Genomic DNA, 57,671 nt, shown 5'->3' on the forward strand with positions numbered 1-57,671 from the left:
ACCTGCTCGCCCAGCCTGCCGTCTCCGTGCCCGGTATCGCGCTGGCCCAGCTCGCCGGCCTCCAGGCGCTCGCACTGCAGGGCCTGGAGGCCGCCGCGACGCCGCCGACCGCCGTCGTGAGCCACTCCCAGGGCGTGCTCGCCGCCGAGGTGCTCGCCGGCCGCGACCCCGCCGACGTCCTCGCGCTGGCCCGCCTCGTCGGCGCCGGCATCCAGCTCGCCGCCCAGCGCGCCGGCCTGCTCGGCGACACGATGCTCGCCGTACGCCGCGTCGACCCGGCCGAGGTCGAGCGCCTCCTCGCCACGATCGACGGCGTCGACGTCGACCTCGCCCTGCGCAACGGCCGCCGTACGGTCGTCCTGAGCGGCCCCGCCGCCGACCTCGTCACCGTCCAGCGCCGCCTCGAGGCCGAGGCCAAGGCCCAGGCCGCCCTGCGCGAGCGCAAGGTGACCGGCGGTACGCCGTTCTCGCCCGTCTTCGAGACCCTCGACCCGCGTGCGGCCTTCCACCACCACGGGCTGCGCCCCGCCGGCGAGCTGGTCGCCACCTGGGCAAAGGCGTGCGGGCTCGACCCGGAGTGGGCGCGCGACGTCGCCGTCCGCGCCGTCATCGCCCCCGGAGACTGGGTCGACGCCCTGGAGTCCGCGCTCGACTCCGGCCCGGAGTGGATCCTCGATCTCGGACCGGGCAACCTCGCCTCGCTGCTCGCCGACTACGAGGCGACCGCCCGCGGCGTCGGGCTCGTCGCGCCCGCCACCCGTGAGGGCCACCGCGCGCTCACGACGCCGGGCGCCGCGCCCCGCCGACGCGAGGCCTGGGCGTCCTTCGCCCCGAAGCCCGTCACGCTGCCCGACGGCCGTACGGTGCTCGAGACCCGCTTCACCCGCCTGACCGGTCGCTCGCCGATCCTCCTCGCGGGCATGACGCCCACGACCGTCGACCCGGCCATCGTGGCCGCTGCGGCGAACGCCGGCTTCTGGGCCGAGCTCGCCGGCGGCGGGCAGGTCACCGAGGGCATCTTCGCCGAGAACGTCGGCACGCTCGACGACCTGCTCGACGACGGACGTACGTACGCGTTCAACGCGCTCTACCTCGACCCGTACCTGTGGAAGATGCAGCTCGGCCAGCAGCGCCTGGTCCAGCGCGCCCGCGCCACAGGGTCCGCCGTCGACGCCGTCGTCGTCAGCGCCGGCATCCCCGACCTCGCCGACGCCGTCGCGCTCGTCGAGGAGCTGCGCGAGTCCGGCATCTCGTACGTGGTGTTCAAGCCCGGCACCGTCAAGCAGATCCGCGAGGTGCTCGCGATCGCCCGCGAGGTCGCGCCCACTCCGATCGTCGTGCACGTCGAGGGCGGCAAGGCCGGCGGCCACCACTCCTGGGAGGACCTCGACGACCTCCTCCTCACCACGTACGCGCAGCTGCGTGCGCTGGACAACGTCGTCGTCTGCGTCGGTGGCGGCATCGGCACGCCCGACGCCGCATCGGCCTACCTGACCGGCGCGTGGGCACGCCGCCACGGCTATCCGGCGATGCCGCTCGACGGCATCCTCATCGGCACCGCGGCGATGGCGACGCTCGAGGCGACCACGTCGCCGCAGGTCAAGCAGATGCTCGTCGACACCCCCGGCACGCCCGAGTGGGTCGGAGCCGGCCGCGCCGACGCCGGCATGGCATCCGGGCGCAGCCAGCTCGGCGCCGACATCCACGAGATCGACAACGCCGCCTCGCGCGCCGGACGCCTCCTCGACGAGGTCGCCGGTGACACCGAGGCCGCGCAGCAGCGGCGCGACGAGATCATCGCCGCGATCGCCCCGACGGCCAAGCCGTACTTCGGCGACGTCACCGAGATGACGTACACGGCCTGGCTGGCGCGCTTCGCCGACCTCGCCTACACCGACCGCTGGCTCGACGTGACCCTGCGCGACCGGTTCCACGCGATGATCCAGCGTGCCGAGGCCCGCCTCCACTCCGCCGACCACGGCGAGATCGCGACGCTGTTCGCCGAGGGCGCGGACGTCGAGGACCCGCACGCCGCGCTCGCGACGCTGCTCGCCTCGTACCCGAAGGCGACGGAGGTGACCCTCCACCCGGCCGACGTGCCGTTCTTCGTCGAGGTGTGCCGCCGCCCGGGCAAGCCGGTGCCGTTCGTGCCGGTGCTCGACGGCGACGTCCGCCGCTGGTACCGCTCGGACTCGCTCTGGCAGGCCCACGACGCGCGGTACGACGCGGACGCCGTCTGCATCATCCCCGGGACCGTCGCGGTCGCCGGGATCACGCAGGTCGACGAGCCCGTCGCCGACCTCCTGCGCCGCTTCGAGGACGAGACGGTCGACGACGTCCTGACCGCCGGTGCGCTCACCTCGCGCGTCGCGGGTCGCCGTCGCGTCGACGCCGCCGACGACGTGCTGGGTCTCGTCCTCGCCGCGCCGGACGTCTCGTGGGCGGGCCGTACGGTCCGCAACCCCGTCCACCGCCTCGGCACCGACTGGGTCATCGTCGAGCCGGCACGCGCCGAGCACGCCGAGACCGGTGCCGTCCTGCGTACCGAGGGTGAGACCGCCGTGCTCGAGGTCGGCCTCGGCGGCGGCCGTACCCTGACCGTCCGCCTCCAGGTCGCCGACGCCGCCGACGGTGGCGCCCCGGTCATCACCGCAGACGACGCGGTGACGGCGATGCGCGACCTCGCGGGCCTCGCGGCCGGCGACGCGCTCCCGACGGTCGAGGGCGACGTCGCCCGCGCGGCCGTGACGTGGTCCGGCGACCTCGGCTCCGACCACGCCGCGGTCAGCTCCGGACCGCTCGTCCCCGGCGCCCGTCCTGCTCCCGACGCGCTCGTCGGGCTTGCGTGGCCTGCCGTCTTCGCCGTGCTGTCGCACGCGCAGGGCGACAGCGCCGTGCCGCTCGTCGAGGGCATGCTCGACCTCGTCCACCTGGACCACGCGATCGCTCTCGCGGGCGAGCTGCCTCACGAGACGACGACGCTGGTCGTCGAGGCGCGCCTCGCCGACGTCACCGACACCGGTGTCGGGCGCGTCGTGACGATCGACGTGACCGTCCGTACGGAGGCCGGTGCCGCGGTCGCCACGATGCGCGAGCGCTTCGCGATCCGCGGCCGTACCGGCGCCGCCGACCTCACCGACCCCGTCATCGCCGGCGGCGCGGCACGCGGCCCGGTGGCCGACACCCCGCGCCGTACCCGCGCCGAGAAGACCGTCGTCGCCCCGAGCGACCTGCGGGCCTTCGCGGCCGTCACCGGCGACCACAACCCGATCCACACCAGCACTGCCGCGGCCCGCCTGGCCGGGCTGGGCGAGCCGATCGTCCACGGCATGTGGCTGTCGGCGGCCGCGCAGCACCTGCTGGCACCGCGCCGCATCGACGGTTGGACCACGCGCTTTCTCGCCCCGGTACGCCCGGGCGCCGAGGTCGAGCTGCGCGCTGTCCGTACGGGGCTGGACTCCGGCGCAGAGATCGTCGAGGTCACCGGACGCAGCGAGGGCGAGCTCGTCCTTGCCGCGACCGCGCGGACCTTCGCCCCGCGGACCGCGTACGCGTTCCCCGGGCAGGGCATCCAGCACGCCGGCATGGGGATGGCCGGCTACCAGCGCAGCAAGGCGGCGCGTGAGACCTGGGACCGGGCCGACGCGCACACCCGCGAGGTGCTCGGGTTCTCGATCCTCACCGTGGTGCGCGACAACCCGACGGTCGTCGTCGCCCACGGCGTGACGCACAAGCACCCCGACGGCGTCCTGTTCCTCACGCAGTTCACCCAGGTCGCGATGGCCGTCCTCGGCTCTGCGCAGATCGCCGAGCTGCGTGAGGCCGGCGCGTTCGTCGACGACGCGATGCTGGCGGGCCACTCGGTCGGCGAGTACAACGCGCTGTCGGCGGTCTCCGGCGTCATCAGCCTGGAGGCCGTGATCGAGGTCGTGTTCCAGCGCGGCTCGGTCATGCACACGCTCGTCCCGCGCGACGCCGAGGGCCGCAGCGACTACCGTCTCGCGGCGATCCGGCCGAGCCAGATCGGGCTCGACGACGACGCGGTCGCCCCGTACGTGGCGCGCATCGCCGAGGAGACCGGCGAGTTCCTGGAGATCGCGAACTACAACCTGCGCGGCTCGCAGTACGCGATCGCCGGAACGGTGAAGGGGCTCGCGGCGCTCGAGGCGGACATCACGAAGCGTCGCGCCGAGTTCGGCGGCAAGGCCGCGTTCATCCTCGTCCCGGGTATCGACGTACCGTTCCACAGCCGCGTCCTGCGTGGTGGCGTGCCGGACTTCCGTACGCGCCTCGAGGAGCTGCTGCCGGAAACGATCGATCCCGCGATCCTGCTCGGGCGCTACGTCCCGAACCTGGTGCCGCGGCCGTTCACGCTCGACCGCGCGTTCATCGCCGAGATCGCCGAGACGGTTCCGTCGGAGCCGCTCAACGAGGTGCTCGCCGACTATGACGCGTGGGCCGCGACGCCGGGCCAGCTGGCGCGGCGCCTCCTCGTGGAGCTGCTCGCCTGGCAGTTCGCGAGCCCGGTGCGCTGGATCGAGACGCAGGACCTGATGTTCGGCGACCTCGGCGTCGAGCGGTTCGTCGAGGTCGGCGTGGGCAACGCGCCGACCGTCGCCAACCTCGCGTCGTCGACCCTCAAGCTCCCGACCTCGCCCGACCGCCCGATCGAGGTGCTCAACATCGAGCGGGACGCGGCGGCGGTCTTCGCGACCGACACCGACCCGGAGCGGGAGCCCTCGGCGGTCGAGCCCGGTCCGTCGTCGGTCGAGCCTGTCGAGACCCCCCAGTCGGCCGGGGCTGCAACGGTTCCCTCCCCCGCTGCAGCACCGGTCTCCTCCTCGGCCGAGCGACCGGCCGACCTCGCGTTCGACGCCGCCGACGCCACCAAGGTCCTGCTGGCCTGGTGGACCAAGATGCGGCTCGACCAGATCGGTGCCGCCGACTCCATCGAGTCGCTGTGCGACGGCGCGTCCTCGCGACGCAACCAGCTGCTCGTCGACCTTGGCGGCGAGCTGTCGCTCGGCGCGATCGACGGTGCGGCCGACGCCGACCTCCCGACGCTGTCGGGTCAGGTCAAGGGACTCGCTCGCGCGTACAAGCCGTTCGGTCCGGTCCTCGCGACCGCCCTCGGCGACCACCTGACCAAGGTCCTCGGCCCGACCGGCAAGCGCCAGGCCGCGATCGCGGAGCGCGTCACCGGCGCGTGGCAGCTCGGCCCCGGTTGGGCGAGCCACGTGACCGCCGAGCTCGCACTCGCGACCCGCGAGGGCACGAGCGTACGAGGCGGCGCGTTCGGTGACCTGGACGTCGCCGCAGGTTTCGACGCGGCCGTCGACGCCGCCGTCCAGGCCATCGGTGCCCGCCACGGTGTCGCGGTCGCGCTGCCGAGCGCCGGTGGTGGCGGCGACGTCACCGTCGACGCCGCCGCGCTCGGTGAGATCACCGCCGGCATCACCGGTCCGGACGGCGTGCTGGCCTCCACGGCACGGCACCTGCTCGCGAAGCTGGGCGTGGCGCCGACCGCGGAGACGACGGCGAGCGCGACCAGCGACGCCGACGCCGCCGTGCTCGCGCAGGTCGAGGCTGAGCTCGGCACCGAGTGGGCGCGGCTGACCGCTCCAGCGTTCGATGCCCGACGGGCGCTGCTGCTCGACGACCGCTGGGCGAGCGCCCGCGAGGACGTCGCGCGCATCGCCGCGGGCCGTGAGGTCGCCATTGCGACCAGCTCCTTCGCCGGCACCGGAGAGGACGTCGCCACCCAGGCTCGCTGGTGGGCGCCCCGTACCGACGACCCGGTCCTCGCGGACCGCCTCACCGCCATCGCCGAGGCCGCGCTCGACACGGCGCCCGGCGAGTGGGCCGACGACGTCGCCGTCGTCACCGGCGCGAGCTCCGGCTCGATCGCGTCAGCTGTCGTCGGCCGGCTGCTGGCCGGCGGCGCGACGGTGGTCGCCACGACGTCGAGCCTCGACCAGCGCAAGCTGCGGTCGTTCAAGGCGCTCTACCGCCGGTACGCCCGCGGCGGTGCCCGCCTGTGGGTGGTACCGGCCAACCTCGCCTCGTTCGCCGACGTGGACGCGCTCGCGTCGTGGGTGGTCGAGGAGCAGACGTCCAGCGCCGGCGGCGTGACCACAGTGACCAAGCCTGCTCTCGAGCCGACGCTGGTGTTCCCGTTCGCCGCGGGCCCGGTCTCCGGCGACCTCACCGAGGTGGGGCCGCGCAGCGAGGTCGACATGCGGATCCTGCTCTGGTCGGTCGAGCGCCTCGTCGGCGCCTTCGCCACCAGTGGCCGCGACCACGACCTGGCGTCCACGCTCCACGTCGTGCTGCCGGGCTCGCCGAACCGCGGCATGTTCGGCGGCGACGGCGCGTACGGCGAGGCCAAGGCCGCGCTCGACGCGATGGTCACGCGGTGGTCGAGCGAGTCGACGTGGAACCAGCGCGTCACTCTCGTCCACGCGATCATCGGCTGGGTCCGCGGGACCGGGCTGATGGGGGGCAACGACCCGCTCGTGGACGCCGTCGAGAAGGTTGGCGTCCGTACGTGGTCGACCGACGAGATGGCCGACGCGCTGCTCGACCACGCGACCGTCGACGCACGGGCGAGTGCCCGTATGGCGCCGGTGACGGCCGACCTGACCGGCGGGCTGGGCGAGGTCGAGCTGGACCTCGCAGCCCTGGCGCGCGAGGCGGGGTCTCGACAGGCTCGACCGACGGAGGGGGCTCGACCGACGGAGGCGACGATCGACGCACTCGCCCCGTCCCCGGCGCAGCTGCCGGCACGGCCCGACGTGTCGTGGCCGAGCCTCTCGGCCCGTCCCGAAGACCTCGTCGTCATCGTCGGTGCCGGCGAGCTCGGCCCGTACGGGTCGGCGCGCACGCGCTTCGAGTACGAGGTCTCCGAGGAGCTCTCGGCTGCCGGCGTGCTCGAGCTCGCCTGGTCGACCGGGCTGGTCGCCTGGGACGACAACGGCGGCTGGTACGACGTCGAGTCGGGCGAGCCCGTCACCGAGGCCGAGATCCACGAGCGCTATCACGACACCGTGGTCGAGCGGTGCGGCATCCGCCGCTACGCCGACGACGGCGCGCTGGTCGACACCTCCACGCCGCTGCTCGCCCGGGCGTACCTCGATGACGACCTCACGTTCAGCGTCGGCAACGAGGCGGCCGCGCGGGCGATGTACGACGCCGACCCCGACCGTACGGTCATCGCACCCGGTGCCGACGGCGACTGGGCCGTCACCCGCAAGGCCGGCACCGAGATCCGCGTCCCGCGGCGTCTCGCGCTGACCCGGACGATCGGCGGCCAGATCCCGACCGGATTCGACCCAGGTGCGTGGGGCGTGCCGGCGGAGATGCTCGAGTCGCTGGACCGGGTCGCGGTCTGGAACCTCGTCTGCACCGTCGACGCGTTCCTGTCGTCCGGCTTCAGCCCGGCCGAGCTCATGCGCTGGGTCCACCCGGCGGCGGTCGCGAGCACGCAGGGCACCGGTATGGGCGGCATGACGTCGATGCGTTCGCTCTACATCGACACGCTGCTCGGCGAGGCGAAGCAGAACGACATCCTGCAGGAGGCGCTGCCGAACGTCATCGCGGCGCACGTCATGCAGTCGTACGTCGGCGGCTACGGCGCGATGATCCACCCGGTCGCGGCCTGCGCGACGAGCGCGGTGTCGGTCGAGGAGGGTGCCGACAAGATCCGCCTCGGCAAGGCCGACTTCGTCGTGGCCGGCGGCTTCGACGACCTCTCGACGGAGGGCATCATCGGGTTCGCCGACATGTCCGCCACGGCCGACTCGGGGGTGATGCTCGCCAAGGGCATCGACCCGCGCTTCGTGAGCCGGGCCAACGACCGGCGGCGCGGCGGGTTCGTCGAGTCGCAGGGCGGCGGCACGATCCTCCTCGCGCGCGGCGACGTCGCGGTGCGGATGGGCCTGCCGGTGCTCGGCGTGGTCGCGTACGCAGGGTCGTTCGCCGACGGCGTCCACACGTCGATCCCGGCGCCGGGTCTCGGCGCGCTGGCCGCGGCCCGCGGTGGCGCGCAGTCGCCGCTGGCCCGGGGGCTCGCCGCCCTCGGTCTCGGCGCGGACGACGTCGCTGTCGTGTCGAAGCACGACACGTCCACGGCGGCCAACGACCCGAACGAGTCCGAGCTGCACGAGCGGATCGCCGCGTCGCTGGGCCGATCGGACGGCAACCCGCTGTTCGTGATCTCGCAGAAGACGCTGACGGGTCACTCCAAGGGCGGCGCGGCCGCGTTCCAGATGATCGGGCTCTGCCAGGTCCTCGGGAGCCAGGTGCTGCCGCCGAACCGTTCGCTCGACTGCGTCGACGACGTCCTCGACGAGAACCCGCACCTGGTGTGGCTGCGCGACGCGCTCACGGCGCCGGCGCCGCTGCGGGCGGGGCTGGTGACGAGCCTCGGGTTCGGCCACGTGGCCGCGCTCGTCGCGCTCGCGCACCCGGCGGCATTCCTCGCGACGCTGGGTGCCGAGGAGCGGGCCGAGTACGAACGCGCCGCACGGGCCCGCGAGGTCTCGGGCCGGCTGCGGCTCGTGCACGCGATGTACGGCGGCCCCGCCCCGTACCAGCGACCTGTCGGACGTCGTCTCGGCGACTCCGGCGTGCGGGAGCGGGAGGCAGCCATCCTCCTCGATCCGCAGGCACGCCTCGGCACGGACGGGACGTACGCGGTGGGAGTGGGGAGTGCCGCGTACGACCAGGGATCGTCCGCGCCAGGTATCGGGGACGGCGAGCCGGGCACGCCGTGAGCGTGCTCGGGGTGGGCGTGGACCTGGTCCACGTCCCGTCGTTCGCCGAACAGCTCGCGCAGCCGGGAAGCCGGTTCGCCGAGCTGTTCACCCCCGGCGAGCGAGGTGACGCGTCGGATGGTTCCTCCGACCGTGCGCGTCACCTCGCCGCCCGGTGGGCCGCCAAGGAGGCGGTCGTGAAGGCGTGGTCGGCCTCGCTGTATGGGCAGCCGCCGGTCGTCGACGAGGCCAAGGCGCTGGCCGCGATCGAAGTCGTCAAGGACGCCTGGGGGAGGCCGGCGATCGTGCTGCACTCCCCCGTACGCGAGCACCTCGACGCCTCACGGCTGCACGTATCGCTCTCGCACGACGGCGACTACGCGATCGCGTACGTGACCCTCACGTCCTGACGCCCCGGGTCCCTCTTTTCGCCTCCCGGGTCGGTTTCTGGTGCCCGCGGGTCAGTGTGAGTGACCCGGCGCCGCCAGAAGGTGACCCGCGGCGGGCAGGGAGTGACCCGGCGCCGCCAGAAGGTGACCCGCGGCGGGCAGGGAGTGACCCGCGGGCAGGGAGTGACCCGCGGCCGGGGGGTTAGCCGGACTGCTCGGCGGCGAGCAGGTACGAGCCGAGCAGGCGCTTGAGCTCGATGACGGCCTCGGCGTGCTCTTGGCCGTCACGGATCGAGAAGTTGAGCATCGAGTACGCCACGTGGACGAGGACCTCGGCGATGATCTTGCGGCGGGCGCGCGGCGTCTTCGGCGTGAGCGGCGCGAGCACGTGCGCGACGTCGGCGGCGAGCTCGCGCTCGGTGACGGCGGCGGTCGCGCGTGTCGCCGGCGTGGACTGCACGGCGTGCCAGACCGCGCGCCGCGACGGGTCGGTGACCCAGAGGGCGGCGATGTGGTCCACGAGCTGGTCGAGAAGCCGCAGCCAGTCGAGCGTCGGCAGCTCGGCGGCGAGGCGCGCGAGCTCGGCCCGCACCGCGATCACGTCCTGTCGGTCGAGCTCGCAGACGACGACGTACTTGTTCTGGAAGAACTGATAGATCGTGCCGATCGGGATGCCCGCGCGATTCGCGACCTCCTCGAGCGTGAACGACTCGAACCCGGCCTCGAGCAGCAGGTCGCGCGAGGTCTGCAGAATCAGGTCGAACTTCTTCTGACTCCGCTCCTGCGTCGGCCTCCGCCGCGGCTCGAGGATCTCGACGGTCGCGTTCACGCCTCCAACCCTACCGATGCGTAAGTTCCGGCGCGGGGAGGCGTGGCCCGCGATGCAAACGCGAGTTGCGCAGACGCGGCGACGCGGCGCGCCCCGTACGAGGCTGCGCCGCGCCGGACTCGTCTCTGCGTCAGCGGCCTGCGGCGTCGAGCGCGTCGACGAGGCCGTCACCGAAGAAGCCGTTGTACGCGTCGGTGCCGGTGCAGCGCACGTCCGTCGGGCACGGCTTGTCGTCAGCCTGGGCCCGCACCAGCGCGGCGAGCTCACCCGGCGAGGCGTCGGGGTGCGACGACTTCAGCAGCGCCAGCACACCGGCCACGTGGGGCGAGGCCATCGACGTGCCCGACTTGAGCCCGTACCCGCCACCGAGCACGGTCGACAGGATCCGGCTGCCCGGAGCCGCCACGTCGATGACGCCGTCGCCGTAGTTGGAGAACGTCGACTTCGCTCCGGCCTGATCGGTCGAGGCGACCGTCACGACACCCGGCAGCTCGGCCGGAAGGTCCTCGCAGCCCTCGTCGATCGGACGTGTGCCCGGCGTCGTGTCGTTCGGGCTGGTCGCGTCGGTCGTCTTGTTGGCGAGGTCGTAGTTGGAGTTGCCGGAGGCGGCAGCGCTCACGACTCCCTTGCGCTCGGAGTACGAGACGGCGCGGCGCACGGCCTCCTTGGCAGCCGCCTGGTCGGGATCGTTGCTGCACCAGAACATCCACGGATCGATGTAGTAGCTGTTGTTGGTCACGTCGACCCCGTGCTCGGCCGCCCAGACGAACCCGCAGATCGCGTACTCGGGATAGATGTAGCCGTCGTCGTCGACCACCTTGATCGAGGTCATCAGGGAGTTCGGCGCGACGCCGACGATCCCGACGCCGTTCTTGGCGGCGCCGATCGTGCCGGCGACGTGCGTGCCGTGGTCGCTGGTCGTCGGGATCCACGCGGATCGGCTGGTGTCCGGCACGCCGTACGCGGTGCAACCGACCGAGTTCTTCGCGTCGAGGTTGGGCGCGAGATCGGGGTGCGTGTCGTCGATGCCGCTGTCGAGGACGCCGACGGTGACGTCGCGGCTGCCGTCGCCTGCCACGTCGGCCTTGATCTGGGTCATGTCCCACTGCTGCGCCTCGAGCGGGTCGGTGGCGACCAGCTCGGTCGCAGAGACGCCCTGGCGGACCTCGAAGGCCGAGCGGGTCTCGGTGCTCCGCGTGAGCGTGCGTGCCTGCGGCGCATCGGCGGGTGTCTTGACGGCGGCGGTACGCGTGGCGCCGACCGACTGGACCGCGTGGCCCTTGGCGGCGTCCACGACGTCCTCGCGGAACGAACCGCTCGTCGAGTGGGCGACCACGACGCCGATCTGAGGCCAGGACTGGACGACCGTACCGCCGGCGTCGCGCACGGCGCGCTCGGCGAGACGGGTCTGGCCCGGGTTCGGCTTGCTGTTGACGACGTAGCTCGTCAGCTCGCCGTCAGCGGCCTGCGTGGCGTCTGCAGACGCCGGAGCGGCGTTCAGGGCGGCAGCGACAAGGCCGAAGCCGCAGAGTGCGGCTGCGGCAGCGAAGGGGCGTCGAGAGCGGTGGTACGGGCGGGTCGGGGGTGGGGTTGCCGAACTGACCATGGGGGCATCGTCCTCCGGTTGCAGTCTCGTTGTGTGCGGCAACCGTAGACCGACTCGGAGCCACCCGCCGATCAGCTGCTGAGACGGGGACACGCCGCGCTGCGGGTTGACAAGAACATGAGGTACCCCTCATCTTTGTAAGCAGTCCTGAGGCTTCCCTCATGTTTTAGGAGACCGAAGTTGACCACGATCAACACAGAGCCCGCAACCTCCGACCACCGCGCCCGGTTGGCCCGTCGTCGCCAGGAGCGGTTCCGTCACGTCGAGCCGCGCGGACGCCGCGAGTACACCGCTCGCGAGCGTGCCGAGATGCTCGTCGACGCCGGGTCGTTCGTCGAGATGAGCCCGATGCGCATCGACGGTGACGGCAAGGGCGCCGGCGTCGTCATCGGCTGGGGCCGGGTGGACGGGCGCGGTGTCGTCGTCGCGAGCCACGACGCCGCGGTGGCCTCCGGAGCGATCGGCGCCGTGATGGCCGAGACGATCCAGAAGGCCCAGCGCTTCGCGATCGACAAGGGCTACCCGATCGTCTACATCAACGACTCCGGCGGCGCCCGGATCCATGACGGGATCCTCGCTCTGCACGGCTGCGGCGAGATGTTCGCGCTCAACGTCAAGGCCCAGAAGCGCATCCCCCAGATCTCGCTGATCCTGGGTCCGTGCGCGGGAGCCGCGGCGTACTCCCCCGCCCTGACCGACTGGACGATCATGGTCCGCGAGCAGGGCCAGATGTTCCTCACCGGTCCCGACATCGTCAAGGCGACCACCGGCGAGGACGCGAGCGCCGAGGACATCGGCGGGTCGCAGATGCACACCGAGACCAGCGGTGTCGCGCACCTCGAGGTGACGAACGAGGGCGAGGCGTTCCATGCGACACGCCTCCTGCTCTCGTACCTGCCGTCCCACGTCGGCGCCCCGATGCCGCTCGTCGCCTCGCGCCGGCCTGACGCGGTGGCGGCCGAGCGCCTCCCGTACGTGGTCCCGGACCGGGCCAGCGTCGTCTTCGACATGCGCGAGGTGATCGATGGCGTGCTCGACGCCGGCCCGCGCCTGGAGCTGATGCCCGCCCACGCGCCCAGCATCCTGACCCTGTTCGGCCACCTCGACGGCCGGCCCGTCGGCGTGCTCGCCAACCAGCCCGCCTCGCGCGGCGGCGTCCTCGACGCCAAGTCGTCGGTGAAGGCCGCTCGCTTCATCGAGTTCTGCGGCCGGTTCGGGCTGCCGGTGGTGACGTTCGTGGACGTCCCCGGCTTCCTTCCCGGCACCGTCGAGGAGGGACGCGGCGTCATCACGCACGGCGCCAAGCTTCTCAAGGCGTACGTCGAGACCGAGTCCCCGCTGCTGACCGTCGTCGTCCGCAAGGCGTACGGCGGCGCCTACATCGCCATGGGGTCGCGCTCGCTCGGCGCGGACTACTCCTGGGCATGGTCCGGTGCGGAGATCGCCGTGATGGGCCCCGGCGGCGCCGTGGCGCTGCTGCACCGCCGTACGCTGCGCGACGCCGAGAACCCCCAGGCCGTACGGGACGAGCTCGCCGCGGAGTACCGAGAGAACGTCGCTCGGCCCTACGTCGCCGCCGAGGCGGGGATCATCGACGACGTGATCCTGCCCGAGGAGACGCGCGATCGTCTCGTCGACGCGATGGCGACCCTCGGCCACGAGGGCGGTGCCGATGTACGCCGCTAAGGCCGAGATCGTCGGGAACGTGTGGCGGGTCGTGGCCCGTGAGGGCGACCGGGTCGCGGCCGGGGACCTCGTCGCGGTCCTCGAGACGATGAAGATGGAGATCCCCGTGCACGCCGGCGCCGCGGGCACCGTACGACTCAAGGTCGCGGAGGGCCAGATCGTCCAGGAGGGCGACGTCATCGCCGAGATCGGCTGACACCGCCACGCTCCCCTCCCGGGGCCGCGACGTGCGTGATAGGACGTGAGCAGGGTCACTTCGCGTGACCGCGCCCGCCGCCGACCGTACGAGGTGCTCGATGTTCTTCCCGCTGACCGTCCGCGACTTCCTCGACCGCGCCGTCACCGTCTATCCCGACCGGATCGCGGTCGTCGACGAGCCCGACCAGCCCGCGCCGTCGTGGGGCGAGATCACGTACGCCGAGCTCGGGCGGCGCGCCCGCTCGCAGGCGGCATACCTCGACGACCTCGGCGTCCCGCGGGGCGGGCGCGTCGCGATCGTCTCGCAGAACTCGGCGCGACTGCTGACGTCGTTCTTCGGCGTCTCCGGCTGGGGCCGGGTGCTGGTCCCGGTCAACTTCCGCCTCGCGCCCGCCGAGGTGAAGTACATCGTCGAGCACAGCGGCGCCGAGGTGTTGATCGTCGATCCGGAGGTCCGTTCGCTCCTCGACACGGTCACCGCGAAGCACGTGATCGTGATCGGCGAGGGCGACGAGCCCATGTGGGCGACGCACGGCGACCCGCAGCCGTGGGAGAACCCTGACCCTTCGACAGGCTCGGGACAAGGCGAGAACGCCACGGCGACGATCAACTACACGTCGGGGACGACGGCGCGACCCAAGGGCGTCCAACTGACCCATCGCAACCTGTGGACCAACGCGAGCATCTTCGGCTGGCAGGCCTCGGTGAACGACCGTGACGTCTATCTGCACACGCTGCCGATGTTCCACGCGAACGGATGGGGCATGCCGTACGCGGCCACCGGCATGGGCGCGAAGCACGTGGTGATCCGCAAGATCGACGGCGCCGAGATCCTGCGCCGCGTGGAGCGCCACGGTGTGACCTTCATGTGCGCGGCGCCGGCCGTCGTCGCCGCCGTGCTCGACGCGGCGAAGACGTGGGACGGCGAGATCCCCGGCCGCGACAGGGTGCGCATCATCGTCGCCGGCGCCCCGCCGCCGACCCGCACGATCGAGCGCGTACGCAGCGACCTCGGCTGGGAGTTCATCCAGATCTACGGGCTCACCGAGACCTCGCCGCTGCTCACGATGAGCCGGATGCGCGCAGAGTGGGACGACCTCGAGCCGCTGGAGCAAGCACGGCTGCTCGGACGCGCGGGGGCCCCTGCGGTGGGCGTACGGATCATGATCGACGACACGGGCGAGGTGCTCGCGCAGTCCAACCACAACCTCGACGCTTACTGGGAGAACCCCGACGCCACCGCCGTCTCCCTCGAGGGCGGGTGGTTCCACACCGGCGACGGCGGCACGTTCGAGGACGGCCACCTCACGATCGCCGACCGCAAGAAGGACGTCATCATCTCCGGCGGCGAGAACGTCACGTCCATCGAGGTCGAGGACGCGCTGATGCTGCACCCGGCCGTCCGCGAGGTGGCGGTCATCGGGATCCCCGACGAGAAGTGGGGCGAGCTCGTGACGGCGCTGGTGGTGGTCGACCCCGACGCCGAGGCCGTGACCGCCGAGGTGCTCATCGCGCACACGCGCCAGCACCTGGCCGGCTACAAGTGCCCCAAACGCATCGAGTTCCGTGACGAGCTCGCCCGTACGGCGACCGGCAAGCTGCAGAAGTTCAAGCTGCGCGCCCCGTACTGGGAGGGCCAGCAGCGCCAGGTCAACTAGCGCCGCCACCGCCCAGGGACGGCGACCGCAAGCAGCTCGGGCACTGTCGCGAGCTTGCGTCGCGGCCGACCCTGCGAGGCGCCGGCGAGCCGCTCGGCACGATCGATCGCGCGCATCCGACGCAGCCCGACGACGTCCTTGCGGCGCCAGCGCAGGAGTGCGGCGAAGTCGCCCGCCGTGCCGGACGGCGCCGGGAGCAGGCCCGCCGACGCATCCTCGACCAGCGCCTCGACCGTCTCCTGGGCGCAGGCACGGTTGGCGCCGATGCCGCCACGCGAGCCGCGCTTGATCCAGCCGACGACGTACGTGCCGGGGATCGGCCGACCCTCGGCGTCGAGGACACGCCCGCGTTCGTTGGGCACCGTTGACGTGGTCTCGTCGAACGGGAGCCCGGGCACGGGTGTGCCGCGATAGCCGATCGACCGTACGACGAGGCCGGTGGCGAGGACGCGCTCGGCCGTCCGGACGCCGGTCACCGCGCCCTCACCCTCGAGGGCCACCGGCGCGCTCCAGAACGCCAGCACCACGCGCTTGCCGGCGGCGGGCGCCTCGGAGTCGTCGAGCCTCACGCGTGGCAGGTCGCGCAGCATCGCCGCCTTGGAGCCGACGGGCGCAGCCTCGACCGCCTCGACCGTACGAGGGTGGTCCTCGACGACGAGGTCGACGCCGGGGATCGTGCGCATGCCGACGAGCTCGGAACGCGAGTACGAGGCGTCCTCGGGGCCACGGCGGCCGAGCACGACGACCTCGCGCACCGCGCTGCGACGCAGGACGTCCAGCGCATGGTCGGCGATGTCCGTACGGGCGAGCACGTCGGGCTCGGTGAGCAGCACCCGCGCGACGTCGAGCGCGACGTTGCCGTTGCCGATGACGACGACCCGCTCGGAGGAGAGGTCGACGTCGCCGTGCGCGCGGTCGGGCTGCGCGTTGTACCAAGCGACGAGAGCCGTCGCCGACACGCTCCCGGCCAGGCCCTCGCCGGGGATGCCGAGCACCTTGTCCTCCGCGGCCCCGACGGCGTACACGACCGCGTCGTGGTGCTCGAGCAGCTCCGCGTGCGTGACGTCGGTGCCGACCTCGACGTTGAGCTGGACGGAGACCCGCAGGTGGTCGTACGTCCAGGCGAACGCGTCCTCGATGCGCTTGGTGTCCGGGTGGTCCGGGGCAACGCCGGAGCGCAGCAGCCCTCCGGCGACAGGGAGACGGTCGATCATCGTGACGTGCGCGGGCGAGGTCGTGAGGAGCGCCCGCGCGGCGTACGCGGCCGAGGGGCCGGTGCCGACGACGGCGACCCGCAGCGCGCCGAAGCCCTGCGGGACGGTCGTCGGGAAGGTCCGTGCGTCCCACGTGGCCGACTCGGGGTGAGCCTCGTAGTACTCGCGGTTGAGGTCGGCGAAGACGGTGTCGGGTCCACGGAGGAGGTCGACCGGCACGATCGCGCCGGTCGGGCAGGCGTCGGCGCACGCCCCGCAGTCGATGCACGTGTCGGGATCGATGAACACCATCTCGACCGCACCAGCCTCGCGCTCCTGCGGTGTCGGATGGATGCAGTTGACGGGGCAGACGGAGACACAGGTGGCGTCGTTGCAGCAGCTCTGCGTGACGGCGTAGGCCATGGGGTCCGGCCTCAGATCATGTCGACGGACTGATAGATCGGCATCACGCGCTTGGTGAGCAGACCGCAGTCGGCGAGGAAGTCCATGAGGTGCACGCACGAGAGGCGCATCATGGCCTTGCGGTGCTGGTTGGTCGTGACCTCCTCGACGGCACGCTGCTTGTCGAGGCCGACGTTGGCGTACACCTCGGGGCTGACCATCGCGCGCGCGATGAAGTACGCCGCTCCTGCGAACAGGTGCGCGGACATCTCGCGGCGGAACCTGCCGGCGTGCTTGAGGCTGTGCTTGATCTCGGCCCGCGCGAACTTCATGTGGCGCGACTCCTCGACCACGTGGATCTTGCTCGTGCTCCGGACGATGTGGACGACGTTCTCACCGCGCATCCAGTCGCGCTGCATGACGTCGAGGATCTCCTCAGCGATGAGGATCGGCCCGTACGCCTGCTCGGCGCGGCCGGTCGTCTTGAGGAGGCGTGCGAGCTCGACGGTCGCGCGCGGCGGAAGGTACTGCGGGATGTCGAGGACCTCGCAGGTCCGGGCGAACATCAGCGAGTGACGGCACTCGTCGGCGATCTCGGTGAGGGCGAACCGGAACTCGTTGTTGGCCGGGTTCTTGGCGTACTGGTCGCGCAAGATGAGCTGCTGCAGCATCATCTCGAACCAGATGCCGGTCTGCATGATCGAGCCGACCTCGTGGCGGGTGAGCAGGACGCGCTGCTCCTCGCTCATCTCGTCCCACAGGCGCGTGCCGTACAGCGTGCTCCACTCCGGGTTGAGCCCGTAGTGGTCGTCGGGGATCGGCTCGTCCCACCTCACCTCGACGTTCGGGTCGTACGACAGCGCGGCCGACGACTCCAGCAGACGTGCGGTGACGTCGTCGATCGTGGCGGTCTCGCGGAACGCGACAGCGGCGACGGTCATAACCCCTCCAAGCCTCCAGTGACGTGACTCGGGTTATGTTACATCGTCGATGTATCAATGCAACCGTGCAGCGGCCACGATCTTGAGATCGGCCTCTCGCCGGTCCGCACGGCCGATCCGCGCCTCGACGACCCAGATCCCCTCGGCGGTGTCAGCGAGAACCGCGTCGAGCGCGTCCACGGACTCGACGACGACGTGGGCCACGCCCATCGCCGCACAGAGCTGCCCGAGATCGACCCGCGTCGGCGTCGCGAAGACGCGCTCGAAGGCCTCCGCGTACGGGGTGTCCCCCTGCTCCAGCGTCGAGAAGATGCTCCCGCCGTCGTCGGAGGCGACCACGAACGTGAGGTCGGGGCGCGGCTCGTCGGGCCCGATGACGAGCCCGTTGCTGTCGTGGAGGAACGTGAGGTCGCCCAGGTACGCCAGCGCCGCCGACCGCGGACGCGCCAGCGCCGCGCCGATCGCGGTGGAGACCACGCCGTCGATGCCGGCCAGACCACGGTTGGACATCACCATGCGCCGCTCGCCGACCGGGTACGGGACCGCCATCAGGTCGAGGTCGCGCACCGGGTTGGACGAGCCGACCACGAGCAGCCCATACGGTCCGACCGCACGCGACACCGACCGAGCCACCTGCCACGGGTTGAGCGGCGCCCGTTCCAGCACCAGCTCCTCGAGGGCCGCCAGCGTCGCCGCGTCGGCGCGTCGCCACTCCTCGAGCCAGCCGAGGCCGTCGCTGCCCTCGACCCGCACCGCCGGGTACGCGGCCGCGAGGCGGTTGCCCGGATCGGTGTACGGGGCCGAGCCGACCGCGACGACCTCCACGTCGTCACGCGACAGCAGTCGCGAGATCGGCCGCGACAACGTCGGGTGGCCGAAGACGACGACGCGCTCGATCCGGTCCGCGAGCTCGGGCAACCCGAGCAGCAACCGGTACGTGGCGATCGGGTGCGTCCCGTTGCGCGCTCCCGACGACGGCTCGGCGAGCAGCGGCCAGTCGGCCTCCTGTGCCAGGATCCGCGCCGCGGGTCCGGAGTCGTCGCCGGCGACGACGACCGTGCGCGGGCCGAGCGGCAGGACCGTCGGGAGCAGCGGGGTCTCAGGGGCGGGCGCACGCCACGGAGCGCCGACAGGGCGTCCCGCCAGCGCGTCGGGAAGCGGCGCAGCGACGTCCTCCGGCGACGGCACCAGCGGTTCGCGGAACGCCACGTTCAGCTGCACGGGACCCCCCGTACGCGCAGCATCGACCACGCGCGCGACCGCCGCACGCCACGCGGCACTCGAGGCTGGGACCACCTCCGGCGCGGCGATCTCGACGTACGCGCGCACCGCCGCGCCGTACAGCTTCACCTGGTCGGTCGTCTGGTTCGCCTCGGTCCCCCGCAGCTCGGACGGCCGGTCGGCGGTGAGCGCGATCAGCGGCACGCGCGCGTGTGAGGCCTCGAGGACGGCGGGGTACAGATTCGCCGCGGCCGTCCCCGAGGTCGTCACCACCACGACCGGTTGGTGCGAGCCCTTCGCGAGCCCGAGCGCGAGGAATCCGGCGCTGCGCTCGTCGATGCGCACGTGCAGCCGCAGGTCGCCGCGGGCGTCGCCGGCATGCAGCGCGAGCGCGAGCGCCGCGGAGCGTGAGCCGGGACAGAGCACGACGTCGCGCACGCCGCTGCGGACGAGCTCGTCGACGAGCACGCGCCCAAGCGCGGTCGAGGGGTTCACAGGGCCACCGCCCGGACCTCGGAGAGCCGCGACGACCACCGTACGGAGAGGTCCGGCGGCGGCTCCTGCGCGAGGAACGCGGCGGACGGTTCGGGACGGATCACGGGCAGCACCCCGTCCCGTGGGACGAGCGGCGAGGCGACGACGTCCTGCTCGAGCAGCGTCACCGTGCCCAGCCCGCACGCGTACGGAAGCTCCGGCAGCGCCGCGGCGAGCGCGACACCCGCCGCGATGCCGATCGACGACTCCAGCGCGCTCGACACGACGACGGGCAGCCCGATGCGCTCGGCGATCTCGAGGCACGCGGCGACGCCGCCGAGCGGCTGGACCTTGAGGACGGCGATGTCGGCGGCCTCGAGGGCGGCCACGCGGTACGGGTCATCGGCACGCCGGATCGACTCGTCCGCGGCGACGGGGACCTGGGTCGCGCGACGGACCTCCGCGAGCTCCTCGACGGTGCGGCACGGCTGCTCGACGTACTCCAGGCCACCCGCGGCACGGTCGAGCACGCGCAGCGCGTCGATCGCGTCGGAGACCGACCACGCGCCGTTAGCGTCGATGCGCACGGTTCCCCCCGGACCGAGGGCGTCGCGGACCGCGGCGACCCGCTCCTCGTCGTCGGCCAGGGTCTGGCCGGGCTCGGCGACCTTCACCTTCGCGGTACGGCAGCCGTGCCCGGCGGTCGCGATCCGGACGGCCGTCTCCGGCCCGACGGCGGGCACCGTGCAGTTCACCGCCACCACGTCGCGTACGGGCTCAGGCCATGCGAGGGTCGCGCTCACGAACGCCGCGTCGTACCAGGGACGGGACTCACGCGCGTCGTAGTCCCAGAACGGGCTGAACTCCGCCCACCCTTGCGGGCCGCGCAGCAGCAGCCCCTCTCGCACGGTGATCCCCCGGAATCGGGTCCGCATCTGCGTCGTGTACGGGATCCAGGTCAGGTCGGGGTCGCTCACGACGGCCACGGTAATCGCGCCTCAGACCCCCCGCTCGACCGGGATGCGCCCCGCGTCGGCGGCCGCCTCCAGCGCGGCATGGTCACGCTCGACCTGGTCGGCGTACGCGACGGCCCAACGGGCAATCGCCTCGTCGAACGACTCCGAGCTGCCGAGGTAGCCGGCCACGAACGCCGCCGTCGGACTCTGCGCGTGTGCGCGGGCGAGCTGCGAGGCGCACAGCCGGCCGTAGTTCACCAGTTCGCTCGCGGTCAGCGCCGCCAGGTCGATCGAGCCCTTCATGTCACGCAGCTGCCGAACGTAGAACGAGCGCCGCGGCCCGGCGAACCAGCCGAGGAATGGGTCGGAGACGGCCTGCAGGATGCGTTGCGCACCGACCACGCGCGCTCCCTCCCCGGCGTCGGCGGGCAGCTGGGTCCCGGCCGGTGGCACAGCCGGGATACCTCCGTACGAGGCGAGCACAGACTCCGACGCCTCCTTGACCTGCAGGAACAGGGGTGGTCCGCCGGGCCCTTCGAGCAGCGCGATGTACGCCTGCGTGCCGACGCTTCCGACCCCCACGACCCGCATCGCCACGTCGACGAGGGCGAACTGCCCGACGAGCATCGCGATGTCGGACCGCAGCACCTTCGCGTACTCGGCCAGGACGTCCTCGGCGAGCGCGGCGGCCTCGACCGGGGGGTGCCGGACGAGCGGCGGGTCGTCGACGATCCGGGTGCGGCCGCTCTCGTCGGTGGTGGTGAGCGAGTGGAGCACGTGCTCGGACGTCCGGCGACGCGCCTTCTTGAGCGTCTTGCGGAGCAGCCCGCGACCGTGGTCGGCCATGTGCTCGTCCAGCCACGTCGTGTCGATCGAGGCGTAGTAGCGCTCGAGTGCGGACCGCGCGAAGAGCTCGGCGAGGCGGCTTCGGTACTCCGCGGCAACCCCCGTCGCCGCCTGCGTGGTCGTCGCATCGTCGAAACCGAGGTCGCGTCCCGCGACGACCACGCTCGCGGCGAGGCGCTTGACGTCCCACTCCCACGGAGCGTTGCTGGCCTCGTCGAAATCGTTGAGGTCGAACACGATCCGGCGTTCCGGGGACGCGTAGAGCCCGAAGTTGGCCAGGTGCGCGTCACCGCACGCGACCACCTGCATGCCAGTCGACGGACCGGCCGCGAGGTCGGCGGCCATCAGCGCCGCGCTCCCCCGAAAGAACGCGAACGGCGACTGCAGCATCCGCCCCCACCGCACCGGCACAAGGTCGGCGATGCGGTGAGCGTTCTGGCTGTCGAGCAGCGCGACCGGATCCCGGTCGTACGACGAGATCTCGCCGTGGGTTCGCCTCGGCATCACCTTGCGCGCCGCGCGCCCGGCATCGCGCTCGTCGGCGATGAGTCGTCGGACCATCTGCCCAGGCTAGGGGCGCTCAGGCATTCTCGGCGAGCGCTTGTACGGCCCGGCGGTCGACCTTGCCGTGCTCCAGCAGCGGGACGGCGTCGACGAAGACGGCGCGGCGCGGCGCCCACGTACGAGGAAGGTCCGCGGCCTCGACCCCGTCGCGCAGCGCATCGAGAGAGGCGTCTCCGGCGACGACGGCGACCACCCGTTGGCCCCACTCGGGGTCGGGCACACCGACGGCGACGGCATCGGTGACACCGTCGACCCGGCGCAGCGCCTCCGCGACGCGCGGGAGGGCGATGTTGACGCCCCCGGAGATCACGACGTCGTCGGTACGCCCGAGGATCCGCAGGCGCCCGTCGGCGTCGAGCTCGCCCAGGTCGGACGTACGGAGCCAGCCGTCGTGCAGCGCCTCGGCGGTGGCTTCGGGGTCGCCGTCGTACCCGTCGAAGAGCACCGGTCCGGCGAGCCACACCCGGCGCTCGACGTCGATCCGCAGGGCGACGCCGTCGAGCGGCACCCCGTCGTAGACGCAACCGCCCGCGGTCTCGCTCATCCCGTACGTGCGCACGACCCGCACCCCGGCCTCGGCTGCGCGGGCGCGGAGCGCGGGGTCGAGCGCTGCCCCGCCGACGAGCAGGGCGTCGAGCGAGGCGAGCGCGCCGAGCTGTCCGGACTCCGCGAGGCGGTGGAGCTGTGTGGGGACGAGCGAGGCGTAACGGCGGGGACCGTCCATCGCTGCGATCGCGTCGCCGAGGCTCGCGTGCTCCGCCGCGACGACGGGCCGCTCGCCGGCAAGGACCGAGCGGGCGATCACCTGCACGCCCGCGACGTACTGGGCGGGTAGGTCGAGCAGCCACTGGCCCGGTCCGCCGAGGCGCGCGTGGGTTGCGTGCGCCGACGCCGTGACCGCGCGGCGCGAGAGCAGTACGTCCTTTGGTTTGCCGGTGGAGCCCGAGGTGCGGATGATCAGCGACTCTGGCTCGGCCTGCGCGAAGAGCCACTCGCGCAGTGCCGCCTCGACCTCGCGAGGGGTCCCGCTCACCGGGCGCAGCGTGCCACCGGACTCGTCGTCTGCCACGGCCTCCACGCTAGCGGGCAGCGTGGAGGGTGACGCCGAGCAGTCGCTTGCCGACGGTCACTGACACCCTCAAAGCGACGTGCAGGCAAGGTCCGCCGTCGGCGGGTGATCGGTCGGGTGCAAGGATTGACGGTCGTGGCAACAGCATCGCAGTGGATCGCAGGCGCCCGGCCCCGTACGCTCCCGGCCGCGGTCGCTCCCGTGGTCGCCGGCACCGGCGCCGCGCTCTACGCCGACGGCGCCGTCTGGTGGAAGGCGGTCGTCTGCCTCCTCCTCTCGCTCGCCCTCCAGGTCGGGGTGAACTACGCCAACGACTACTCCGACGGCGTCAAGGGCACCGACGACGACCGTGTGGGCCCGATGCGGCTGGTGGGGTCGGGCGCGGCGAGCGCGAGCACGGTCAAGCAGGCGGCCTTCGCGTGCTTCGGGGTTGGCGGAGCACTCGGGCTGGTGCTCGCCGCGACGTCCGGTTGGTGGCTCCTGCTCGTCGGCGTCGCTGCGATCGCCGCCGCTTGGTTCTACACCGGGGGCTCGCGTCCGTACGGCTACCACGCGCTCGGCGAGGTCAGCGTCTTCCTGTTCTTCGGGCTGGTCGCCGTGCTCGGCACGACCTACGTCCAGCTCGGCGAGTTCACCGGCCCGAGCCTCGCGGCGTCGATCGGCATCGGCGCGCTCGCGTGCGCGATCCTCGTCGCCAACAACATCCGCGACATCCCGACCGACACCGTCAGCGGCAAGCAGACGCTCGCCGTGGTGCTCGGCGACCGCGGCTCCCGGGTCTTCTTCGTGATCCTGCTCGTCGTCGCGCTCGTCACCGTCTGGTGGCTTGCCTCGTACACGCCCGCCGCGCTGTTCGGTCTGCTCGCGTTCCCGTGGGCACTGCGAGCGGCGACGCCGATCGCACGCGGCGAGCGCGGCCTCGGTCTCCTGCCGACGCTGCGCGACACCGGCATCGCCGAGCTCGTGTACGCGATCGGGATCGCCGTCGGGCTCACGCTCGGCGCCTGACCGCGCAGCCGCGTCGGCCGGGTATCACTCCTCGTCGTCGAGGAGCCCCTTCTGCTTGTCGCGCGCGACGATCGCGCGGACGTTCTCGAGCCGCCCGCAGTCGGAGTCGACCTGCGCGTTCCGCTCGCGGGCGAACGCCTCACCGAGCGACTGCCGAGTGCGCTCCGCGACGCCTTCGCGTGCCGGGTTGAGGATCGTCAGCTCCTCCTCGGTCAGGTGGTGGTTCACCACCCGCGCCAGCTCCTCGACGGCGTCGTCGAAGGCCTGGGTGTCCGTCCCCTTCAGCTCCAGCACGGCCAGCAGGGCCTGGTTGCCCTCGGCATGCTCCTCCTCACCGTGCTCCTCCTCGTGCGCGTCGATGGCGTCACGACGTCGAAGCGTCGGATAGACCTCCTTCTCCTCGGCCTCCGCGTGGGCGACGTGCAGCGCGGCGAAGGCGCGTCGTACGGCGTCGCGGTCGGCGCTGGCGTCGCGCAGCTGGCGCAGGAGGTCCTCGAAGCGCCGGTGGTCGTCGAGGATCAGGTCGATGACGTCGCCTGAAACGGGGCGTCCGAGGTCGATGGCGGAGGAAGACATAGCGCCAACGTACGCCATCGCCCGGCGTACGTTCAGCGCGAGGACGACGCCCGATCCTCACCCGCACGTCACCCCACGTTCGCCCGGACGCGGAACCGTCTGAGCCATGACTCGCACTCAGCCCGAACCTGCCCTCGGCCGCCGTGCGCTGCTGCGCGGTGCGGCCGCCGTCGGGGCCGGCGCCGTCGTCCTCGGCTCCGGCGCCGCTTCTGCCACCGCCCGTACGACCTCCCGCTCCGCGCCCGCGCTCGTCCGGGCCGGCCGCCCTTCGCTCACCCACGGCGTCCAGGCCGGCGACGTGCTCACCCGGCAGGCCACGCTCTGGTCACGCGCGGACCGTCCCGCGCGGCTCGTCGCTGAGATTGCCCGCGACAGCTCGTTCCGCAAGGCCGTCACGCTCCGCGGTCCTGTCGTCACGCCCGAGTCCGACCTCACCGGTCGCTTCACCGTCCGGGGCCTTCCGGCGGGCGCCGACCTCCACTACCGCATCCGCGCCGTCGACCTTCGGGACCCGCGTCGCTCGAGCGCCCCCGAGGTCGGCCACCTCCGTACGGCTTCGGCCCGGGGCGAGGACGTGCGCTTCCTCTGGTCCGGCGACATCGCGGGGCAGGGCTGGGGGGTGAACCCTTCGTACGGAGGTTTCCGCATCGTCGACGCGATGGCGCGTCGTCAGGCCGACTTCTTCCTGTGCAGCGGCGACAACGTCTACGCGGACGGGCCTCTCACCGAGACCGTGACCCTGCCCGACGGCTCGCTCTGGCGCAACGTGGTCATCGACGAGAAGACGAAGGTCGCGGAGACTCTCGACGAGTTCCGCGGGCAGTTCAAATACAACCTCATGGCCGACAACTGGCGGCAATTCCTCGCCGACACCCCGCAGGTCACGCAGTGGGACGACCACGAGGTCACCAACAATTGGTATCCCGGTGAGATCCTCACCGACGCCCGCTACACCGAGAAACGCGTCGACGTGCTCGCCGAGCGCGGGCGGCGCGCCTTTCACGAGTACATGCCCGTCGCACCGCTCTCACCGGACCCCGACGGACGCCTCTACCGTGTCCTGCACCTCGGTCCCATGCTCGACCTGTTCGTCCTCGACATGCGTACCCACAAGGATCCGAACACGCCCGGCGCCGAGGCCGAGCGCGACGGCGGCGTTCTCGGGCCCACGCAGACCCGCTGGCTGATCCGTGAGCTCGAGCGCTCGCGGGCGACGTGGAAGGTGATCGCCGCGGACCTGCCCATCGGCCTCGTCGTCCCAGACGGCACCGCTCAGGAGGGCATCGGCCAGGGGGATCCTGGCGCTCCGCGCGGGCGCGAGCTCGACCTCGCCCCCGTGCTCACCGCGCTGCAGCGGCTCGGCATCCGCAACCACGTATGGCTCACCGCGGACGTCCACTACACCGCGGCCCACCACTACTCCCCCGACCGTGCCGCGTACCAGGACTTCGACCCGTTCTGGGAGTTCGTCTCCGGCCCGCTCAACGCCGGGGCGTTCGGCCCCAACGCGCTCGACGCGACCTTCGGCCCCCGCACGGAGTTTGTGGCGGCGCCCCCGCGAGCGAACACCTCGCCGGCGGAGGGCTGGCAGTTCTTCGGCGAGGTCGAGATCGACGGGCGTACGGAGGAGCTGACCGTCACCCTGCGCGACATCGAGGGTGCGGCGCTGTTCCAGAGGACCCTGTCACCCCACCGCCGCTAGCCGTACCGTGTCGGCATGCCTGACATCGACCTGAGCCGCACCGCAGTCCCTGACGCGTCCCGTCACCTGCGCGGCTACCTCGCCGAACCCACTAGTCCCGGCCCCTGGCCGGGGGTGGTTCTCATCCACGAGGCGTTCGGGCTCGACGACAACATGCGCCGTCACGCCGACCGGTTGGCGGAGATGGGGTACGCGACGCTGGCGGTCGACCTCTACAGCGACGGCGGCGCGCGGCGGTGCCTCGTCGCGACCTGCCGCGCGTTCCTCAGCGGCAAGGGGCGCGCCTTCTCCGACATCGACGCGGCCCGCCAGTGGCTGGTGGACCGCAAGATCACGACCGGCAAGGTCGGCGTGATCGGGTTCTGCCTCGGCGGCGGCTTCGCGCTGCTCGTCGCGGGCCGGGGCGGCTACGACGCGGCCAGCGTGAACTACGGCCTCATCCCCAAGGACCTCGACGACGTCGTGGCAGCCTCGTGCCCGGTCGTGGCGTCGTACGGCACGAAGGACCGCACGGTCCGCAACGGCGCGGCGCAACTCGAGACCGCGCTCACCGCGGCAGGCGTCCCGCACGAGATCAGCGAGTACGACGGCGCGGGGCACGCCTTCCTCAACGACGCGCAGGGTGGGCCGCGCGTGCTCCAGCCCGTGCTGCGCGTCGCCGGGATCGGCCCCGACCCCGAGGCCGCACCGCAGGCGTGGAGGCGGATCGGCGCGTTCTTCGCCGAGCACCTGCGCTGAGCGTCATGCGGTGCCGCGCCGGCGCCACGCCGCGCTCAGATGCTCGAGCGGGCCCGTGAGGAACAGCAGGAACAGCGCATAGATCCCGATCGAGGGCACGGCGATCGTGACGCCGAGCGCGACCACGAGCAGCGCGACGGTCGCGACGCCCGACGGCTCCGCCACCCATCTCGCGGTGTCCTCGTCGTCACGCAGCAGCGTCGGGCGCCACCGACCCCACCATCCCAGCGCCACGAGCGCCGCGATCGCGACCAGCAGCGTCCCGACGTAGGTCGGTGCCGCGCCAGCGATCCCGTCCGAGGCGTCGAGCAGCTGGGTGGTGAACGGCAGCAGCACGATCGTCAGCAGCCACACGAAGTGCAGCGCGACGACCCCGCCGTCGTACGACCTGAAGTGCTCCATCATCGCGTGGTGGTTGCCCCACAGCACCCAGATGACGAGGAAGCTGATCGCGAAGCTCACGAACGCGTCGCCCTCGTCCGACACCAGGTCGAGCACGCTGTCGGCACCGTTCGCCCGGGAGACGACGTCGACCAGCGGGAGGACGAGCAACGTCAGCGCGATCGCGACGACGGCGTCGCTGAAGGCGAGGAGCCGGTCGAGGCCGCGTTCGGACCGCATGTGCCGCAGCCCTACCCCGGCACGACCAGCCGCAGCGCGCCCGCACGGAGCCGTACGGTCACCGGCAGCGTGCCGATCTCGTCGCCGTCCATGCACAAAGGCACCGCGGCGTCGGCGCTGATGGTGAGCACCGTCGTCCGGTGCACGTCGACGGCGTCGCGCTCGACGTGGCGCCCCGTCCGCGCCTCAGACATGTAGGAGGCCATGTTGCGCCGGCCGAGCCCGTCGGTGCGCGCCACCATCACGTCGATCAGCCCGTCGTCCACCTCGGCCGACGGCACGATCTTCAGCCCGTGGCCGTACCAGCCGGAGTTCGCCGCGATCACGCTGTGCGCCCGCACCTCGCGCGTGCCGTCGTCGGTCGTGAGCGTGAACGTCGGAGCCCGCCAGGTGATCATCGCCAGCGGCCCGCCCGCCCGGTACGCCACGATCGCCGGCACCCGACGAAGGCGGTTGATGATCCGGGTCGCCCGCGAGTCCACACCGACGTACAGGTTGCCCGGGACGACGACGCCGTCCGCCTCCATCACGTCGACCTCGCGCACGCGGCCGCCGAGCAGCATCTCGGCCAGCCCCGCCGCATCGTCCGGAACCCCGAGCTTGTGCGCGAAATCGTTGCCCCGCCCGCCCGGCACGATCGCCATCGTCCCGGAGGCGGCGACGACACCGCCTGCCACGTCGCGCACCATGCCGTCACCACCGACGGCGACGGCGACCCGCCCCTCGCGCGCGGCGACGGCAGAGGCCTCAGCGGCATGCACCGCGCTCTCGGTCACCACCGTCACGACGTCCTCGCCCGCCTCACGCAGCAGCGCCGCCACCGGCTCCCACGCGTCCTGCGCCGCGCGCTTGCCGGAGATCGGGTTCACCAGCGCGGTGAACCCACGGGCCTCCGTACGACCGGTGCTCATCGCGACACCAGGACGCCGGGGTTGAGGATCCCGGCCGGGTCGAGCGTGGCCTTCACGGCGCGCAGCACGTCGACGCCGAGCGGGCCGATCTCCTCGGCGTACGTGTCGCGGTGGTCGCGCCCGACCCCGTGGTGGTGCGTGATCGCGGCACCGACGCCGCGGATCGCCGCGTTCGCGGCGGCCTTCGCGCTCCCCCACTGCGCGAGCGCGTCCTCCGACTGAGGGCACGCGACGGTGAAGTAGAGCGACGCCCCCGTCTCGTACACGTGCGAGAGGTGGCACATCACCAGCGACGGCAGCTCGTACACCAGCAGCGCGCCCTGGACGGCCTCGGTCACTGCCTGCTTGAGACGCGGGACGTTCGACCAGAACGTCACTGTCTCGAGCGTCTCGACGAGGGCGCCGGCATCGAGCAGGGGGTCGCGCAGGTACGGCCCGTGGAACCGGCCCGTACGCCACTTCTCCCCCGCCTCCTCGCCCAGCAGCTCGCCACCGAGCTCGAGAAGCACAGAGGTCGCGGCGGCGCGGCGCGCGGCGACCTCGTCTGGCGCACCCTCGTACCCGGTGATGGCGAGGCACCCCGAAGAGCCGCTGCCGGCCGACGCCGGATCGGCGAGGTTGAGCGCCGTCTCGACCTCGTCGGACAGCCGCAGCACGGTCGGCAGTGGTCCGTCCTGCGCGAGCCGGCGCACCGCCTCGGCCCCCGCCTCGAACGACGCGAAGCGCCACCCCTCGAACACGCGCACCGTCGGCACCGGGCGCACCCGCACCGTCACCGACGTGATCACGCCGAGCGTCCCCTCCGAGCCCAGGACGAGCTGGCGCAGGTCCGGTCCGGCGGCCGACTTCGGCGCCGTGCCGAGCTCCAGCGTGCCGCGGGGTGTCGCGAGGACCAGCCCGACGACCATGTCGTCGAAGCGCCCGTACCCCGCCGAGGACTGACCCGCCGAGCGCGCGGCCGCGTACCCGCCGATCGACGCTCCCTCGTACGACTGCGGGAAGTGCCCGAGCGTGAAGCCGTCGGCCTGCAGCAGCTCCTCGGCGCGAGGGCCTCGCGTCCCCGCCCGCAGGGTCGCCGTCCGCGACACGGCATCGAGCGAGGTCAGCCCCTCCAGGCGCCCCAGGTCGAGCGCGACCACACCGTGGAAGCCCTCGTGGCCGGGTGTGAGGCCACCGACGACGGACGTGCCGCCGGAGTACGGCACGACGGCGACCGCAGCGTCGCTGCAGATCCGCAGGACCTCGACGACCTCGTCGTGGCCGCCCGGGCGCAGCACGAGGTCGGGGGCATCGGACGCGTCGCCGGCACGCATCTTGAGGATGTCGGGAGTCGACCAGCCCCGGGTGTGCCGGAGGCGGTCGACGGCTTCGTCGCTCACGTACGGCGCGCCGAGCGCCTCGACCAGCGCCGTACGGGTCGCGGCCGGCACCGCCGACGCCCCGAGCGCGACGTCCTCGGGGGCGACCGGCGCGGCGAGCGGGTGGATGCCGAGCGCGTCGAGCGTGGCTTGGAGGCTCTCGGGGAGCGTGATCGCGTGCTCCGGGTTGCCCCAGCGATCGGGGGCGAAGTCCACCACAGGAAGGTCCAGCTCCGACATACGACGTGCTCCGATCTCGACGCGTCCGCACCCTCAGGCGGTGCTAAATTTGAACACATCATGCCAGAACGTTTAAATGTACGGCCGAATCTTGGCCGGTCGAATCTTGAGCGGGCCCGCTCCCAGCCGGCCGCGTCAGGCAAGGCGATCCCCGAGGACCGCATCCTCGACGCGGCCGCCGACGCCGTCCTCCAGGTCGGCCTGGACAGGCTCACGATGGCCGACCTGGCCGTACGGGCGGGCGTCGCGCGCGGCACGCTCTATCGGCGCTGGGAGAACGTCCGCGCCGTCGTCGCCGCGCTGCTGACCCGCGAGTGGGCACGCGTCGTGGCCGAGTCCGTCCCCCAAGACCTGCCCACCGCGCGCGAACGGCTTGTCACCGGGGCCGTCCGCACGATCGCGACGATCCGCGCCCACCCGATCCACCGGGCGATCGTCGAGTCCGACCCCGAGCTCCTCGTCCCGTACGTCTTCCAGCGCCTCGGTCGCACGCCCGCGCACATGCTCAGCACGCTCGAGGACGGGCTGCGCACCGGCCATGAGGACGGCTCCGTACGGGTTCTCGACCCTGTCCTGCAGGCCCGTACCGTCCTCCTGCTGGCGTGGTCCTTCGTGGTCACCGCGCCCGTCGTCGTCGGATCGACCACCGGAGCCGGTCCGGAGCTGGACGCCCTCGACGCCCAGCTCGCCACCGCCCTCGACCAGTACCTCTCCCCCGACCCCGAGGACGGCCGCACATGAGCCCCTCCCCCACGAGCTCCCTCGACCGCACGCGGCGCGCCCGCGACCTCGCCGACCTCGCCGCGCAGCGCGAGCCGGTCGACCTCCTGGTCGTCGGCGGCGGCGTCACGGGAGCAGGCGTCGCCCTCGACGCGGCCTCCCGCGGCCTGTCGGTGATCCTCGTCGAGAAGCACGACCTCGCCTTCGGCACGAGCCGCTGGAGCTCCAAGCTCGTGCACGGCGGCCTGCGCTACCTCGGGACCGGCGACGTCGGCGTCGCGTACGAGAGCGCCGTCGAGCGTGGCATCCTCATCGAGCGCACCGCGCCGCACCTCGTCCGCGCGCTGCCCAACGTCTTCCCTCTCCTCGACTCGGTCGACACGCTGACCGCCTCGATGGTTCGCGCCGGATACCTCGCGGGCGACGCGCTGCGCCGTGCCGCCGGCACCTCGGGCCGTACGCTGCCGCGCTCGCGCCGCCTGTCCGCGCTCGAGGTCCAGCGTGTCGCGCCGACCGTCCGCGCCGCGGGTCTGCGCGGCGGCTTCGCCTTCTGGGACGGGCAGCTCGCCGACGACGCACGCCTGGTCGTCGGCCTCGCTCGTACGGCCGCCGCGCTCGGCGCCCGCGTCCTTACCCGTACCGCGGCCGTGGAGGTGACGGGCAGCGGGGCCGTGCTGCGTGACACGCTCACAGGCGAGTCGCTCACCGTCCACGCGCGCACCGTCGTCAACGCAACCGGAGTGTGGGCCGACACTCTCGCCCCCGGCATCACGATGCGTCCCAGCCGCGGCACGCACCTCGTTGTACGGGCCGAGACCTTCGGCGGGCTCACGTCGGCGCTCATGGCGCCGGTCCCGGGGCACCGTACGCGGTTCGTCTTCGCGCTGCCGACCGACGACGACCGGGTCTACGTCGGGCTCACCGACGAGGAGGTCCGCGGCGCGGTCCCGGACGTCCCGACGGCGAGCGAGGCCGAGATCGACTTCCTGCTCGCCACGATCTCGCGCGCTCTGCAGCGGCCACTGACCCGCGCTGACGTCATCGGGACCTTCTCTGGCCTGCGACCGCTGCTCGACACCGGTGACGACCAGACGTCCGACCTGTCACGCAAGCACGTGGTGCTCACCGGCGACGACGGCCTGGTCAGCGTCGTCGGCGGCAAGCTCACGACGTACCGGCGGATGGCCGAGGACGCCGTCGACGCCGCCCTCGCGACACCGGGGTGGGCCGCTGCGCGCCGGACGGCAGGCCCTTCTCGCACGACACGCCTCCCGCTCGTCGGAGCCGCCGACCGTACGACGCTGGCGGCGATCGACGCCCCACCGCGCCTGGTCGCCCGGTACGGCACGGAGGCGCTCACGGTAGTCGCCGAAGCCGGTGGCGACCAGGACGTCCTCGCACCGATCGCCCCGCACATCCCGACCACGCCGGCGGAGCTCGCCTTCGCCGTACGGCACGAGGGTGCCCTCGACGTCGACGACCTGCTGGGGCGACGGACTCGTGTCGGTCTCGTCGAGGCCGACCGGGCGCTCGCGCTCCCCTTCGCCGAGGCGGCGCTGTCGCTCGGGCGGTGACCCGCGCTCAGCCCTCGAAGACGCCGGTCTCCTCGTACGAGGCCAGCGTCGCCTCGTACGGAGCGATGTCCAAGCCGTGGAGCGTCAGCCACTCGTCGTCGTAGTACGTCGCGGCGTAGCGGTCGCCCGAGTCGCACAGCAGCGTCACGACGCTCCCGCTCTCACCGCCCTGGCGCATCCGCTCGATCACGGTCAGCGCACCCCAGAGGTTCGTCCCGGTCGACGCACCGACGCTGCGCCCCAGGCGGCGCGTGCACCACCGCATGGCTGCGACCGACGCCGCATCAGGGACTCTCAGCATGTCGTCGATGACACCGCCGACGAACGACGGCTCGATGCGCGGACGCCCGATGCCCTCGATCCGCGAGGGGCTGCCGGTCGTGTAGTCCGACGTGTCCAGGTCCCACCCGTCGAGGAAGGCCGAGTTCTCTGGATCTGCGACCATCACCTGCGTCGCGTGGCGCTGGTAGCGCACGTAGCGACCGATCGTCGCCGACGTCCCTCCCGTACCGGCACTGACCACGATCCAGCGCGGGACGGGGTGGCGCTCGTGCGCCATCTGGACGAACACCGACTCCGCGATGTTGTTGTTGCCCCGCCAGTCGGTCGCCCGCTCGGCGAACGTGAACTGGTCCATGTAGTGCCCACCGCACTCGGCCGCGAGCCTCGCGGCCTCGGCGTACATGTCGGGCGGCCTGTCCACGAAGTGGCAACGGCCTCCGTACCACTCGATCAGCCTGATCTTTGCCGAGCTCGTGCTGCGCGGCATCACCGCCACGAAGGGGACGCCGATGAGACGGGCGAAGTAGGCCTCGCTGACCGCGGTCGACCCGCTGGACGCCTCCACGATCGTCGTGTCGGGGCCGACCCAGCCGTTACACAGGGCGTAGAGGAACAACGAACGGGCGAGCCGGTGCTTCAGCGAGCCCGTGGGGTGGACAGACTCGTCCTTGAGATAGAGCTCGATCCCCGGTGGGCCGGGCAGCGGGAAGACGTGCAGATGCGTGTCGGCACTGCGGTTGGCGTCGGCGTCGACCCGGCGTACGGCCTCGTCGACCCAGGCCCGACGGGCGGGCGACGAGCGCGGCAACGGGATCAGTCCACGTCTTCGGCGCTGCGTGCTGCCTCGAACCGGTCGTGCATCTTGTCGGCCCGCACCTTGAGGGCGAGAGCGACCTGGTCGCGCATGCCGCGCAGGAGGACCAGGGAGGCGACGGCGGAGATGACCAGCGCGATCAGCGCCACCCACAGGCCCGTCACGGAGTTCCACTCGAGCCAGATCGAGGCGACGAGGCCGACGACGACGAAGGCCACGACGAAGAAGCCGAGGCGGGCGAGGGTGTAACGGGCGAAAGCACTCACGCTGCGAGCGTACCTGCGACCCCCTCGCGCCACCTCAACCGGTGCGAGGAGGGGTGTTCTCGGGTCCCGGCGTCGGCAGCGCCTCACCGTCGTCGTTCGGCGTCGGCTCCTCCGGGGAGGGCGCGGTCGTGGTGGGCGGCGCGGTCGTGGAGGGCGGCGGCGTCGTCGTCGGAGGGGGCGTCGTCGTCGGAGGCGCGGTCGTCGTCGGGGTGGTCTGCGTCGGCGTCGTCGGTGGCGGGGTGGTCGTCCGCGTCGCCGTCGGGGTCGGCGTCGTGGGTGCCGTGGTCGAGGTCGACGGTGGTGTCGTCGGCGTCTGGGAGGTCGTCGTCGGAGTCGTCGGATCGGTCGTCGGGTCGGTCGGCGACTCCGGGTCGCGATCACCCGAGGCGAGCGCCCACCAGACGGCCGCGACCGCCGCGACCACGACGAGCGCGACGACGATCCACGGGACGCGTCGCGCCCACGCTCCATCCGCCCCGTCCGCGTCGGTGGGGCCGGTCTGCACCGGAGTCGGGGTCGGGGTCGGGGTCGGCGCTGGGGTCGACTCTTCGACCGCCGGCTGGGAAGCCGTGTCGGCCGCGGTGTCGGCCTCTGCGCCCTCGTCGGGCACCGTATCGGCGGCAGCCTCTGCTGCCGCCGCGGCTGCGGCTCCCGCAAGAACCGCCGTCGCTCCCACGGCGGTCGCCGCGCGCTCTGTGGGGTCATCGTCCACCGGCTCGCCCCCTACGACCGTCTCCTCGCCCGTCGGGTCACCGATCACGACCCCGGCCGCCGTGAGCGCGGCTGCGACGTCGCCCCCGGACGCGAGGGCGCGCAGCGCCGACGCCGCACCACGCGCGTCGGGCCGGTCCTCGGGCTCACGGCGTGTCATCGCGCCGAGGACGAGCGCCCAGTCCGCGCCCAGCTCGGCCGGGATCCGCGGCGGACGGTGCAGTCGCGCCGACAGCGTCTCGACGCGCGACCCTGGGAAGGCTTCCTCGCCAGTGAGCGCCTCGAGCAGCACGAGCCCGAGCGCGTACACGTCGGCGCGCGGGCCTACGTCGTCGAGCACCGCCTGCTCAGGGCTGAGGTAGCGCGCCGTCCCGACCAGGAGGTCAGGCGAGGTCAGCCGCGTCCCCTCGAGGTAGCGGGAGACACCGAAGTCGGTGAGCTTCACCTGGTACGACCCACCGGTCCGCTCCACGAGCATCACGTTGGAGGGCTTGACGTCGCGGTGGATCACGCCGGCATCGTGGATAGCGCCGAGCGCCTCGCCGAGCTGGGCGCCGATGTCGGCGACGGCCTCCGACGGGAGCGGACCGCCGAGCAACGCCCGGCTCAGGGTCTGGCCCGGGACGAACTCCATGACGAGGTACGGGTGGTCGCCCTCGGGCTGCACGTCGAAGACGATGACGACCCCTGGGTGCGAGACGCCGGCGCCGATCCGCGCCTCCATCTCGTGCCGCCGCAGCGCGTCCTCGGCCTCGATCCCGGCCTCCGCGCGCATCACCTTGACGGCGACCACCCGCCCGAGCAGCTCGTCGCGCGCTCGATAGACGTCGGCCATCCCGCCACGCCCCACGAGCGCCAACAGACGGTAGCGCCCGTCGATGAGCTCACCGACCCGGTCGTTCGCCGGCTCCGACATCGACGACGGCCCCACCTTTCTCGTCCTGGCTCGCCGTACCCCGCGGCGGCGATCGCCCGCCTCCATTGTGAGGGGTCGGCGAGCCAGGCCGAAACCGACGAGCCGGTCAGAGCGCCGCGATGCCTTCCGCGGGTGCGATGCGAGCGGCTCGGCGGGAAGGCAGGACGGACGCCGCCAGGCCGAGCAGGAGCACCGCCGCGAGGACGAGCGCGACCTGCCCCCACGGAACCGAGAGCCCGACGTCGTCCATCAGTCCGGCCGTGGTGGCCCGCACGCCCAGCCATCCGTACGCCGTCCCGAGAACGGTGCCGAGGACCGCGCCCACCCCTGCCATCAGCAGCGCCTCCGCGCCGAGCGTGAACCGCAGGCCCCTCCGGCTCAGCCCGAGCGCGCGCAGGAGGGCGTTCTCTCGCGTGCGTTCGAGCACCGACAGGCTCAGTGCACCCGCCATCCCGACTGCGGCGATGAGCACGGCGACGGCGAGCAGGCCCACGGTCACGGCGAGCACCACGTCGAGCTGCAGCACCACCCACCCGCGCTGCTCCAGGCCACCGACCAGCTGCCCGCCCGCGGGCGCGAGTGTCGCCACGTCGGCCATCACCTGCTCCGCGGGTGCGCCGTCGGCTCCGCGGGCCCACAGCGCGCGGGGCTTCTCGGAGACACCGAGTCCTGCGAGGGTGCCTGGCGCCACCAGCACGACCTCACCCACCGCGCCGCCGCCGCGCGGGCGCATCGTCACGAGGTCCGCACCCCCTCGTACGGCCGCTGTCTCCCCGTACGACAGGTCGAGCGCGGACGCGAGCTCTTCTCCGATGACGATCTCGCCCGGACCGGGGACGGCGTGATCACCTCTCATCACCGCCTGCGCCGCGTCATCGACCTCGAGCGCGAGGACGCGGTGCCCGTCCATCTCGATGCGGGCACCGTCCACGACCGCGACGGACTCGACACCGTCGAGCGCGGCGACCCGACGCTCGACGTCCACCGGCAGCGCTCCCTCGGTCGCGACCAGACCGACGTCGAGCGCGTACGACTCGTCCAGGTCGCGGTCCACGGTCGTGCGCAGCGACGCCGATCCGACCACGACCGTCGTGATCAGCGTGACGCCGACGAGTAGTGCCGTGGACGACGACGCCGTACGACGGGGATTGCGCACGACGTTGCCCGCCGCGAGGCGACCTGCCACGCCAGTACGACCAACCAGCGGACCGACCAGACGCAGCGCGGCCGGGACCATCAGCGGCGCCAGCACGACGACGCCGAGGAACGACAGCATGCCTCCGACGAGCCCGACAGGAAGGCGGTCGCCTGTCCCGACGGCCAGCCCGGCGGCCCCGGCACCGAACAGCAGCACCCCCGCGCCGATCCGCAGCCGTCCTGCGCGCCCGTCGAGACCGGTGGTCTCGTGCGGGCGAAGCGCCTCCAGCGGTGCGAGCCGTGCCACACGGCGCGCCGGCAGCACCGTCGCGCCGACGACCGTGAGGACACCGAGCACGAAGGGCACGACCACGCCCATGACAGTCAGCGAGGCCGACCCGAGGGTGAGGCCGGGGGTCCACGCCCGCATCGCCGCCACGGCCGTCAGCCCCAGCCCCCAGCCGACGACGACGCCGAGCGCCGACGCGGCGAGACCGAGCACCAGTGACTCCGTACGAAGCGAGCGGACGATCTGCTTGCGGGTCGCGCCGACGCAGCGCAGCAGCGCCAGCTCCCTGCGGCGCTGAGCCAGGACGATCGTGATCGTGTTGGCGATGACGAGCGCCCCGACGAAAGCGGCGACCGCCGCGAACACCAGGACGAGGCGCTGGATGATGTCGATGTCGCGGCTCGCGCTGACGATCTGGTCGTCGACCCAGGCGTCGCCCGTCATCACGACGTGCCCGTCGACGGCCGCCGAGCCGTCCAGCACGGCATGCACCGCATCGGCCTCCCCCTCGGCCGCGCGCACCGACACGTCGACCGAGGACACGACGTCGCCCAGCGTCGTCATCGTGTGCTCGTCGACGTAGAGAGAGGACCCGAGTGCGCCTGCCGCACCCTCCACGAGTCCGGTGACGACGACCTCCGGCGACGTACCGTCACCCTCGACCGCGAGGACGTCACCCACCGCCACCTCGTATCTCTCGGCGGTCGACCTCGAGACCAGGGCCTCGCCGCGGCCCTCGGGTGCCCGGCCCTCGACGACGTCCTGCCACCGCAGGCCGTCGTCCGCGCTGACGGTTCCGATGCTCATCAGGTGGCGCGACGGGCCCGCGACGACGTTGACGAAGGACCTGCGGTTGGCGACGACCGCCTCGACACCGTCGACGTCGGAGACCGCCGCGGCGACCCGCGCCGCGGTTGCCGCATCGGCGTCCGTGACATCGACGACCGCGTCCGCGCCGGCGTACTGCGCCACGATCTCGGCACGAGCCCCGTCGCGGGCCGCACCGCTGAGCGCGTTGACCGCGACCATGAACGCGACCGCCATGACGATCGCGGCCCCCGCCGCGACGTACCGGCGTGCGTGGCCGCGCAGCGACCCCCACAGCACCGTGCGCACGTCAGCCCGCCAGCCCGGCGATGGCGGCCACGACGTCGTCGGCGCTCGGACGCACCAGCGTCCCCGCGAGCTGCCCGTCGCGCAGCAGCACCACACGGTCGGCGTACGAGGCAGCGGTCGGCTCGTGCGTCACCATCACGACCGTCTGGCCGAGCTCGTCGACCGAACGGCGCAGGAATCCGAGCACCTCGGCGCTCGAGCGGCTGTCCAGGTTGCCGGTGGGCTCGTCCGCGAAGACCACGTCCGGCGACGACAGCAGCGCACGGGCGATCGCGACGCGCTGCTGCTGCCCGCCCGACAGCTCCGGCGGCCGGTGGGTGAGCCGGTCGGCCAAGCCGAGCACCTCGACGAGCTGGTCGAGGCGCCGCCAGTCCGGCTCACGGTTGGCGAGCTCGAGCGGCAAGAGGATGTTCTGGCGAGCGGTGAGGGTCGGGATCAGGTTGAACGCCTGGAACACGAAGCCGACGTGCTCACGGCGGAACCGTGTGAGGGCGTTGTCGTCCAGGCTGCCGAGCGCGATGCCGGCGACGCTCACCTCGCCTGCGGTCGGCGTGTCCAGACCCGCGAGGCAGTGCATCAGCGTCGACTTGCCGGAGCCCGAGGGGCCCATGATCGCGGTCAGCCGGGCCCGCTCGATCTCCAGGTCGACGCCGTCGAGCGCGTGCACCTGCGCGTCGCCGCGCCCGTACGTCTTGACGAGCGAGTGGGTACGGGCGGCGATCGCGTCGGGCGGCGCTCCCCCCGGCTCGAGGGTGGTTCCGGGAGTACGAGGACGAGAAGAAGAGGTCATGCCGTCACGCTAGGTTCGGGCACCCCCGCGAAGCGTCGGCCTGAGGGTCGGTCCCGGCGCGACCCCGTCATACCGTGGTCGTACGGATCAGGGTGTGGGCCGCACCAGGCCGGCGTCGTACGCGAGGACCACGAGCTGGACCCGGTCGCGGCTCCCGGTCTTGGACAGCAGCCGGCCGATGTGTGTCTTCACGGTCGGCTCCGCGACGAAGAGGCTGCTGGCGATCTCGGTGTTGCTCAGGCCCTGGGCGATGAGCAGCAGGACCTCGCGCTCGCGGTCGGTCAACGCCTCCAGACGCGGGTCGGGTGGCTGCTCGTCGTCAGGAAGCTGGTCGGCGAACCGGTCGAGCATCCGGCGCGTGGCACTCGGCGCGACCACGGCGTCGCCACGGTGCACGTCACGGATCGCGCTGAGCAGCACCTCGGGAGGAGCGTCCTTCAGCAGGAACGCCGAGGCTCCCGCACGCAGCCCGGCGTACACGTACTCGTCGAGGTCGAAGGTCGTCAGCACCACGACCCGTGCCGTGACACCTCGCTCGGTCAGGGCACGGGTCGCGGCGACGCCGTCCATGCGGGGCATTCGCACGTCCATGAGGACCACGTCCGCGCCGGTGACCGACAGGCGCTCGACAGCGTCCAGGCCGTCGGCCGCCTCGCCCACGACCTCCATGTCGGGCTGCGACTCGACGAGCATCCGGAAGCCCGCCCGGACGAGCTGCTGGTCGTCGACGAGGAAGACCCGCAGAGGCCGGTCCGCCGGACCACCTGACGACGTGCTCACGTGCCCTCCTTGTCGTACGGGATCCTCGCCTCGACCCGGAACCCGCCCCCGAGCAGCGGGCCCGCCTCGACGGTTCCGTCGTGGAGGGCGATCCGTTCTCTGATCCCGAGGATCCCGTGCCCACCTCCGGCCGACGGCACCGGACCCACGTCCGCGGCATCCGGCAGCCGGCCCGCCGGAGCGGCAGCCCCACCATCGTCCTCCACGCGGACGAGAACGTGGTCCCCCGCGATCGCGACCTGCACCCGCGCCCGCACGTCCGGAGCCGCATGCTTCAACGTGTTGGTCAGTGCCTCCTGCACCACCCGGTAGACCGTGAGGCCGGCGGCCGGATCGATCTCCCGGGGGTCGCCGACGAGCTCGGTACGGACATCGAGCCCGCTGCGCCGCACCTGCTCGACCAGGCCACCGATGTCGGCCGCCGTCGGCATCGGCGTCCGCTCGGCCTGGGTCGCGTCCTCGTCCCCCCGCAGCAGCCCGAGCAGCCTTCGCATCTCGGCCAGCGACGCGCGCGACGTGCGCGAGATGGTCTGCAGCGTCTCCACCGCCACCTCCGGGCGGGTCCGCGACGCGTACAGGGCGCCGTCGGCCTGGACGACGATCACGGACAGGCTGTGCGCCACGACGTCGTGCATCTCCCGCGCGATCCGAGCCCGTTCCGCGGCGGCGGCGATCGTCGCCTGCTGCGCGGCGTCGCGCTCGAGCTGCCGTGCTCGGTCCTCGAGCCCGGCGATGTACTCGCGCCGCGTCCGCATGTAGGCCCCCATCGCCCATGGTGCGAGCACGACGAGGCTCATCATCACGACGGTCGCGACCGTGCTCGTGCCCGGGGAGTCGCGGTACCAGTCGGCCGTGGACAGGACCGCGCCCAGGAACCCGACGCCGAGACCCGCCCGCCGAGCCCACAAAGGCCCGTACGCGGCGATCGCGTACAGCGACAGCAACAGCGAGAGGTCGGCGTAGTACGGCACGTCCGTCACGAGCAGCTGTCCGGCCAGGAGGGCAGATACGGCGGCGAACGAAGCCACCGGCGCCGAACGCCGCCAGGCCAGCGGCAGGAAGATCAGGATCTGGTACGCCGCGTCGATACTGGCGGACATGCCGAGGGCGAACGGGATCAGCGGGACGATCAACATCCCCGTCAGTGCAGCGTCGACCCAGCCCGGGTGCGCCCGAATCCGCCCGACCATCGCTCTCACTACGTCAGGGTAGGCGCCCTCGGCGGGCCACCCATCAGACCACGGTCTGATCTCGCGGGATCACCCCAGCAGCCGCGCGAGCGTCTCCGGCGGCACGTTGCCCCCAGAGGCGACCGCCACCGTCGTCCCGGCCACCGGGCCGACCCTCCCCGCCAGGACTGCTGCGGCGGCGACCGCGCCGCTCGGCTCGACCACCAGCCGGGAACCTCGTACGACCGTGCCGACGGCGGCGAGGATCTCGTCCTCGCTCACCGTGACGACGTCGTCGACGAACGCCTGCACGTGCGCCCAGTTGAGGACTCCGACCGAGTCCGTCCGCAGCCCGTCGGCGACGGTGCGGGACGTGTCGGCGACCGACCACACGCGGCGCTCCCCGGCGGCCCACCCCTCTGCGAGGTCACCCGCAAGCTCCGGCTCGACCGCGATCACGCGCACGTCGGGGCGCAGCGCCTTGACGGCAGCCGCGATGCCGCTGACCAGCCCTCCCCCGCTGACCGGGACGAGCACCGTGCCGAGATCGGCGACCTGCTCGACGATCTCGAGCCCGACCGTTCCCTGGCCCGCGATCACGTCCGGGTCGTCGTACGGGGGGATCAGGACGGCGCCGGTCTCGGCGGCGATCTGCTCGGCGCGGGCGAGCCGCTCCGAGGGCGGCACGATCACGATCTCCGCACCCCAGCGGCGGGTCGCCTCAACCTTCAGCGACGGCGCGTTGTCGGGGATGACGATGGTGGCACGTACGCCGGCGGCCCTCGCCGCGTACGCGACCGCCTGCGCGTGGTTGCCCGACGAGTGCGTCACGACGCCCCTCTGGCGTTGTGCCGTGTCGAGCACCGCCACCGCGTTGGTCGCGCCGCGGAGCTTGAACGCCCCGGTCGGCTGAAGGGACTCCGCCTTCAGCCACAACGGCACGTCACCGTCGGGTTGCACCAGCGGGACGACCGGCGTCCGCAGGCACGTCGAGGCGATCCGCTCGGAGGCGTGCTCGATGTCGGAGAGGGTCACCAGCCGGGGGGATGCGCTCATACCTCCAGCCTAGGCAGAGTCCTCGCCCGCACGAGTAGGCTGGGCGCATGGCAAAGGCGATCCCGATCATCATCGTCGTCGCACTCGCGGTCTACACGCTGTTCGACGTGATCGCCACGCCGCGCGAGCGCATCCGGGCACTGCCCAAGCCCGTGTGGGTGCTGCTCGCGCTCGTCCCCGCGCTCGGGGTGCTGCTGTGGCTCACGGTCGGCAAGTCGCGGACGAAGCCGTCCGGCCCGCCGCGTCCGCAGCGACCGATCACCCGCGGGCCCGACGACGACCCCGACTTCCTCCGTGGCCTCTGACCGGCGGCGCGGCGCGGCGCGGCTACTTCGCGTACGAGTGCAGGCCGGGGAAGAACAGGTTGACCCCGACGAAGCTGAACATGAACGTCGTGAACGCGACCAGCGCGAGGATCGCGGCGGCCTTGCCCTTCCAGCCCGCGGTCGCGCGTGCGTGGAGATAGCCGGCGTACGCGACCCACGTGATGAACGCCCAGACCTCCTTGGGGTCCCATCCCCAGGGCCGTCCCCACGCGTGCTCGGCCCAGATCGGGCCCGAGATCAGCGCGGCGAACGTCCAGACCGGGAACGAGAACGCCGTCACGCGATAGGCGAGCTGGTCCATCGAGGCCGCGCTCGGCAGCCGCGAGAGATAACCCTTCGCGCCGCCCTTCGCCTCGGCTCGTGACTTCACCAGGTAGAGGATCGACGCGCCCGCACCGATGAGGAACCCGGCACCCGCGACGATCGCGGAGGCGACGTGGATGACGAGCCAGTACGAGTCGAGCGCCGGCACCAGCGGGCCGGCCGGGACGTACACCGTCATCGACAGGCCGAGCATCACCACGGAGAAGCCGAGCACCAGTGGCGCGAGCCAGTCGATCTTCATCCAGACGACCATCGCGAGGTAGCCGACGAGCACAACGGAGATGCCCGTCATCGCGAACTCGTACATGTTGCCCCACGGCACCCGCTCGGCGGCGAGTCCGCGCGTGACGACCCCGGCCAGCAGGACCGCCAGGCCCAGGACGGTCAGCGAGAGCGAGATGCGTCCGGCGAGGTCGCTGCGCTCCTCGGCGACGACTGCGTCACCGCCGTCGGCGGTCGCGCCGTCGACGGTGCTCGCGGCACCGGCACCAACGAGCGCGGGCTCCGCGACCGGCACGGAGCGCTGCGCGCGGACGGCCTTCGAGCCGAACGCCCACTGCGCGACGGACGCGAGCCAGGCGAGCGCGAGCACCGCCGTCGCCGACGCGATCGCGTAGTTCGAGAAGTTCGCGTAGTCCTCGAGAGTCATGCTTCGTCCCTTGTCGTGGCGGCCTTCGTCGGTGCAGCACTCGTCGGCGCAGCCTCTGACTCCGACACCGTGTCGTAGCTCGATCCAGTATGCCCCGTGCGTTCCTTGAGACGCCCCGTGAGGTCGTCGACGCTCTGCTCGACGTCGCTGCGCGGGACGCGGTCGAGCGCGGCGACCTCGACGAGCGTCGTGCCGTCCTCGCGGCGCCGGGCACGCACCCACGTACGACGCGGACGGATCATCAGCGACAGCACGAGACCGATCGCGCCGATCGACACTCCCCACAGCGGCACCATGACGCCGGGCTGCGCGCTGAACTGGAACCGCGCGAACTGGCGCAGCTCGACGAACTCGACCGTGCCCTTGCCGTCGGGAAGCGACACCGACTCACCGGGCGTGAGGATGATGCGCAGCGGCTTGTCGTCGTCACCCATGAACTGCGTCAGCTCGTCCTTGTCGAGCACGTAGACCGACTGCGCCTCGCCGTCGTCCAGCCCGAGGTCTCCGTAGTAGGCGAACAGCCCGAGCACCGGGTTCGCGGCCGCCGGGTGCGCCGACATCGGGATCTCCTCATCCCCGGTCGACACGCCGGTCGGCAGGAAGAACCCCTGGAAGCCGAGCTGCGTGGGACGTGCGTCCGGCACCTTCACGACACCGTTGGAGGTGTACGTCGGGTCCGACGGCAGGAACGGCACCGCGTCCTCGAACACCACACGCCCCTTGCCGTCCTTCACCCGGACCACCGGCGCGTAGCCCTGCCCGACGAGATAGACCGACGCGCCGTCGACGCGCAGCGGGTGGTTGACCTTGAGCTCGTACGGGCGCGGCTCCTCGCCAGGTTTGTCAGTCACCGTGCCGTACGCGACGAAACTGCGCGGCGCCCCGCGCTGCGGCCCCTCGAGCTCGAAGCGCGAGTCGAACTCGTCGAGCGTCATCGAGAACGGCGGCAGGTCGTCGGTGTCGAACAGCCCACCCGCGGTGAACTCGTCGAACTGCGTGAGCGTGTTGGAGTAGCCGCCGCCCTCGGCGACGATCGCGTTGCCGCGGTAGCCGAGCAGGCTCATCGATGCGACGCCGACGAGCACGACGACGAGGCTGACGTGGAAGACCAGGTTGCCGAACTCGCGCAGGTAGCCCTTCTCGGCACGCACCTCGCCCGCGACGACCGTCCCGGACTCGTCCGTCTCGGTGACGGTGTCCTTGCGGGCGAGGCCGAGGCTCTTGGCGGCGTCGTCGAGGACCTTCTCCACGTCCGCCGTCGTCTCGTACGTGGCCGACGCGGGCAGGCGCGAGAAGTTGCGGGGCGCCTTCGGTGGGCGGGCCCGCAGCGCACGGGCGTACACACCGACGCGCGGCACGATGCAGCCGATCAGCGACACCATGAGCAGGAGGTAGATCGCGCTGAACCACACCGACGTGTAGACGTGGAACGCCCCGAGCTTGTCGAGCACCGGGGCGAGGTCCGGGTGCCGCTCGACGTATGCCGCGACGGCACGCGGGTCGACACCGCGCTGCGGCACGATCGACCCCGGCACCGCGGCGAGCGCGAGCAGCAGCAGCAGGAACAGCGCCGTCTTCATCGACGTGAGCTGGCGCCACGCCCATCGCAGGGTCTCGAGGAGCGAGAGCGCGGGCGCGGTGGCCCTGCCCTTCGGTCCGCGACTCTTCTCGGACATCACACCACCGGTTCGAAGCTGCCGACCCAGGAGGTCAGCTCGGTCATCAGCTGCCCCCACAGCCCGGTCACAAGGAGCACGCCGACGACGACCAGCAGGCCGCCTCCGACGAGCGAGATCGCCCGCTGGTGACGACGCACCCACGCCGTCGCCCGCGCGAAGCGGCTGAACGCGAACGCCGCCAGCAGGAACGGCACGCCGAGGCCCAGGCAGTAGACGGCGGTGAGGAACGCGCCGCGCCCTGCCGTGCCCTCGTTGTACGCGAGGCCGAGCACCGCGCCAAGCGCAGGACCGATGCAGGGCGTCCACCCGATCGCGAACAGCACGCCGAGCAACGGCGCCACCGCGAGGCCGACCGACGGCACCGCGTGGACGCGGACGTCACGCTGCAGCCACGGGACGAACCCCATGAAGGCCAGTCCGAGCAAGATCACGATGATGCCCATGACGATCGAGATCGGACGCTCGTACTCGCGCAGCTGCATCCCGACCGACCCGAACAGCACCCCGTACGAGACGAAGACGGCGCTGAAACCGAGCACGAACAGCCCCGCGCCGAGCACCAGGCGTCCGCGCTGACGGGCGGACTTGCCGTCCGCCGCGACCTCGGCCGCGGTCATGCCGGAGACGTACGAGAGGTAGCCGGGCAGCAGCGGGACCACGCACGGAGAGAAGAACGACACGAGACCCGCGAGCAGCGCGACGCCTGTCGCGAGCAGCAGCGAGCCCGAGAGCACGGTGTCGTACGCCCAGTCACCCATCGCTGGCCTTCGCGTCGTCGATCAGCCCGCGCAGCGTCGACTCGGACACGGACCCGAGCATGCGCGCGGCGACGGTGCCGTCCGAGGCGATCACCCACGTCGTCGGCACCGCCATCGAGGGCAGGCTGTCGCGGAAGCCGAGCACGGTCTTGCCCGACGGGTCGTAGAGCGACGGATAGGTGATGCCGAAGTTCTCGTCGTACGCCTTCGCCGCCGCGCGCGAGTCGCGGATGTTGATGCCGAGGAACTGGACGTCGTCGCCCGTCTCGGCGTCGACCGCCGCGAACGCCGGCGCCTCGACACGGCACTCCGCGCACCACGAGCCCCACACGTTCACCACGACCGTCTTGCCGGCGAAGTCCTCTAGGGCGATCGGATCGCCGTCGAGCGACTCCCCCTCGAGCGCGGGAGCGGGCTTGCGCTCGCCCACCTCCGGGGCCGTGATCGAGCCGTCGCCGGCGACGAAACCACCCGTGGTCTCGTCGGCCTGCGTGGACGACGAGCAGCCGGCGAGCAGCGCCACGGCAGCGGCGGTGACGACGAGGCGGGCGAGGCGCACGGTCACGCGCCTCCGACGAACTTCTTGCGGAGCTTGGCCGGGATCAGGTCGCCGGCCGGCTCGTTGTAGGCGACCGCGACGGGCACGTCGCCCTCGTACGTGACCGACGTGACGCTGGCCAGCGAGCACTGGCGCTTGCGCGGGTCGTGCAGGTAGCGGCGGCGCTCGACGGTCAGCCGTGCCACCCAGATCGGGAGCTGGTGCGAGACGATGACGGCCTCGTGCCCGCGCGCGGCGTCGCGCGCGTCGCCCATCGCCTCGAGCATGCGCGCGGCGATCTGCTTGTACGGCTCGCCCCACGACGGCGTGCTCGGGTTGCGCAGCATCCACCAGACGCTCGGGTGCTTCAGCGAGCCGTCGCCCACGCCGAAGGTCCTGCCCTCGAACTGGTTGCCTGCCTCGATGACCCGCGGATCGGTCGTCACGTCGAGACCGAGCGTCTTGGCGATCGGCTCCATCGTCTCCTGCGCCCGCTCGAGCGGGGAGGCGACGAGGTGGGTGATGTCCTCACCGTCGAAGTACTCGGCCCCACGCTCGGCCATCTGACGGCCCAGGTCGGACAGGTGGTAGTCGGGAAGGCGGCCGTAAAGGACGCCTGCGGGGTTGTGCACCTCGCCGTGCCGCATCAGGTGCACGATCGTACGGTCGCTGCTGCTCATGGGGCCATTGTCGCCGCAGCGGCACGTGCAGCGGGCTCCAGGGCTCGCTCGATGTCCTCGAGCGCGTCGGCATCCAGAGCGTCGGAGACGAACCACGCCTCGAACGCACTGGGAGGCAGGTAGACCCCGTGGTCGAGCATCGCGTGGAAGAACGCCTTGTACGCCGGCTGACTCTGGGCCTGGGCGTCGGCAAAGTCGACGACCGGCTCCGTACGACCGAGGAAGACGCTGAACAGGTTGCCCGCGGCCTGCACGACGTGCGGGACGCCGGCAGCGTCGAGCGCCTTGGCTGCCAGGCCCTGGATCGTGCCCGAGACCTCGTCGAGGTGGGCGTAGACCGCGTCGGTGGCCAGACGCAGCGTCGTCAGCCCGGCCGTCGTCGCGACAGGGTTCCCGGAGAGGGTGCCCGCCTGGTAGACCGGCCCCTCGGGCGCGAGCTGGCGCATGATCTCCTCGCGACCGCCGAACGCCGCCGCGGGGAAGCCGCCGCCCATCACCTTGCCGAAGGTCATGAGGTCGGGCGCCCAACCCTCGTGAGCGCCGTCGAGACCCCAGTGGCCGCTGCGGCTGACCCGGAACCCGGTCATGACCTCGTCGGAGACGAAGAGCGCACCGTGCGTGCGGCAGGTCTCGGCGAGGAATGCGTTGAACCCCGGCAGCGGCGGGACCGCGCCCATGTTGCCCGGCGCCGCCTCGGTGATGACGCAGGCGATCTGGGCGCCGTGCTCGGCGAACGCGGCAGCGACAGCCTCGTGATCGTTGTACGGCAGCACCAGCGTCTGCGCGGTCGAGGCGGAGGGGATGCCCGGCGTCCCCGGAAGCCCGAACGTCACGACGCCCGAGCCGGCCTCGACGAGCAGCGCGTCCACGTGCCCGTGGTAGCAGCCGGCGAACTTCACGATCAGGTCGCGGCCGGTCCAGCCGCGCGCCAGCCGGATCGCCGACATGGTCGCCTCGGTCCCCGAGGAGACCATGCGCACGAGGTCGACCGGTGTCCGAGCGACGATCTCCTCCGCGAGTGCGACCTCGGGCTCGCTGGGCGTGCCGAAGGAGGTGCCTCGTACCGCCGCCTCGCGCACAGCCTCGATGACCTCGGGGTGCGCATGGCCCAGCAGCATCGGGCCCCACGACGCGACGAGGTCGACGTACGAGTTGCCGTCGACGTCGGTGAGTCGGGCGCCCTTGCCCTCGCGCATGAAGCGGGGCGTCCCACCCACGGCGCGGAAGGCGCGGACGGGCGAGTTCACTCCGCCCGGCGAGACGGCGCGGGCGCGGTCGAACAAGGTCTGCGAGATCTCGGAGCCAGGCACCCGGCCATTGTCCCCGACCGGGACAAGCATCCAGATCGGGTGGTCATTTCGGCCCTTCCCTCGCCAGCAGCCCCGAGATGTGATGCGATGGTGACCGGACGTGGGAACGACGGCCGGTAGCGACCCGAGGTCCCGTCTAGTGTGGAGGCTGAGGAAGTGCTGAATTTTGAGGTGACTGTTAGCCAGATCACCTGCACTTCCCTAAGGTGGGCTCCGAACACGTGGTGGCAACACGTGTCCGGGACATCGCGAGATCGGGCTCACGAGGAGTGATGAGGCGAATGGCGGAACGCGACGAGCGCACCGAGCGCGGCGACAAGAGCAGCAGCTGGTGGCAGACGACCGCAGCGCTGCTCCCCTGCGCGCTCATCGCCGGCGCCTGGGGCGCCGCCGTCGCGATGCCGGGCCAGGGCGGTCCGGTCGACGCCGCCGCCTACACCGCGTACGACGAGGGGTCCCCCGAGGTCCCCGTGAGCGGCCCCAACCTCCAGGTCACGCCCGGTCAGGACCCGGTCCAGCAGCAGTCACTGAGCCAGGTCGCGGGTCCGCCCGTGGTCTCGGCCCCCTCGGACATCCCCGCGCCCGCCCTCGCCGCCTACCAGCGGGCCGCCAGCGTCATGGCCGCGACCAAGCCCGAGTGCAAGCTCTCGTGGGAGCTGCTCGCCGCGATCGGCCGCGTCGAGTCCAACCACGGCCAGTTCGGTGGCGCCACCGTCATGAGCACCGGCGCGACGACGCGCGCCATCATCGGGATCCCCCTCAACGGCACCAACAACACCGCACGCATCCCCGACACCGACAAGGGCGCCTGGGACGGCGACGCGGTCTGGGACCGCGCGGTCGGCCCGATGCAGTTCATCCCGTCCACGTGGACCTCCGTCGGGGTCGACGCCGACGGTGACGGCAAGGCCAACCCCAACAACATCAACGACGCGGCGCTCGGCGCAGCGGTCTACCTCTGTGTCGGCGGCCACGACCTGAGCACCGACACAGGCGCCCGCGCGGCGCTGATGTCGTACAACCGCTCCACCACGTACGCCGACCAGGTCCTGACGATCGCGCGCGGCTACGGCTCCGCCAACCCGATCGGTCTGCTCCCGAACGCCCCGTTCCCCGGCTCGCCCTCCCTGCCGCTGGGCCCCCTGGGTCCCACGCCACTCTCCCCGCTCCCGGGTGGCCCGGGCGCCGGCAACTCACAGCCGACCCCGACGATCGTGAAGCTCACCGTCAAGCCGCCCAAGCCCGTCAAGCCCCCCAAGGGCAGCCTGACGGTCCAGCCCGGCAAGCCGACACCTCCGCCGACGAAACCGACGGACCCGCCGACCAAGCCGACCGATCCCACGGACCCGACCACGCCGACGGACCCGACCGATCCGACCGATCCGACGACGCCGACGGATCCCACCGATCCCACGACGCCGACAGACCCGACGACGCCCACGGATCCGACGCCGACCGAGCCCAGCACTCCGACGGAGCCGGACCCGACCGACCCGCCGACGACGACGCAGCCCGACCCCGAGCCCACGGCGACCGAGCTCGCCCAGGTGTTCTGCGCGACGCTCGGGGTCAGCGGCGAGACGCTCCAGAAGTGCGTCGACGCCTACGTCACGGCGTACGCGAACGGCAAGGAAGCCGCCGAGGCTGCCGCGTCGGCCGCTGTCTGAGCCTCAGCGCGCGAGGCGGGCGGCGTACTCGCTCGCCCAGTAGGTCAGCACGATGTCGGCGCCCGCGCGCCGGATCGAGAGCAGGGTCTCGGCGATCGCGGCATCCCGGTCGATCCAGCCCTTGGCGGCGGCGGCCTCGACCATCGCGTACTCGCCCGAGATGTTGTAGGCCGCCACGGGCACGTCGACCGCGGCGCGGACCGAGGCCACCACGTCGAGGAAGCCCATCGCCGGCTTCACCATGACGATGTCGGCGCCCTCGGCGATGTCGAGCGCCACCTCTCGCAACGCCTCGCGGCCGTTGGCCGGATCCTGCTGGTACGTCCGGCGATCACCCTCCAGCGACGACGACACCGCCTCGCGGAAGGGGCCGTAGAACGCCGACGCGTACTTGGCCGCGTACGCCAGCACCCCCGTGTCGGTGAGGCCCGCCTGGTCCAGCGCCCGGCGGATGACACCGACCTGGCCGTCCATCATGCCGCTGGGGCCCAGCAGGTGAGCCCCTGCACGCGCCTGGGCGAGCGCCATCTCGGCGTAGATCGCGAGCGTCGCATCGTTGTCCACCCGTCCGTCGGCGGTCAGGACGCCGCAGTGGCCATGATCCGTGAACTCGTCGAGGCACAGGTCCGACATCACGACCAGCGCGTCGCCGACCTCCTCGCGGACGTCACGGATCGCGACGTTGAGGATGCCGTCGTCGGCGACTGCGCCGGAGCCGGTCGCGTCCTTGCACTCCGGCACCCCGAAGAGCATGACGCCCCCGAGACCGAGCTCGGCCGCCTCGACGACGGCCTTGCGCGCCGAGTCACGCGTGTGCTGGACGACGCCCGGCATGCTCGAGATCTCCCGCGGCTGCGCGAGCCCCTCGGCGACGAACATCGGCAGCACGAGCTGGCGCGGCTCCACCGACGTCTCCGACACCATCCGGCGCATGGCCGCAGTGGTGCGGAGACGTCGGGGCCGGACGTCGGGGAAGGCACCGTCGCGCGAGACCATCATCAGCTCCGGCGGCGCGAGCCCTTGGTGCGCTGCGACGGTTTGGTGACCGGGTCACCCGCGTCGATCATCGTCCGACGACGCTTCGCGCCGAAGTCCGCGAGCGCGTCGGCGAGGACCTCCGCGGACGGCGACGGCGCGACCACGTCGACCCGCAGGCCGTGCTCCTCGGCGGTCTGCGCGGTCGCCGGGCCGATGCAGGCGATCACGGTCGTGGCGTGCGGCTTGCCGGCGATGCCCACGAGGTTGCGGACCGTCGAGCTCGAGGTGAAGACCACCGCGTCGAACTTGCCGGACTTGATCGCCTCGCGGGTCGGCGCCGGCGGCGGCGCGGCGCGCACGGTGCGGTAAGCCGTCACGTCGTCGACCTCCCAGCCGAGCTCGACCAGACCGGCGACGAGCGCCTCCGTCGCGATGTCGGCACGCGGGAGGAAGACCCGGTTGATCGGGTCGAGCAGCGCGTCGTACGGCGGCCAGTCCTCGAGCAGACCCCGCGCCGACTGCTCCCCGCTGGGGACCAGGTCCGGGCGGATGCCCCAGGCGGCAATCGCCTCGGCGGTCTTCTCACCGACCGCGGCGACCTTGAGGCCGGAGAACGCGCGCGCGTCCAGACCGTACTCGTCGAACTTCTCGCGGACGGCCTTGACGGCGTTCACGCTGGTGAACGCGACCCACTCGTACCGGCCCTCGACGAGGCCGCGCACGGCCTTGTCCATCTGCTGCGGGTTGCGCGGGGGCTCGACGGAGATCGTGGGGACCTCCTCGGAGACCGCGCCATAGCTGCGCAGACGGTTGGCGAGGGTCGCGGCCTGCTCCTTGGTGCGGGGCACCAGGACGCGCCAGCCGAACAGCGGCTTGGTCTCGAACCACGACAGCGTGTCGCGCAGGTTGACGACGTCGCCGACCACCGTGACCGCAGGAGGCGCCATCTTGGCGGCTTTGGCGTCGGCAGCGACCTTCTCGAGCGTCGAGACCAGCGTCGACTGCTCGGTGGTCGTCCCGACCCGCGTCATCGCGACGGGGGTCTCGGGGGCACGACCGGCCTCCATGAGGCCGTTCGCGACGTCCTTGATCGTGTTGACGGCGCTGAGGATGACGACGGTCTGGTCACCGGCGTACGGGGCCCAGTCGATCTTGGTCTCGCCCATGCGGACGATGGCGACCTCGCGGTGCGAGCGGCTCGTCAGCGGGACACCGGCGTACGCCGGGACGGCCGACGCCGACGAGACGCCGGGAACGATCTCGAAGGAGATGTTCGCCTTGTTGCAGGCCTGGGCCTCTTCGGGGCCCGTCGCAAAGGTGAACGGGTCGCCCACGAGGAGCCGTACGACGTTCTTGCCACCCTTGGCGTGCTTCACGACCAGACGGCCGCGTGCCGACGGGGTCAGCACCCCGCCGTCCTCGCCGTGACCGCCGTCGACGACCTCTGCGCCCTCGGGCACGAGTGCCGCCTGCTCCGGGGACTCGATGATCACGACATCGGCGGCGTCGATCAGCTCCTTCGCGCGGAGCGTGAGGAGGTCGGCGTCACCCGGTCCTGCCCCGACGAAGCTCACGTGGCCGACGGGACGCGTCACGGCGTCCGGGGCCGTCGCGTCGTCGGCAGCACTGCCAGCAGGCGCGGCCTGCTCGGGCTCGCTCGCCTTGCGCTTACGGGTGGCGGTGGAGGTGCTCACGGTTCTCATTCCTCGTCTGCCTCAGGGGGACTGACTCACGGGGGTGTGTCTTCATGGGGCCACGGCTCGCATCAGCGAGTCGGCGCCCTCGGCGAGCATCTCGGCAGCGAGACGTTCGCCGATCCCGACCGGGTCCTGGACGGATCCGGTCGCGGACAGTCGGATGGACGGTGCGCCGGAGGGATCTCCGACGAAGGCGCGGAGCCACAGCTGGGGGGTGCCGTCGTCGTCGACGACCTCGGCCCACGCCCCCACGGGGGCCGAGCATCCCGCCTCCAAGGAGGCGAGCAGGCTGCGCTCTGCGGTGACGGCGGCGTGGGTCGCGTCGTCGTCGAGGTGGGCGAGCAGGGCGACGACCTCGCTGTCGTCGGCACGGCACTCGCACGCCAGTGCACCCTGCCCGGGTGCGGGGAGAACTTGCAGCGGGTCGAGGAGCTCGGTCGCCTCCTCGATCCTGCCAAGGCGACGCAAACCGGCGGCGGCCAGCACGACCGCGTCCAGCTCGCCGTTGCGGACCTTGCCGATCCGCGTGTCGACGTTGCCGCGAAGGCCGACCACCTCGACGCCGAGGCCCAGCGCGTTGAGCTGGGCGGCGCGCCGCGGGGAGCCGGTCCCGATCCGGGAACCGGGCGGGAGCTCGCCGAGCGTCAGACCGTCACGCGCCACGACGGCGTCGCGGGGATCGACCCGCGGCGGCACCGCAGCCAGCGCGATGCCCTCGGCGGGTGCGGTCGGAAGGTCCTTCAGGGAGTGGACGGCGACGTCGACCTCGCCGGCGAGCAACGCATCGCGCAGCGCCGACACGAACACGCCCTGACCGCCGAAGTCGGTCAGCGGCCTGCTGTTGCGGTCGCCCTCTGTCGAGATCGTCACCAGCGTGGTCTCGACGCCGGTGAGCTCGCTGAGGCGCTCGGCGACCTGCGCCGACTGCGTCGTCGCCAGTGCGCTCGCCCTCGTACCGACACGGAGGGTCATGCCTGACCACCTCCGCTCGAGAGCGGCTTGTCGACCGAGCTGACGGCCTCGATCGACGCGGGGTCGAGCGCGAAGAGGTCGGCAAGGGCGTTCGCGTAGGTCAGGGCGTCCGGACGGCCGGCCATCTCCTTGATCCGTACGGTCGGCTGGTGGAGCAGCTTGTCGGCGACGCGGCGCACGGTCTGACGCAGCTCGGCGACCACCTCGGGATCGACGTCGCGCAGACGTCCTTCGAGCCGCGCGAGCTCGGACTCCACGACACCGGTCGCCATCGACCGCAGTGCCACCACGGTCGGGGTCACCTTGGCCGCGTGCCGCGCCGAAAGGAACGCCGCCACCTCGCTCGAGACGATGTCGCGGACGGCATCGATGTCGGCGGTGCCCTTCTCGTCGGCGAGCATCTCCTGCAGCGCCGCGAGACCGAGCACCATGACACCGGGCAGGCCGGCGACGTCGTCGTCGAGGTCACGCGGGAGCGCGAGATCGATCATCACGTACGGGGCTGCACGGCCCGTGGCCGCGCGGCGCACCTGGTCGGCGCCGATCACCGTGCCGGTCGCGCCGGTGCAGGAGATCACGAGGTCGGCGACGCCCAGCGCGTCGTCGAGCTCCGTCCACGGCACCGCGGTGGCGCCGATGCTGAGCGCGAGCCGTTCGGCGCTCGCGTGGGTCCGGTTGGCGATGCTCACACTCGCCACGCCACGTCGTGCCGCAGTGGCCGCAGCGAGGGACGCCATCGCACCGGCGCCGACGACGAGGACACGCATGTCCTCCAGGCGGTGGCCGGCCTTGGCGACCAGCTCGAGGGACGCGGCCACGAGCGACGGCCCTGCGCGGTCGATCTCGGTCTCGGCGTGGCCGCGCTTGGCGATGCGCAGCGCCTGCTGGAAGAGCACGTTGAGCGCGGGACCGACGGTCGCGTCGTCCTGGCCCCGCTGGAGCGCCGTACGGACCTGGCCGAGGATCTGGCTCTCGCCGACGACCATCGAGTCGAGCCCGGCGGCGACGGAGAACAGATGGGCGACGGCAGCGTCGTCGTAGTGGACGTAGATGTGGCGGAGCAGGTCGTTGCGGGTCAGCCCCGAGCGCTCGACGAGCAGGTCGGAGATGTCCTCGACGGACCCGTGGAAGCGCTCGGCCTCGACGTAGATCTCGACGCGGTTGCAGGTGGATACGACCAGCGACTCGCTGACGTGGCTCGCCTCGAGCGCGTCCTGGGCGACCTTGGCGATCTCTTCACCATCGAGAGCCACCTGCTCCAGCACGGAGACCGGCGCGCTACGGTGCGAGACGCCGACGACGAGGACGCTCATGCCTCGACCTCCACACCGGGGGCCCGCTTGCGCTGCTCGTGGTACGCGAGGATCTGGAGCTCGATCGACAGGTCGACCTTGCGGACGTCGACACCCTCGGGGACGGCGAGGACCGCCGGGGCGAAGTTGAGGATGCTCGTCACACCTGCGGCGACGAGACGGTCGGCGACCTCTTGCGCGGCGTCACCCGGGGTCGCGATCACGCCGATCGAGCATGCGTGCTCGGTGACGAGACGGTCGAGCTCGTCGGTGTGCTGGATCGGGAGGTCGCCGTGGACCTCACCGACGCGGCTGCGGTCGCCGTCGACCAGCGCGACGATGCGGAAGCCGCGTGAGCGGAACCCGCCGTAGTTGGACAGCGCCTGACCCAGGTTGCCGATGCCGATGATGACGACGGCCCAGTCCTGGTTGACGCCGATCTCGCGCGCGATCTGGTAGCGGAGGTACTCCACGTCATAGCCGACACCGCGGGTGCCATAAGATCCCAGATAAGACAAGTCCTTGCGGAGCTTGGCCGAGTTGACTCCCGCTGCCGCGGCCAGCTGTTCGGACGACACCGTCCGGAGTCCGGTCTCACCGAGACCGGTGAGTGCGCGTAGATAGACCGGGAGCCGCGCGACCGTCGCCTCAGGGATTCCCGAGACGGGCCGGCCGTTGGCCTGCGCTCGCAGCTGGTTCACATCGCTCCTGGCACCGCGGGAGGGGGTCCGGAATGTTGCCGGCGGGTTAACACCGGTGAACACCGGCTGCTCCACTGTAAGAGCTTGTGAACGTGAGAACAAAATCGAGGACGGGCTCCAGACACCGTGAGACGGGTCACGTCCTCGCTGCTCAGGCGGTGAGGGCCGTGCGCAGGCGCGTCGGGTCGACCCGCCAGAAGTCGTGCTGACGTCCGTCGACGAACGTCACTGGGATCTGCTCGCCATAGACGTGCATCAGCTCGGCGTCGCCGCTGATGTCGACCTCGCGCCACGTGACCCCGAGGTCGGCGCACACCTGGCCGACCAGCGCGACCGCATCCTCGCACAGGTGACAGCCCGGCTTGGAGTAGACGACCACTCGTGCCGTGTCGGTTGACCGGCTCTCTGTCGGGTCCGTGCTCACTGCAGCCCCAGCACTCCTCGTCGCGCCTCGGCCGCCCGAAGGCGGCTCTTGGAGATCTCGCCGGTCGTCGTGTGCGGCAGCGAGTCCACGACCACGATCTCACGAGGAACCTTGAACCGGGCCAGGCGGCCCTGGGCGTGCTCGAGCGCAGAAGCGGCGAGCTCGTCGGCGTCGGCATCGGGGTGCGAGGCGACCACGTACGCCCGTACGGCCTCGCCGGTTTCACGGTCCTCGACACCCACGACGGCCACCTCCGCCACGCCGGGCGCGTCGGCGAGGACCTCCTCCACCTCCCGCGGGAAGACGTTGAAGCCGGACACGATGACGAGATCGCGGAGGCGGTCGACGAGCATCAGATCGCCGTCGGCATCGAGGATGCCGACGTCGCCGGTGGCGAACCAGCCGTCGTCCTGCGGCCCTCCCGACCCGTCGGGCCAGAACCCGCTGAGCAGGTTGGGGCCACGCAACCAGATCTCTCCCGGGTCACCGAGCTCGGCATCGGCGCCGTCCTTGTCGACCAGGCGGAGCTCGAGACCCGCGACCGGAGCACCGACCGACGTGGGCTTGTCGCGCGGCCGCCCGAGCGTGGTCGTGACGACCGGCGCCGCTTCGGTGAGGCCGTACCCCTGCTGGAGCGGATGGCCCGAGGTCACGCCGAACTCCTCGACGAGATCGGCCTCGATCGGCGCCGCACCGCTGAGCAGGAGCCGGACGCCGGCGAGCGCCGCCTGGACGCCCGGCCGGCCGCACCAGGCGGCGACGACCGGAGGGGCGAGGGGCACCACGGTCACCCCGTGGCGTACGACCACCTCGAGGGTCCCTTCGACGTGGAACCGGTCGACGAGCACGCTGCAGGCACCCTGACGCACGGCCTGCCCGAGCACGGCGTTGAGCGCGAAGACGTGGAAGAGCGGAAGCATGATCACGACGACGTCGTCGGGCCGCACGGGTGCGGGCTCGATGGCCGCGACCTGCTCCATGTTGGCCAGCAGGGCGCGATGGCTGAGGATCACGACGCGCTGGTCGGTCGAGGTGCCCGAGGTCGCCATCAGCAGCGCTGTGGTCTCGGGATCCGGCGGCGCCGGCGGGAGTCCGTTGGGGCCGGGCGTGACCTGGAGGAGCTCGGAGAACGGTCGTACGGGAGCCTGCGGGGCCTCGTGGCCTGTGACGACGGTCGGCAGCCCGGCCCGGGCGAACGCGTCAGCCCACTCGGCTTCGCAGACGACGAGCCGGACACCCGTGGTGGCGCACAGCGCGGTGACCTCGTCGCGAGGCGCACGAGGGTTCGCCGGGACCACGATCAGGCCGAGGCGGAGCGCGGCAAAGTACGTGACGGGCAGCTCGAGGCGGTTGCCGAGCACGAGCGCGACACGCTGCCCGGCAACGAGCCCCTGCCCGGAGAACCAGGCCGCGACGCGCGAGACCTGGTCGTCGAAGGCCGCCCAGGTCAGGGCGCGCTCCGCGCCGTACCCCTCCACGAATGCTGTGCCGTGAGGGTCGGCCATCGCCTGCCGGCCCGCGAGCTCCGCGACGTTCACCGTCATGGCGACGAGTCTGACACAGCCACGATCGCCTGCCGCGGTCACGCGATCGGTAGGCTCTTGCCGTGGACGCGAACGGGTACCGACCGCCTCGCAACCTGCGAGCCCGCTCGATGCTCGCCGGCGAGGCGGCTGCGGCTGCGGCCGAGGTCGAGTCGACGCTGGCCGTGCCCCCCGATCTCGAGGCAGCCGCGTTCTTCGACGTGGACAACACGATCATGCAGGGCGCGTCGCTGTTCCACCTCGCCCGCGGGCTCTACAAGCGTCGGTTCTTCACGACCCGCGAGATCGCCAGCGCCGCCTGGAAACAGGCATACTTCCGCTACGCGGGTGTCGAGGACCCTGAGCATGTCGATTCCGCGCGCGCGTCGGCGCTGGCGTTCATCGCCGGCCACCGCGTCAGCGAGCTCGAGGAGGTCGGCGACGAGATCTTCGACGAGACGATGGCGAGCCGGATCTGGCCGGGGACGCGCGCGCTCGCGCAGCGGCATCTCGACGACGGGCAGCGCGTCTGGCTGGTCACCGCGGCGCCGGTCGAGATCGCCCGCATCATCGCGCGCCGCCTCGGGCTGACCG

The 57,671-nt window shown here is 72.1% G+C and carries 46 protein-coding genes (2 of these 46 cut by a window edge); 13 read left to right on the plus strand and 33 right to left on the minus strand.

Features of this window, described 5'->3' with window-relative positions:
* Both HCT63_RS14100 and HCT63_RS14105 read left to right on the plus strand, forming a co-directional pair.
* On the plus strand, window positions 1-8,774 hold the 3' portion of the coding sequence (locus HCT63_RS14100; RefSeq protein WP_167005963.1) for a type I polyketide synthase. 370 nt of this gene lie to the left of the window's left edge; only the last 8,774 of its 9,144 coding nucleotides appear in the window; its start codon lies beyond the left edge, outside the window; its stop codon occupies window positions 8,772-8,774.
* A complete protein-coding gene (locus tag HCT63_RS14105) occupies window positions 8,771-9,163 on the plus strand; it encodes a holo-ACP synthase (protein WP_167005966.1) in 393 nt (130 codons plus the stop codon). Before HCT63_RS14100 ends, HCT63_RS14105 begins: the two co-directional genes overlap by 4 nt.
* 181 nt (window positions 9,164-9,344) lie before the next feature.
* On the opposite strand, the gene HCT63_RS14110 is transcribed toward HCT63_RS14105, so the two are convergent.
* On the minus strand, window positions 9,345-9,971 hold the full coding sequence (locus tag HCT63_RS14110; protein ID WP_167005969.1) for a TetR/AcrR family transcriptional regulator: 627 nt from the start codon (window positions 9,969-9,971) through the stop codon (window positions 9,345-9,347).
* Window positions 9,972-10,101: 130 nt separating this feature from the next.
* Entirely contained in the window at window positions 10,102-11,577 is a 1,476-nt protein-coding gene (locus HCT63_RS14115) for a S8 family serine peptidase (RefSeq protein WP_167005972.1), read from the minus strand.
* 180 nt (window positions 11,578-11,757) lie between these two features.
* Between HCT63_RS14115 and HCT63_RS14120 the strand changes: the two genes are divergently transcribed.
* The 3 genes from HCT63_RS14120 (at window position 11,758) to HCT63_RS14130 (ending at window position 15,119) form a co-directional block, all read left to right on the plus strand.
* A complete protein-coding gene (locus HCT63_RS14120; RefSeq protein ID WP_167005974.1) occupies window positions 11,758-13,263 on the plus strand; it encodes an acyl-CoA carboxylase subunit beta in 1,506 nt (501 codons plus the stop codon).
* Window positions 13,250-13,459, plus strand: a complete 210-nt coding sequence (locus tag HCT63_RS14125; protein ID WP_167005977.1) for a biotin/lipoyl-binding carrier protein — start codon at window positions 13,250-13,252, stop codon at window positions 13,457-13,459. The genes HCT63_RS14120 and HCT63_RS14125 overlap by 14 nt, the downstream gene beginning before the upstream one ends.
* A gap of 64 nt (window positions 13,460-13,523) precedes the next feature.
* Window positions 13,524-15,119 (plus strand): AMP-binding protein, encoded by a 1,596-nt coding sequence (locus HCT63_RS14130; RefSeq protein ID WP_243843036.1) that lies wholly within the window; start codon window positions 13,524-13,526, stop codon window positions 15,117-15,119.
* Here the strand turns inward: HCT63_RS14130 and HCT63_RS14135 are convergent.
* The 6 genes from HCT63_RS14135 to HCT63_RS14160 all read right to left on the minus strand — a co-directional run bounded on the left by HCT63_RS14135 (window position 15,116) and on the right by HCT63_RS14160 (window position 22,785).
* On the minus strand, window positions 15,116-16,735 hold the full coding sequence (locus HCT63_RS14135; protein WP_167005980.1) for an FAD-dependent oxidoreductase: 1,620 nt from the start codon (window positions 16,733-16,735) through the stop codon (window positions 15,116-15,118). The two genes, HCT63_RS14130 and HCT63_RS14135, sit on opposite strands and share 4 nt — an antisense overlap.
* Window positions 16,736-16,746: 11 nt before the next feature.
* Entirely contained in the window at window positions 16,747-17,655 is a 909-nt protein-coding gene (locus HCT63_RS14140; protein WP_167005983.1) for a diiron oxygenase, read from the minus strand.
* A gap of 54 nt (window positions 17,656-17,709) precedes the next feature.
* The gene (gene menD, locus HCT63_RS14145; RefSeq protein WP_167005985.1) at window positions 17,710-19,371 is read right to left on the minus strand and encodes a 2-succinyl-5-enolpyruvyl-6-hydroxy-3-cyclohexene-1-carboxylic-acid synthase; all 1,662 of its coding nucleotides are present in this window, start codon (window positions 19,369-19,371) and stop codon (window positions 17,710-17,712) included.
* The gene (locus tag HCT63_RS14150; RefSeq protein WP_167007153.1) at window positions 19,368-20,285 is read right to left on the minus strand and encodes an o-succinylbenzoate synthase; all 918 of its coding nucleotides are present in this window, start codon (window positions 20,283-20,285) and stop codon (window positions 19,368-19,370) included. Before HCT63_RS14150 ends, menD begins: the two co-directional genes overlap by 4 nt.
* 63 nt (window positions 20,286-20,348) lie before the next feature.
* The gene (locus tag HCT63_RS14155) at window positions 20,349-21,713 is read right to left on the minus strand and encodes a DUF2252 domain-containing protein (protein ID WP_167005988.1); all 1,365 of its coding nucleotides are present in this window, start codon (window positions 21,711-21,713) and stop codon (window positions 20,349-20,351) included.
* A 19-nt stretch (window positions 21,714-21,732) separates the two neighbouring features.
* The gene (locus tag HCT63_RS14160; RefSeq protein ID WP_243843037.1) at window positions 21,733-22,785 is read right to left on the minus strand and encodes an AMP-binding protein; all 1,053 of its coding nucleotides are present in this window, start codon (window positions 22,783-22,785) and stop codon (window positions 21,733-21,735) included.
* 135 nt (window positions 22,786-22,920) lie between these two features.
* On the opposite strand from HCT63_RS14160, the gene HCT63_RS14165 reads away from it, so the two are divergent.
* On the plus strand, window positions 22,921-23,793 hold the full coding sequence (locus HCT63_RS14165) for a 1,4-dihydroxy-2-naphthoate polyprenyltransferase (protein WP_167005991.1): 873 nt from the start codon (window positions 22,921-22,923) through the stop codon (window positions 23,791-23,793).
* Between the two features lie 24 nt (window positions 23,794-23,817).
* Here the strand turns inward: HCT63_RS14165 and HCT63_RS14170 are convergent, their stop codons facing one another.
* Entirely contained in the window at window positions 23,818-24,369 is a 552-nt protein-coding gene (locus HCT63_RS14170) for a hemerythrin domain-containing protein (protein WP_167005994.1), read from the minus strand.
* Between the two features lie 106 nt (window positions 24,370-24,475).
* Between HCT63_RS14170 and HCT63_RS14175 the strand changes: the two genes are divergently transcribed.
* Together HCT63_RS14175 and HCT63_RS14180 are read left to right on the plus strand one after the other, a co-directional pair.
* Entirely contained in the window at window positions 24,476-26,071 is a 1,596-nt protein-coding gene (locus tag HCT63_RS14175) for an alkaline phosphatase D family protein (protein ID WP_167005997.1), read from the plus strand.
* A 15-nt stretch (window positions 26,072-26,086) separates the two neighbouring features.
* Window positions 26,087-26,809, plus strand: a complete 723-nt coding sequence (locus tag HCT63_RS14180) for a dienelactone hydrolase family protein (protein ID WP_167006000.1) — start codon at window positions 26,087-26,089, stop codon at window positions 26,807-26,809.
* Window positions 26,810-26,812: 3 nt separating this feature from the next.
* On the opposite strand, the gene HCT63_RS14185 is transcribed toward HCT63_RS14180, so the two are convergent.
* The 3 genes from HCT63_RS14185 to HCT63_RS14195 are packed head-to-tail and all read right to left on the minus strand — an operon-like array spanning window position 26,813 to window position 29,939.
* The gene (locus HCT63_RS14185) at window positions 26,813-27,430 is read right to left on the minus strand and encodes a TMEM175 family protein (RefSeq protein WP_167006003.1); all 618 of its coding nucleotides are present in this window, start codon (window positions 27,428-27,430) and stop codon (window positions 26,813-26,815) included.
* A gap of 11 nt (window positions 27,431-27,441) precedes the next feature.
* Entirely contained in the window at window positions 27,442-28,341 is a 900-nt protein-coding gene (locus HCT63_RS14190) for a diacylglycerol kinase family protein (RefSeq protein ID WP_167006006.1), read from the minus strand.
* Complete coding sequence (locus HCT63_RS14195; protein ID WP_167006009.1) at window positions 28,338-29,939, minus strand: FAD-binding oxidoreductase; 1,602 nt, start codon at window positions 29,937-29,939, stop codon at window positions 28,338-28,340. The genes HCT63_RS14190 and HCT63_RS14195 overlap by 4 nt, the downstream gene beginning before the upstream one ends.
* A gap of 60 nt (window positions 29,940-29,999) precedes the next feature.
* Between HCT63_RS14195 and HCT63_RS14200 the strand changes: the two genes are divergently transcribed.
* Together HCT63_RS14200 and HCT63_RS14205 are read left to right on the plus strand one after the other, a co-directional pair.
* Window positions 30,000-30,680 carry a TetR/AcrR family transcriptional regulator gene (locus HCT63_RS14200; protein ID WP_167006011.1) on the plus strand — a complete coding sequence of 227 codons (681 nt, stop codon included), beginning with the start codon at window positions 30,000-30,002 and terminating at the stop codon, window positions 30,678-30,680.
* Window positions 30,677-32,233, plus strand: coding sequence for a glycerol-3-phosphate dehydrogenase/oxidase (locus HCT63_RS14205; protein ID WP_167006015.1), 1,557 nt, complete (start codon window positions 30,677-30,679; stop codon window positions 32,231-32,233). Before HCT63_RS14200 ends, HCT63_RS14205 begins: the two co-directional genes overlap by 4 nt.
* A 7-nt stretch (window positions 32,234-32,240) precedes the next feature.
* Here HCT63_RS14205 and HCT63_RS14210 read toward each other — a convergent pair whose 3' ends face one another.
* The 8 genes from HCT63_RS14210 to HCT63_RS14245 form a co-directional block, all read right to left on the minus strand.
* The gene (locus HCT63_RS14210) at window positions 32,241-33,323 is read right to left on the minus strand and encodes a PLP-dependent cysteine synthase family protein (protein WP_167006018.1); all 1,083 of its coding nucleotides are present in this window, start codon (window positions 33,321-33,323) and stop codon (window positions 32,241-32,243) included.
* 5 nt (window positions 33,324-33,328) lie between these two features.
* Window positions 33,329-33,595 (minus strand): DUF4229 domain-containing protein, encoded by a 267-nt coding sequence (locus tag HCT63_RS14215; protein ID WP_167006021.1) that lies wholly within the window; start codon window positions 33,593-33,595, stop codon window positions 33,329-33,331.
* Between the two features lie 34 nt (window positions 33,596-33,629).
* Window positions 33,630-35,222 (minus strand): serine/threonine-protein kinase, encoded by a 1,593-nt coding sequence (locus HCT63_RS14220; protein WP_167006024.1) that lies wholly within the window; start codon window positions 35,220-35,222, stop codon window positions 33,630-33,632.
* A 106-nt stretch (window positions 35,223-35,328) separates the two neighbouring features.
* Window positions 35,329-37,764, minus strand: coding sequence for an FtsX-like permease family protein (locus HCT63_RS14225; RefSeq protein WP_167006026.1), 2,436 nt, complete (start codon window positions 37,762-37,764; stop codon window positions 35,329-35,331).
* A 1-nt stretch (window position 37,765) separates the two neighbouring features.
* Window positions 37,766-38,554 (minus strand): ABC transporter ATP-binding protein, encoded by a 789-nt coding sequence (locus HCT63_RS14230; RefSeq protein WP_167006028.1) that lies wholly within the window; start codon window positions 38,552-38,554, stop codon window positions 37,766-37,768.
* Window positions 38,555-38,641: 87 nt separating this feature from the next.
* Window positions 38,642-39,334, minus strand: a complete 693-nt coding sequence (locus HCT63_RS14235) for a response regulator transcription factor (RefSeq protein ID WP_167006030.1) — start codon at window positions 39,332-39,334, stop codon at window positions 38,642-38,644.
* Window positions 39,331-40,524: a histidine kinase gene (locus tag HCT63_RS14240; RefSeq protein WP_243843071.1), complete on the minus strand. Its 1,194-nt coding sequence runs from the start codon at window positions 40,522-40,524 to the stop codon at window positions 39,331-39,333. The genes HCT63_RS14235 and HCT63_RS14240 overlap by 4 nt, the downstream gene beginning before the upstream one ends.
* Before the next feature lie 69 nt (window positions 40,525-40,593).
* On the minus strand, window positions 40,594-41,559 hold the full coding sequence (locus HCT63_RS14245; RefSeq protein ID WP_167006035.1) for a threonine/serine dehydratase: 966 nt from the start codon (window positions 41,557-41,559) through the stop codon (window positions 40,594-40,596).
* Window positions 41,560-41,606: 47 nt separating this feature from the next.
* Between HCT63_RS14245 and HCT63_RS14250 the strand changes: the two genes are divergently transcribed.
* Complete coding sequence (locus HCT63_RS14250) at window positions 41,607-41,864, plus strand: PLDc N-terminal domain-containing protein (protein ID WP_167006038.1); 258 nt, start codon at window positions 41,607-41,609, stop codon at window positions 41,862-41,864.
* Window positions 41,865-41,886: 22 nt separating this feature from the next.
* Here HCT63_RS14250 and ccsB read toward each other — a convergent pair whose 3' ends face one another.
* Genes ccsB through hemL form a run of 6 tightly spaced genes read right to left on the minus strand, consistent with a single transcriptional unit; the run spans window position 41,887 to window position 47,823 of the window.
* Entirely contained in the window at window positions 41,887-42,858 is a 972-nt protein-coding gene (gene ccsB, locus HCT63_RS14255) for a c-type cytochrome biogenesis protein CcsB (RefSeq protein ID WP_167006041.1), read from the minus strand.
* Complete coding sequence (locus tag HCT63_RS14260) at window positions 42,855-44,534, minus strand: cytochrome c biogenesis protein ResB (protein ID WP_167006044.1); 1,680 nt, start codon at window positions 44,532-44,534, stop codon at window positions 42,855-42,857. Before HCT63_RS14260 ends, ccsB begins: the two co-directional genes overlap by 4 nt.
* Window positions 44,534-45,295: a cytochrome c biogenesis protein CcdA gene (locus HCT63_RS14265; protein WP_167006047.1), complete on the minus strand. Its 762-nt coding sequence runs from the start codon at window positions 45,293-45,295 to the stop codon at window positions 44,534-44,536. The genes HCT63_RS14260 and HCT63_RS14265 overlap by 1 nt, the downstream gene beginning before the upstream one ends.
* Window positions 45,288-45,860 (minus strand): TlpA disulfide reductase family protein, encoded by a 573-nt coding sequence (locus HCT63_RS14270; RefSeq protein ID WP_208322443.1) that lies wholly within the window; start codon window positions 45,858-45,860, stop codon window positions 45,288-45,290. Before HCT63_RS14270 ends, HCT63_RS14265 begins: the two co-directional genes overlap by 8 nt.
* A complete protein-coding gene (locus HCT63_RS14275) occupies window positions 45,857-46,513 on the minus strand; it encodes a histidine phosphatase family protein (RefSeq protein WP_167006050.1) in 657 nt (218 codons plus the stop codon). Before HCT63_RS14275 ends, HCT63_RS14270 begins: the two co-directional genes overlap by 4 nt.
* A complete protein-coding gene (gene hemL, locus HCT63_RS14280) occupies window positions 46,510-47,823 on the minus strand; it encodes a glutamate-1-semialdehyde 2,1-aminomutase (RefSeq protein ID WP_243843038.1) in 1,314 nt (437 codons plus the stop codon). The genes HCT63_RS14275 and hemL overlap by 4 nt, the downstream gene beginning before the upstream one ends.
* A 281-nt stretch (window positions 47,824-48,104) precedes the next feature.
* Here hemL and HCT63_RS14285 point away from each other — a divergent pair, with 281 nt between their 5' ends.
* Complete coding sequence (locus HCT63_RS14285) at window positions 48,105-49,490, plus strand: lytic transglycosylase domain-containing protein (protein WP_167006056.1); 1,386 nt, start codon at window positions 48,105-48,107, stop codon at window positions 49,488-49,490.
* Between the two features lie 3 nt (window positions 49,491-49,493).
* Here HCT63_RS14285 and hemB read toward each other — a convergent pair whose 3' ends face one another.
* The 7 genes from hemB to HCT63_RS14320 form a co-directional block, all read right to left on the minus strand.
* On the minus strand, window positions 49,494-50,486 hold the full coding sequence (gene hemB, locus HCT63_RS14290) for a porphobilinogen synthase (protein ID WP_167006059.1): 993 nt from the start codon (window positions 50,484-50,486) through the stop codon (window positions 49,494-49,496).
* A gap of 2 nt (window positions 50,487-50,488) precedes the next feature.
* On the minus strand, window positions 50,489-52,063 hold the full coding sequence (gene cobA / locus HCT63_RS14295) for a uroporphyrinogen-III C-methyltransferase (protein ID WP_243843072.1): 1,575 nt from the start codon (window positions 52,061-52,063) through the stop codon (window positions 50,489-50,491).
* Window positions 52,064-52,213: 150 nt separating this feature from the next.
* Window positions 52,214-53,137: a hydroxymethylbilane synthase gene (gene hemC / locus HCT63_RS14300; RefSeq protein WP_167006064.1), complete on the minus strand. Its 924-nt coding sequence runs from the start codon at window positions 53,135-53,137 to the stop codon at window positions 52,214-52,216.
* Window positions 53,134-54,450 (minus strand): glutamyl-tRNA reductase, encoded by a 1,317-nt coding sequence (locus HCT63_RS14305; RefSeq protein ID WP_167006067.1) that lies wholly within the window; start codon window positions 54,448-54,450, stop codon window positions 53,134-53,136. The genes hemC and HCT63_RS14305 overlap by 4 nt, the downstream gene beginning before the upstream one ends.
* The gene (locus HCT63_RS14310; RefSeq protein ID WP_167006070.1) at window positions 54,447-55,130 is read right to left on the minus strand and encodes a redox-sensing transcriptional repressor Rex; all 684 of its coding nucleotides are present in this window, start codon (window positions 55,128-55,130) and stop codon (window positions 54,447-54,449) included. Before HCT63_RS14310 ends, HCT63_RS14305 begins: the two co-directional genes overlap by 4 nt.
* 151 nt (window positions 55,131-55,281) lie before the next feature.
* Entirely contained in the window at window positions 55,282-55,554 is a 273-nt protein-coding gene (locus tag HCT63_RS14315; protein WP_243843039.1) for a glutaredoxin family protein, read from the minus strand.
* Window positions 55,551-57,098 (minus strand): AMP-binding protein, encoded by a 1,548-nt coding sequence (locus HCT63_RS14320; RefSeq protein ID WP_167006078.1) that lies wholly within the window; start codon window positions 57,096-57,098, stop codon window positions 55,551-55,553. The genes HCT63_RS14315 and HCT63_RS14320 overlap by 4 nt, the downstream gene beginning before the upstream one ends.
* Before the next feature lie 110 nt (window positions 57,099-57,208).
* Between HCT63_RS14320 and HCT63_RS14325 the strand changes: the two genes are divergently transcribed.
* Window positions 57,209-57,671 carry the 5' portion of an HAD-IB family hydrolase gene (locus HCT63_RS14325; protein WP_167007162.1) on the plus strand. The gene runs 365 nt beyond the window's last position, so only the first 463 of its 828 coding nucleotides appear in the window; the start codon lies at window positions 57,209-57,211; the stop codon falls past the right edge of the window.

Origin of the sequence: Mumia sp. ZJ430, from assembly GCF_011751845.1 — a bacterium.
In the GTDB taxonomy this organism is placed as follows: domain Bacteria; phylum Actinomycetota; class Actinomycetes; order Propionibacteriales; family Nocardioidaceae; genus Mumia.

Bases quoted from the DNA above. Each gene is read 5' to 3' on its own strand.
- HCT63_RS14115 (WP_167005972.1), bottom strand. From the start codon at position 11,577: ATGGTCAGTTCGGCAACCCCACCCCCGACCCGCCCGTACCACCGCTCT.
- HCT63_RS14125 (WP_167005977.1), top strand. From the start codon at position 13,250: ATGTACGCCGCTAAGGCCGAGATCGTCGGGAACGTGTGGCGGGTCGTG.
- HCT63_RS14135 (WP_167005980.1), bottom strand. From the start codon at position 16,735: ATGGCCTACGCCGTCACGCAGAGCTGCTGCAACGACGCCACCTGTGTC.
- HCT63_RS14140 (WP_167005983.1), bottom strand. From the start codon at position 17,655: ATGACCGTCGCCGCTGTCGCGTTCCGCGAGACCGCCACGATCGACGAC.
- HCT63_RS14150 (WP_167007153.1), bottom strand. From the start codon at position 20,285: ATGCGGACCCGATTCCGGGGGATCACCGTGCGAGAGGGGCTGCTGCTG.
- HCT63_RS14155 (WP_167005988.1), bottom strand. From the start codon at position 21,713: ATGGTCCGACGACTCATCGCCGACGAGCGCGATGCCGGGCGCGCGGCG.
- HCT63_RS14170 (WP_167005994.1), bottom strand. From the start codon at position 24,369: ATGTCTTCCTCCGCCATCGACCTCGGACGCCCCGTTTCAGGCGACGTC.
- HCT63_RS14175 (WP_167005997.1), top strand. From the start codon at position 24,476: ATGACTCGCACTCAGCCCGAACCTGCCCTCGGCCGCCGTGCGCTGCTG.
- HCT63_RS14180 (WP_167006000.1), top strand. From the start codon at position 26,087: ATGCCTGACATCGACCTGAGCCGCACCGCAGTCCCTGACGCGTCCCGT.
- HCT63_RS14185 (WP_167006003.1), bottom strand. From the start codon at position 27,430: ATGCGGTCCGAACGCGGCCTCGACCGGCTCCTCGCCTTCAGCGACGCC.
- HCT63_RS14190 (WP_167006006.1), bottom strand. From the start codon at position 28,341: ATGAGCACCGGTCGTACGGAGGCCCGTGGGTTCACCGCGCTGGTGAAC.
- HCT63_RS14195 (WP_167006009.1), bottom strand. From the start codon at position 29,939: ATGTCGGAGCTGGACCTTCCTGTGGTGGACTTCGCCCCCGATCGCTGG.
- HCT63_RS14200 (WP_167006011.1), top strand. From the start codon at position 30,000: ATGCCAGAACGTTTAAATGTACGGCCGAATCTTGGCCGGTCGAATCTT.
- HCT63_RS14205 (WP_167006015.1), top strand. From the start codon at position 30,677: ATGAGCCCCTCCCCCACGAGCTCCCTCGACCGCACGCGGCGCGCCCGC.
- HCT63_RS14220 (WP_167006024.1), bottom strand. From the start codon at position 35,222: ATGTCGGAGCCGGCGAACGACCGGGTCGGTGAGCTCATCGACGGGCGC.
- HCT63_RS14230 (WP_167006028.1), bottom strand. From the start codon at position 38,554: ATGACCTCTTCTTCTCGTCCTCGTACTCCCGGAACCACCCTCGAGCCG.
- HCT63_RS14240 (WP_243843071.1), bottom strand. From the start codon at position 40,524: ATGGTCGGGCGGATTCGGGCGCACCCGGGCTGGGTCGACGCTGCACTG.
- HCT63_RS14245 (WP_167006035.1), bottom strand. From the start codon at position 41,559: ATGAGCGCATCCCCCCGGCTGGTGACCCTCTCCGACATCGAGCACGCC.
- HCT63_RS14250 (WP_167006038.1), top strand. From the start codon at position 41,607: ATGGCAAAGGCGATCCCGATCATCATCGTCGTCGCACTCGCGGTCTAC.
- ccsB (WP_167006041.1), bottom strand. From the start codon at position 42,858: ATGACTCTCGAGGACTACGCGAACTTCTCGAACTACGCGATCGCGTCG.
- HCT63_RS14260 (WP_167006044.1), bottom strand. From the start codon at position 44,534: ATGTCCGAGAAGAGTCGCGGACCGAAGGGCAGGGCCACCGCGCCCGCG.
- HCT63_RS14265 (WP_167006047.1), bottom strand. From the start codon at position 45,295: ATGGGTGACTGGGCGTACGACACCGTGCTCTCGGGCTCGCTGCTGCTC.
- HCT63_RS14275 (WP_167006050.1), bottom strand. From the start codon at position 46,513: ATGAGCAGCAGCGACCGTACGATCGTGCACCTGATGCGGCACGGCGAG.
- HCT63_RS14285 (WP_167006056.1), top strand. From the start codon at position 48,105: ATGGCGGAACGCGACGAGCGCACCGAGCGCGGCGACAAGAGCAGCAGC.
- hemB (WP_167006059.1), bottom strand. From the start codon at position 50,486: ATGGTCTCGCGCGACGGTGCCTTCCCCGACGTCCGGCCCCGACGTCTC.
- hemC (WP_167006064.1), bottom strand. From the start codon at position 53,137: ATGACCCTCCGTGTCGGTACGAGGGCGAGCGCACTGGCGACGACGCAG.
- HCT63_RS14305 (WP_167006067.1), bottom strand. From the start codon at position 54,450: ATGAGCGTCCTCGTCGTCGGCGTCTCGCACCGTAGCGCGCCGGTCTCC.
- HCT63_RS14320 (WP_167006078.1), bottom strand. From the start codon at position 57,098: ATGACGGTGAACGTCGCGGAGCTCGCGGGCCGGCAGGCGATGGCCGAC.